Below are 54,694 nucleotides of genomic sequence, written 5' to 3'. Positions count from 1 at the left end.
CCCGGGCGCGGCGCCCGCGGACGCCGGCGCCACCCCCGGCGAGCCCGCCGCGGCCGCCGACGCGACCGCCGCCCCGCCGGTCCCGGCCAAGGTCGGGGTCCGCGACCGCGGCCGGATGCGGCGCCGCCTGCGCTACCTGCGGCGGGTCCGCGAGCTGGGCTACCGCGACCTCGGCGGCCTGGTCTTCGAGCTGCGTCGGGCCGGGGCCCAGAACGAGGTCCTGGTCGCGGCCAAGCACGACGCGCTGCTGCGGATCGACGACGAGCTGCACGCGCTCGAGCGCGGCCTGCGCGACTTCCAGTCGATCGAGGAGCTGCACGAGCCGGGCGTCTCCGTCTGCGTCCGCTGCGGGGCCCTCCACGGCAGCGAGGCGAACTTCTGCCCGCAGTGCGGCGTCCGCGTCGGCCACACCGGCGCCGCGCCCGGCAGCCCGGCCCCGGCCCCGGCCGCCGTCGACCCGGCCGTCGGCGGTCCGGCGCCCGCCCCCGGCCCGCCCGGCGCACCCCCGACCGGTCGATGAGCCGCGACCAGCCGACCCCGATCGTCTGCCCCCGCTGCGGCGGCACGGTCGGCGCCGAGCAGGCCTGGTGCCTGACCTGCGGCGCCCCGGCCCGCACCCGGATGCGGCCGACGCCGAACTGGCGGATCCCGGTCGCGGCGATCGCGGCCCTGATCATCGTCGTCGCCGGCGGCACCGTCGGCGCGTTCGTGGCCCTGACCACCGACGACGAGGCACCGGTCGCCACCCAGACGACCGCGCCGCCGCCCGCCACCCAGCCGGCGACGCCGCCGCCGGCCGCCACGGCCCCGCCCTCGGTGACGACCCCGCTCCCGGGCCAGACCACGCCCGGCGCCACGCCCGGCCAGACCGTCCCGCCGGCCACCACCGGCACGACGCCGCCGACCGGCACCACCGGCGAGCGGACCGCGACCCTCCGCGACGGCCAGTAGCCGCCCGCCTCGGCCTCGGCCCGCGGCGAGCGCCGCCCTGTCCCGACCCGGCCGGCGGCGAGCCCCGCCCACGTCCTCAGCCCGCGGCCAGCGCCGCCCTCCCCCGCCCCGCCCTCAGCCCGCGACCAGCGCCGGCCAGCGCTCGGCCAGCGCGCCGATCGCTCGCTCGACCACCGGCGGGCAGGGATCGACCGCCGCCGGCGCCTCGGCCACCGGTCCCGCCAGCACCGCCAGCGTCTCGGCCACCGAGCGGGCCAGCGCGTCGACCGCGTAGCCGCCCTCCAGCACCAGCCCCAGCGGCACGTCCAGCTCGTCGGCCAGCCGGTGGACCGCCGCCGCCATCCGCGCGAAGCCGCCGTCGCTGACCCGACAGGTGGCCAGCGGATCGGCCTCGTGGGCGTCGTAGCCGGCGGAGACCAGCAGCAGCTGCGGCGCGTAGCTGCGGGCGATCGGCAGCACCACCTGCTCGACCATCGCCGTCCAGGTGGCGTCGCCGCTGCCGCCCGGCACCGGCAGGTTGACCGTGAACCCCTCGCCGCGGCCGTGCCCGCGCTCCGCCGGCCGCCCGGTCCCGGGGTACAGCGGGTGCTCGTGGATCGAGCAGAACAGCACCTCGTCGGTCCCGGCGAAGATCTCCGCCGTCCCGTTGCCGTGGTGGACGTCCCAGTCGAGGATCAGCACCCGCTCGACGCCGTAGCGGTCGCGGGCGTGGCGGGCGGCGACGGCGACGTTGTTGAAGAGGCAGAAGCCCATCGGCTGGGCGGTCTCGCAATGGTGGCCCGGCGGCCGGTGCAGCGACGCCGCGCGCCCGACCCGCTCGTCGAGCAGCGCGTCGACCACCGCCACCGCCCCGCCCGCGGCGTGCAGGGCCGCCTCCCACGAGCCGGCCGAGACGACCGTGTCGGCGTCGATCGCGCCGCCACCGGTCGCGGCCAGCGCGCGGATCCGCTCGACGTGGCTGGCCGGGTGGACCGCCTGCAGCTGCTCGACCGTCGCCGGCGGCGACTCGCGGGCCGTGAAGCCGCAGCCGCTGCGCGCCTCCAGCTCGCGGTCGATCGCCACGATCCGGGCCGCCCGCTCGGGGTGCGAGCCGGTGTCGTGCCGTAGCGACGAGGGGTGACGAAGGAGCACCGGAGCCACGACGGATACGGTACCCCGCATGCCCGAGACGGCCGAGCTGCCCACCGACGTCCTGGTGGTCGGCGCCGGGGCGGCCGGCCTCTACGCGGCGCTGCGGGCGGCGCGCGACGGCGCCCGGGTGACGCTGGTGAGCGCGACGCCGCTGGCGCAGACCGCCTCCTACTGGGCCCAGGGCGGGGTCGCGGCGGCGCTGGCCGTCGACGACGACCCCGCCGCCCACCTGGCCGACACCGAGCGCGCCGGCCGCGGCCTGGTCCGCCGCTCGGCCGCCGAGGCGCTCTGCCGCGAGGCCCCCGAGGCGGTCCGCGACCTCGAGGCGCTCGGGGTCCGCTTCGACGCCGACCGCCACGGGCGGCTGGTGCTCGGCCTGGAGGGCGGTCACACCCACCGCCGCGTCGTCCACGCCGGCGGCAGCGCGACCGGTCGCCGGCTGGTCCGCCAGCTGTCGGCGCGGCTGGTCTCGCAGCCCGGCGTGCGGGTGCTGGAGAACACCCGCGTGATCGCGCTCTGGACCAGCGGCGGCCGCTGCGTCGGCGCGGTCACCGACGACGGCCGGCAGCTGCGGGCGCGGGCGACGATCCTGGCCTGCGGCGGCTCGGCGGCGCTCTGGCGGCGGACGACCAACCCGCCCGGCTCGGTCGGGGTCGGCGCTCAGCTGGCCTACGCGGCCGGGGCCGAGCTGGCCGATCTCGAGTTCGTCCAGTTCCACCCGACGGCGGTGACCGGGATCGAGGGCCGCGAGGGCTTCCTCGTCACCGAGGCGATCCGCGGCGAGGGCGCGACGCTGCTCAACGGCCGCGGTGAGCGCTTCGTCGACGAGCTGCAGCCGCGCGACGAGGTCGCCGCCGCCGTCTGGCGGACGATGCGCGAGGAGGGCAGCGACCACGTCCTGCTCGACATGCGCCAGGTCGACCCGGACGCCTTCCCGAACGTCGTCGGCGCCCTCCGCGAGTCGGGGCTCGATCCGGCCACGACGCCGATCCCGGTCGCGCCCGCCTGCCACTACACGATGGGCGGCGTCGCCTGCGACCTCCATGGCGCGACCCGCGTGCCGGGCCTGTTCGCGATCGGGGAGACCGCCTGCACCGGCCTCCACGGGGCCAACCGGCTGGCCTCGAACTCGCTGGCCGAGTGCGTGGTCTACGGCGGCCGCGCGGCCCGCGCCGCGCTCGACGTCGACGAGCTGCCCGAGCGGCTGGATCCGGCCCCGACCGCGGCGACCGTCACCCGTCCAGAGCGCGCCACCCGCCACGCGCTCTGGAACCACGCCGGGATCGAGCGCACGCCCGAGGGCCTGACCGAGCTGCTCGGCGACCCGCACCCGCTGGCGCGGGCGATCGCGGCCGCCGCGCTGGCCCGCGAGGAGTCCCGCGGCGCCCACCACCGGACCGACTTCCCGCAGCTCGACCGGGCGCTCGACGGCATCCACACGGTGATCGCGGACGGCGAGGAACCGCGCCGCGAGCGCTGGGCCTGAAACGGCGCGATCCCCGTCCCCCAGCGGGATCGCGGCGATCGTCGCGGCTCCTTAACCGCAACCCAACACGGCGGGGGTTCGTACAGGGTGACCGAGATCCGCCGAGTCCCGCGGCGTCCGTCGCGGGGCCGATCGGCGAACCCAGATCCCGTTCCTGATCGCCATGTATCACCTCAGCCGACAGCTCTACCGCGACGTCACCCGCAACCTGCCGAACGGCGCCTCGCACGACAGCCAGCAGCGCGTGCTGCACGCCTGCGAGGCGACGATCGAGCGATTGGTGACCGATCCGCACTACTTCGCGCACCCCGCCAAGGCGCTCTTCCACGAGATCCGCTTCCTCTTCCCGATGGCCGCCCAGGGCCGCGTGTGGCGGACCGTCCAGCACTACATCGCGACCGTCGCCGGCGAGCTCGAGCGGCGTCCCGACCTCGGCCTCGAGCTGACCGGGACCAAGCCCTGCTGCCAGGCCACCACCCGCCGCGGCGCCGCCTGCCAGCGCGACCCGCTGCCGGGCTCCCGCTACTGCCCGTCGCACCAGCACCTGGCCGAGACCGAGGACACGCTCGACGAGCAGATCCCGGTCGGCGCCGTGCTCGCCGCCTAGCGGCCCGCCGGGCGCCCGCTCCGGCCACCCGGCCGGGGCCCGCGGACGAGCGCTACGCTCGCCGGCGATGGCCGCCCCCGCCCCCGTTCCCGGCGCCCTCCTCGGCGTCGACGTCGGCGGCACCTTCACCGACGCCGTGCTGGTCGACGGCGGCCGCGTCCACACCGCCAAGGCCCCGACCACGCCCGACGACCAGTCGCGCGGCGTGCTGGCGGCGATCGACGCCGTGCTGGCCGAGGCCGGGACGACCCCCGACGCGGTCGCCTCCTTCGCCCACGGGATGACCGTCGCCACCAACGCGCTGCTCGAGGGGCGGACCGCGCGGACCACCCTCTGCGCCACCGCCGGCTTCGCCGACCTGGTCGAGCTGGGCCGTCAGGACCGCCCTCACCTGTACGACCTGGGCCAGGCGCGACCGGCCCCGCTGACCCCGCCCGAGCGGCGGATCGAGGTCGCCGAGCGCTGCGGCCCGGACGGCGTCGAGCAGCCGCTGACCGACGCCGAGATCGCCCGCGTGGTCGAGGCCGTCGCCGCCACCGCGCCGGAAGCGGTCGCGGTGGTCCTGCTGCACGCCGACCGCCACCCCGAGCACGAGCGGCGGCTGGGCGCGGCGCTGACCGCGCGGCTGGGGCCCGACGTCCACGTCTCGCTCTCGCACGTCGCCGTCGGCACCTTCCGCGAGTACGAGCGGGCGGCCACCACCGAGGTCGACGCCGGCGTCTCGCCGCTGGTCGGCCGCTACCTGCGGCGGCTGACCGACCGCTGCGCCGACGCCGGCCTGCCCGCGCCCCAGGTGCTGGCCTCCTCGGGCGGGGTCCAGCCGCCCGCCGAGGCCGCCGGCCGCGGCGCCACCACGGTCCTCTCGGGGCCGGCCGGCGGGGCCGCGGCGGCGGCGATCGTGGCCCGCGCGACCGGCGAGCCGGACCTGCTCTGCTTCGACATGGGCGGGACCTCGTGCGACGTGCTGGTGGTCCGCGACGGCCGCGTCCAGGAGCAGGGCGGGGGCGAGATCGCCGGACGGCCGGTGGCGCTGCCGACGATCGACATCCACACCGTCGGCGCCGGCGGCGGCTCGATCGCCTGGGCCGACAGCGGCGGCGCGCTGCGGGTCGGCCCGCGCTCGGCCGGCGCCCGTCCCGGGCCCGCCGCCTACGGCCACGGCGGCGAGCAGCCGACGGTCACCGACGCCCACGTGGTGCTTGGCACGCTCGACCCCGCGCAGCCGCTCTCGGGCGGGGTGCGGCTGGACGTCGCCGCCGCCCGGGCCGCGGTCGGGCGGCTGGCGGCGCAGGTCGGGCTCGATCCGGAGCAGTGCGCGCGCGGCATCCTGCGGGTGGCCGACGCCGAGATGCTGCGGGCGCTGCGGGTGATGACCGTCGAGCGCGGCGTCGATCCGCGCGGCTTCGCGCTGCTGGCCTACGGCGGCGCCGGCGGGCTCCACGGCGCCAGCCTGGCCGCGCGGCTGGGGATCGGCCACGTGATCGTCCCCCACGCCGGCGGCGTGCTCTCGGCGCTCGGGCTGGCGGCGGCCGAGCGCCGCAGCGACCGTGCCCGCACCGTGCTGCTGCGGGGCGCGCAGATCACCGCCGCGGCGCTGCGGCCGACGACCACCGGCGACGAGGACGACGGCGCGACCCGCTGCGCCTACGACCTGCGCTACGCCGGCCAGGCGTTCGAGCTGACGATCCGCGACTGCCCGCCCGACCCCGCGGCGCTGCGGCGGGCGTTCGACGCCGCCCACGAGGCCCGCTACGGCTTCGCCGACCCGGACGCCGAGCTGGAGCTGGTGACCGTCCGCGAGGCGACCACCGCGCCGGCGCCGACGGTCGCGCTCGGCGGCGACGCGCCCGCCGACGCGGCGCTGGCCGTCGGACCGACCGTGCTGCGGCTGCCGGGAGCGACGGTGGTGGTGCCGGCCGGCTGGCGCGCCGCCCGCGACGACGACGGGACGCTGCACCTGCGGGCCGACGACCCGGCGCCCGCGCCCGCCCCGTGGGAGGTCGACGCCGCCCCCGCCGCCGAGGACCTGGACGCGATCGACCTGCAGGTGCTGGTCGGCGGGCTGCGGGCGGCCTGCGACGAGATGGGCGCGGTGCTCGTCCGCAGCGCCCACTCGGCCAATATCACCGAGCGCCGCGACTGCTCGACCGCGCTCTTCGACGCCGACGGCCGGATGATCGCCCAGGCCGAGCACATCCCGGTCCACCTGGGGGCGATGCCGGCCTCGGTGGCCGCGGTCCGCAAGGCCGGCGGGCGCGACCTCGCCCCCGGCGTCTCGTGGATCCTCAACGACCCCTTCGCCGGCGGCTCGCACCTGCCCGACATCACCGTCGTGACCCCGGTCTTCGTCGCCGAGCAGCTGGTCGGCTTCGCCGCCGCCCGCGCCCACCACGCCGACGTCGGCGGCCGCACGCCGGGGTCGATGCCCGCCGACTCGACCACGCTCGACGAGGAGGGCGTGCTGATCGAGCCGCAGCCGCTGACCGCGGCGCTGATCGACGAGCTGGCCGCCCGGATGCGCCACCCCGCCCAGCGGCGGGCCGACCTCCGCGCCCAGCTCGCCGCCTGCGAGGCCGGCGCCCGGCGGCTGGCCGCGCTCGCCGCCGAGCGGACGCCGGAGCGGCTGGCCGCCCAGGTCGGCGCGGTGCTCGACTACGGCGAGCGGCGGATGGCCGCCGCGATCGCGAGCCTGCCGGCCGGCGTCCACCGGCGCGAGGACGTGCTCGAGGGCCGCGAGGGCCCGATCGCGCTGGCCGCCACCGTGACCGTCGCCGACGGCACCGTGACCGTCGCCGACGGCACCGTGACCGTCGACCTGCGGGACGCGCCCGACCAGGGCCACCACAACCTCAACTGCCCGCGGGCGGTGGCCGAGTCGGCCTGCCTGTTCGCGGTCCGGGCGGCGGTCGGCGACCGCGAGCTGCCGACCGACGACGGCGCCCGCCGGCGGGTCGTCGTCCGCACCCGGCCGGGTTCGCTGCTCGACGCCCGCCCGTGGCCGGACGGGTCGCGGCCGGCGGTCGTCGCCGGCAACGTCGAGAGCTCGTCGCGGGTCGCTGACCTGGTGCTCGGCGCGCTCGGGCGGGCGCTCGGCCAGGGGACGATGAACAACGTCACGCTCGGCGACGACGAGCGCACGATGTACGAGACGATCGGCGGCGGCCAGGGCGCGCTGGCGACCGCCGACGGACCGAGCGCGGTCCACGTGGCGATGTCGAACACCCGCAACACCCCGGTCGAGGCGCTGGAGACGAGCTTCCCGGTGCGGGTGGTCCGCTACGCGGTCCGGCGCGGCTCCGGCGGCGACGGCGCCCACCGCGGCGGCGACGGGGTGATCCGCGAGCTGCGGGCGACCGCCGACCTCGACTTCCAGCTGCTGACCGAGCGGCGGACGGTCGCGCCGCGCGGAGCCGACGGCGGCGAGGACGGCGCGCGGGGGCGCAACCTGCTCGACGGCGCGCCGCTGCCGGCGAAGGCCGGCGGGCGGCTGCGGGCGGGCCAGACGCTGCGGATCGAGACCCCCGGCGGCGGTGGTCACGGGCGTCCGCGGACCGCGGACGGGGACCCGCCCATCCGGGCATCCTGACCGAATCCGACCCCCCGCGAGCGTGCGCTACGGCACGGAACGCTCGGAAGCCCTTGGATTTTCCAGCGCTCTCTGCAACTATGAATTCTCCGTCCTGTTGCGATCTCCGCTCGTTTGCGGCTGCGCGCAGGATCGTTTCATCGCCAACAGCCCCGGTTCCCTGTCATGCCGATTGCCTTCAAGGAATGGGCGGTCACGGTCCGTGCCCTTGCCGAGGGTGAGCAGCTGCTCACGCTCCGGAAGGGCGGTATCCGCGAAGAGCACAAGCACTTCCGGCTGGATCACGATCGCTTCTTCCTTTACCCCACGTTCGACCACCAGCGCAACGACGTCATCCGTGACTCGCACCAGCCCGAGCTGCGCCGCGCGCTCGAGGAGGGCGTGTGGCCGGACGGCGATCCGCCCCCGTCGGCGCTGACGCAGGACGGCGGCATCCCGCAGCCGGAGCGCGTCCGGATCCGGGCCTGGGCCGAGGCCGTCGCGCACTACACGGTGACCGACGCCCGGATCGTCGAGGCGCTCTCGCCGTACTACGTGTGGACGCCCGACTACGCGGAGAAGCGGCTGCGCTGGAAGCACCGCCACCCGCTGCACGTCGTGCTGCTGCGCGCCTACCGGATCCCGCGTCCGGTGACCGTGCGCGTCCGGGACGACTTCGGCGGATGCCGCTCGTGGCTGGAGATCCAGCGCGACCTGCCGTTCGAGGGCACCCCGGTGCTCTCCGACGACGAGTTCACCCGGGCGACGGCGCAGATCGAGTCGATCCTCGAGGCCGCGGCCGACCGCGTCCCCGTCCTGGCGTGAGCCACTCCTCCGGCGGCGCGAGCGATCGCGCCGCCACTGCGGTCCTTCCCGACGCCGAGCGCCTGCTCTGCGTCGGGATCGGCGGTGGCGGCGACGTGGTCGGTGCCCTCGCCGCGGCCCAGCTGCTGGGCCGCGAGGCGGTCCTCGGCGGCCTCACCTGGGAGCGCCTGCCGGTCGATCCCGTCCCCGGCCCGCGCCGGATCGACGAGCTGGTCGACGCCGCGCCCCTCTCCCCCACCGCCGCGCTCGCGACCGGCGAGACCCGCACCGCCACCGGCGTCCGCTTCGCCGAGTCGCGGATCGCCGAGCACCTCGGCGCGACGACCGTCCTGATCGACCCGACGCCGGGACCGGCCGCGGTCGCCGACGGGCTGGACACGGCCGCCGAGCGGCTCGGCTGCGACGGGATCGTGCTGGTCGACGTCGGCGGCGACGTGCTCGCCCACGGCCACGAGGAGACCCTCGGCAGCCCGCTGGCCGACGCGGTCCTGCTGGCCGCCGGCGCGCTGCTCGCCCGCCGCGGGCTGGCGGTGGCGGCGGCCGTGGTCGGCGCCGGCTGCGACGGCGAGCTGACCCCCGACGAGGTCGCCGCCCGGATCGCCGAGGCGGCCGAGCACGGCGGCCTGCTGGCCGACGAGCCGCTCTCCCCCGCCGGGCTCGACCAGCTGGAGGCGGCGGTGGTCGCGGTTCCGACCGAGGCCAGCGCCCTGGCCGTCCGCTGCGCCCGCGGCGAGCGCGGGCCGGTCCCGATCCGCGGCGGCCGCCGCACCGTCCACTGCACCGAGCTGGGCGGGCGCGCGATCTTCCTCGACGTCGAGGCCTGCCTGGCCGGGCCCGCGCGGCTGGCCGTGCTGGTGCTCGACGCGGCCGACCTCGACGACGCCGACCGGCGGCTGGCCGAGCGCGGCATCCTCTCGGAGCTCGCCTGGGAGCGCCGCCAGGTGGCGGCCGCCGACTAGGCCGTCGCGCCAGCCTCGTCCGATCCGCTTGCCCCGACGCCGCCGCTGCGGATAGGTTCGGGGTGGTTTCACTGCCGTTACCAACGCCCGCGGGACCGGGCGGACGGCGGTCGGTCGCGGACGCGACGGGGAGAGGGAGGACGGCATGACGCCAGCGGGCGAGGGACGACCACGGGAGACGACCCGGCGCGGGCCCCTGCGCCGGCGCTGGCTGGCGGGCGCGGTGGCCGCCGCGCTGCCGCTGCTGACCGCCGCCGCGGCCCAGGCCGGGGCGCCCGAGCCGCTGCCCTACGGCGGCGGCGACGCGGGCGCCGGCGAGACCTACGACATCCTGCCGCCGGGCACCAACGGCACCACGCCGCTGGTGCCGCTGCTGGGGATGCAGCTGGCGGGCGTCGGCCGGCCGGCCCACAACGGCGACCAGTTCCGCCCCTACCAGGACCTGATCCGGGCCGTGCCCGGGATCCGCCGCGACCAGTTCGAGCAGTACTTCGCCGACTCCACCTTCGGCGTCCGCCCGGCCGACGTCGAGCGCCAGTACAGCCCGCGGGGCGACGTCACGATCGTGCGCGACAAGCGATTCGCGATCCCGCGCGTCTACGGCGCGGACCGCGACGGGGTGATGTTCGGCGCCGGCTGGGTCGGCGCCGAGGACCGGCTGTTCATGATGGACGTGCTGCGCCACGTCGGCCGCGGCCAGCTCAGCTCGTTCGTCGGCGGGGCGCCCGGCAACCGCAGCTTCGAGGTCGACCAGTGGGCCAACGCGCCCTACACCGAGGCCGACCTCCAGCGCCAGGTCGACCAGTTCGACGACCTCTACGGCGCCGAGGGCGCGCGGATCCAGCGCGATCTCCAGCAGTACATCGCCGGGATCAACGCCTACATCGGGGCCGCGAAGGGCGGCCAGCAGCCGATGCCGGGCGAGTACGCCGCGATCGGCCGCTACGAGGGCCCGGAGCCGTTCCGCGAGGCCGACGTGGTGGCGATCGCGTCGATGATCGGCGGGATCTTCGGCAAGGGCGGCGGCAACGAGATCGGCGCGGTACGGCTGCTGCAGTCGTTCCAGCAGCGGTTCGGCGAGCGCGACGGCCGGCGGCTGTGGGAGCAGTTCGCCGCCTACGACGACCCCGACGCCCCGACCACCGTCAAGCCCGGCCCGGACGCGGTCCGCCGCTACCAGTGCGCCGCCCGGCTGGAGGCGGTCGCCGCGGGCACGCTCTCCCCCGCGCGGGCCCGGCGGGCGGCCAAGCGGGCCGCCGCGCGCGGCCGCTCGGCGTGCACCGCCGCCCACGACGACACCCCCTCGGCGACCTGGTTCCCCTACCAGCGGCCGGTCCGGACCGGCGCCGGCGACCGCGCGGTGCTGCCCGACGTCGGTTCGCTGCGGACCCAGTCGATCGTCACCGACGGTCCCGACCGGCCGGCCCAGGAGCGGGCCGTGGCCAGCCGCGGCGCCGGCCTCCGCGACGCCGGTCAGCCCTCGCGCGGGTTCGCGCGCGACGGCCGCACCCGGCCCGGGCTGATGCCGCCGCCGGCACCGGCGATGTCGAACGCGCTACTCGTCTCCGGCCGCCAGACCGACGACGGCCGGCCGCTGGCGGTCTTCGGGCCCCAGGTCAGCTACTTCGCGCCCCAGATCCTGATGCAGAGCGAGCTGCAGGGCGGCGGCATCTCCGCCCGCGGCGCCTCGTTCCCCGGGATCAACATGTACGTCGAGCTGGGCCGCGGCACGGACTACTCGTGGTCGGCGACCTCGGCCGGGCAGGACATCATCGACACCTTCGCGCTGCCGCTCTGCGAGCCCGGCGGCGGACGGCCGACGCTGCGGTCGATGGCGTACCGCTACCGCGGCCATTGCCGGCCGATCGAGGTCCTGCGGCGGACGAACAGCTGGACCCCGTCGCTGGGCGACAGCACCCCCGCCGGCAGCCAGACGATGGAGGCCCAGCGGACCGCGCTCGGGATCGTCCGCGCCCGCGGCACCGTCCGCGGCGAGCCGTACGCCTTCACCGTCCTGCGCTCGACCTACATGCACGAGGTCGACTCGGCGGTCGGCTTCGCGCGCTTCAACCAGCCGGCGCTGATCCCCGACGTCCACGCGTTCATCGACGCGGCCAGCAAGATCGGCTACACGTTCAACTGGTTCTACGCCGACGACCGCAACATCGGCTACTTCAACTCCGGCTGGAACCCGCAGCGGCGGGCGGGGACGACCGGGCAGCTGCCGCTGGCCGCCGACGACGCCTGGGTCGGCTACGACCCCGAAGCGCGGCTGTCGGCCCGCGAGCCGCAGTCGCGCCACCCGCAGGTGATCGACCAGGACTACATCACCTCGTGGAACAACCGCCAGGCGCAGGGCTTCGCCGGCGGCGACAACAACCTCTTCTCGAGCGTCTTCCGCTCGCAGCTGCTCGACCGCCAGCTCGACCTGCGGCTGGCCAGCGGCGACGACCGGATCAGCCTGCCGGAGGCGGTCGACGCGATGGGCGTGGCCGCGACCACCGACCTCCGCGGCCAGGAGGACCTGCCGCTGGCGCTCGACCTGCTGGGCGACGTCTCGGGCGAGGACGCGACGGTGCGCGGGGCGGTCGCCGCGCTGCGGGCCTGGCAGCGGGACGGCTGGCACCGGATCGACCGCGACGGCGACGGCCGCTACGAGCACGGCGACGCGATCCGGATCATGGACGCGTGGTGGCCGCGGTGGGTGGCGGCGCAGTTCGGGCCGACCCTCGGCAGGCCGCTGCTGGCCGACCTGCGGGCCTTCCACGAGATCGACAACGAGCCCAACAACCACGGCGACCACCAGGGGTCGGCGTACCAGAACGGCTGGTACGGCTACGTCTCGAAGGACCTGCGGCAGCTGCTGGGACGGCCGGTCCGCGAGCGCTACCGGCGGACCTTCTGCGGCGGCGGCGACCGGGCGGCCTGCCGGCGGGCGCTGCTCGACGCGCTGCGGGCGGCGGCCCGCACGCCGGCGGCCGAGGTCTACCCCCGCGACGACGTCTGCGCCAAGAAGGAGAACGCCGCGCTCGACCCGCAGTGGTGCTTCGACGCGATCCTCTTCCGCCCGCTCGGTGGCGCGACCCAGCCGCTGATGGACTGGCAGAACCGGCCAACCTACCAGCAGGTGGTGGCGTTCCGCGACCACCGCACCCGCGGCGGCGGCTGAGGGCGGCGGGCGAGAGGCTCAGGCGGCGACGGTGACCGGGACCTCGGTCACCTTCGCGCCGTCGATCAGCCAGCTGCGGACCTCGGGCTGCTCGCCCGTGGTGCCGACGATCAGCCACTCGACGCCCGGCCAGAGGGCCGCGAAGTTGATGTCGGTCTGCGACGGCTCGGGGGCCGAGACGGTGTGCGAGTGGTAGATGACGCCGAGCTCGGCGCCCTGGTCCTCGAGCTCGTCGATCAGCCGCAGCAGCGCCAGGCCGTCGATCTCGAAGCCGAACTTCTTCGGCCCCTGGAGGACGTTCTCCAGCTCGTGGACGGCGATCGCCTCGCCGTCGCGGACGGCGAGCACGCCGCAGCACTCGTCGGGGGCGTCGCGCAGGGCGTGCTCGACGACCTGGTCGAGCAGGGCCGGGGCGATCCGCATCCGGCGGGCGCTACGCGTCGTTGTCGCGGTCGCTGCTGGCGGCGACGGCGGCGGGCCGGCGCTGCGGCGGCGCCGAGGTGGCGGCGTCGGCCGAGCGGCGCGGGGCGTCGTCGTCGAACGGATCGGCGGCGGAGATGCTCTCCTTGAACTCGCGCATGCCCTTGCCGAGCGACTTGCCCACCTCGGGCAGCCGCTTGGGGCCGAGCACGAGCAGCGCCACCACGAGGATGATCAGCAGTTCGGGGAATCCGATCGGTCCCATCACGTCACCACCAGACGGTCGAGTCGAGGTTCTCGATCTCCTCGATCGGCTTCGTGTAGATGCCGGAGGAGAGGTACTTCCAGCCGTCGTCGCAGACGATGAAGACGACGTTGCCCTCGTCCATCTCGTTGGCGATCCGGACGGCGACGCGCGCGATCGCGCCGGAGGAGACGCCCGCGAACAGGCCCTCCTCGTCGAGCAGCTTGCGGGTCCAGACGATCGCGTCCTCGTTGGTGACGAAGATCTTCCGGTCGAGCAGCGAGAGGTCGATGATCGGCGGGATGAAGCCGTCGTCGAGCGAGCGCAGGCCCTGGACCGGCTCGCCCTGCATCGGCTCCGCGGCGACGATCTTGACCCGGTCGCCGAGCTCCTCCTTGAAGCGGCGACCGTTGCCCATCAGGGTGCCGCCGGTGCCGAGGCCGGCGACGAAGGCGTCGATCTGGCCGTCGAGCTCCTCGAGGATCTCGAGCGCGGTCCCGTTGTAGTGGGCGTTCGGGTTGGCCGGGTTGCCGTACTGGTACGGCATCACGTACTGGGTGTCCTCGCGGGCCATCTTCTCGGCCAGCGCGACGGCGCCGTTGGAGCCCTGGTCGCCGGGCGAGTAGACGATCTCGGCGCCGTACATCCGCAGCAGGTCGCTGCGCTCGCGGGTGACGTTGTCCGGCATCACGACCTTCAGCCGGTAGCCCTTGCGCTTGGCGATCATCGCCAGCGCGATCCCGGTGTTGCCGGAGGTCGGCTCGAGGATGATCGAGTCGGGGCCGATCGTGCCGCGGGCCTCGGCGTCCTCGATCAGCGCCTTCGCGACCCGGTCCTTGACCGAGCCGGTCGGGTTCGCGGACTCGAGCTTGGCCCAGATCCGGACGCCGGTCTTGGGCGACAGCCGCTTCAGCTCGATCAGCGGCGTGTTGCCGATCGACTGCACGATGTCGCCGTAGCGGCCGGCGCAGGGTCGGTTCTCCAGGGGCGGAAGAGCCATGCTTCAGGAAGTGTAGCCATGGGCGAGCGGCGCACGACAGGGGTGCCCCCGTGTTGGCGCGCCGGCGTCGGCCTGTCCCCTCCCGCGGTTGCCGTTCGTCTCCCCGGTGAACGAGACTCCACCCGAGGAGGAGCACCATGAAGTACGCCGTCTTGATCTACGCCGACCAGGCCGTCGCCAACGACCGCCCCGACGAGGAGCGGGCCGCCAACACCGCCAAGTACATGGCGCTGATGCAGGCCCCCGAGACCCTGGCTGGGGAGCAGCTGCAGCCGGTCGACACCGCCACCACGGTGCGCGCGCCGGACGGCGTCCCGCTCCACACCGACGGGCCGTTCGCGACCACCAAGGAGCACATGGCCGGCTTCTACCTGATCGACGTCGAGGACCTGGACGCCGCGCTCGCCTTCGCCGCCAAGGTGCCGGCGACCTGGCTCGGGGGCGCGGTCGAGGTCCGCCCGCTGGTGGAGCTGCCGCGCTGATCGAGCAGGTCTTCCGCGACGAGTGGGGCCGCGTGGTCGCGACCCTGGTCGGCGTCCTCGGCGACATCGAGCTGGCCGAGGACGCCGCCCAGGAGGCGTTCGCGATCGCGGCCGAGCGGTGGCCGCACGACGGCGTGCCGGACGCGCCGCGCGCCTGGCTGGTGACGACCGCCCGCAACCGCGCGATCGACCGGCTGCGGCGGGCCCGGACCCTGCGCGAGAAGACCGAGCGGCTGGCCCGCGAGCTGCCGCTGGCCGCGCCGCCCGACGAGCCCGCGATGGACGACGACGCCGCGATCCCCGACGAGCGGCTGGAGCTGCTCTTCACCTGCTGCCACCCGGCGCTGGCGATCGAGGCCCAGGTGGCGCTGACGCTGCGGACGCTGACGGGGTTGACGACCGAGCAGATCGCGCGGGCGTTCCTGGTCAGCCCGGAGACGATGAAGCGGCGGCTGACCCGGGCGAAGGGCAAGATCCGCGACGCCGGGATCCCGTTCCGGGTGCCGAGCGAGGACCAGCTGGGCGCCCGGCTGGCGGCGGTCCTGGCCGTCGTCTACCTGGTGTTCAACGAGGGCTACGGCGGTCGCGAGCCGCTGGCCGCGGAGGCGGTCCGGCTGGGCGAGACGCTGGTCGCCCTGCTGCCGGACGAGCCCGAGCCGGCCGGCCTGCTGGCCCTGATGCTGCTCCACCACGCGCGGCGGCGGGCCCGCTTCGCCGACGGCGACCTGGTGCTGCTGGCCGACCAGGACCGCGACGCCTGGGATCAGGCGGCGCTCGACCGCGGACGGGCGCTGCTGGACGACGCGGTCGCCCGCGGCGGCCGCGGCGGCTACGTGCTGCAGGCGGCGATCGCGGCCCTCGAGCTGGAGGACCCGCCCGACTGGCCCCAGATCGCCGGCCTCTACGGCGAGCTGGAGCGGCGAACCGGATCGACGGTGGTGCGCCTGAACCGCGCCGTCGCCGTCGCCGAGAGCGAGGGCCCCGCCGCCGGCCTGGCCCTGACCGACGAGCTGCGGGAACCGCTCGACGGCTATCCCTACCTGCACGCCACCCGCGGCGAGCTGCTGCGGCGCCTGAACCGCGAGCCCGAGGCCCAGGAGGCGTTCGCCCGCGCCCTCGCCCTGGCCGCCCACGAGCCCGACCGCCGCTTCCTGCGCCGGCGGTTGGGCGAGGGGTGAGGGCGGGGTTTGGGGTCGGGCGTTTGGGGCGGGGCGATCTGATGTGACGTTCCGACGCTGGGCGACCGGAACGTCGCAGGCGGGGCGCGGCGGGCGGGCGGGCCGTGGTCGGGGCGGTGGCGGGCCGTCTGATGTGACGTTTCGGACGCCGGGCGATCGGAACGTCGCAGGCAGGGCGGGCGGCTGCGGGGAGCGCACGGCGCAGGGCAGGACGGCGCCGTGCGCCGTCGCGGGTCGTCGCCGGACGGCGGGCGGCCCGATGTGACGTTCCGGACGGTGGGTGACCGGAAGGTCGCAGGCGGGGCGCGGCGGCTGCGGGGCGTGGGCGGCGCACGGCGCCGGGGTGGGGCGGTAGGCCGTCGCGGCTCGTCGCCGGACGGCCGGCGGCCCGATGTGACGTTCCGGACGGCGGGTGACCGGAAGGTCGCAGGCGGGGCGGCCGCTGCGCGGCGCGGGCGGCGAACGGCGCCGGGCCGGGCGCGGCGCCGGGCGGGGCGCGGGTCGCCCCCTGGCGGTCGGACGATCGGATGTAACGTTCCGGACGGCGGGTGGCCGGAACGTCGCAGGCGGGGCGCGGCGGCTGGGCGCCGCGGGCGGCGCGGCGCGGGCCGGCCGGCCGCCGGCCACACGGCCCCGCGGTCAAATGCTGGTGCTGAGCACGACCGGGAAGACCGCGTCGGCGCCGCGTCGGCGCAGCTGGCCGCCGACCATCGCCAGCGTCCAGCCGCTCTGGCGGAGGTCGTCGACCAGCAGGCAGCGGCCGCTCGGCACGTCGCCGGCGATCGCGAAGGCGCCGCGCACGTTGGCCGCCTGCTGGGCGGCGCCGCGCTGCTCGGCCTGCGGCGGACGCGGCTCGCGGCGGACGACGACCGGGTGCCAGGGCAGCTCGAGCGCCGCGGCCAGCCGGGCACCGAGGTCGAGCACCGGGTCGATCGCCTCGACCCCGCCGACCGCCTGCTTCGGCACCGCCGTCACCCACGCGACCGGCACCCGCCAACCGCGAACGGTGTCGGCCAGCGCCGCGACCACGTCGTCGTCCAGCCGCCCGGCCTGCAGCTGCCGCCGGACCTCGGCGTCCCAGCCGGCGTCGCCACGGCGGGCCAGCGCGCGACCGGGCTCGACCTGGGCGTCCGCGGGGATCTTCCGCAGCGCGCCGGTCTCGGCGTTCGGCGCCATCCGCTTGGTGTCGAACTCGACCGGCCGCGAGCGCAGGTGCAGCTGGGCGGCGCGGACCAGCTCGACGTGGTCGGGGCCGCCGACCTCGGCGTGGCGGGGCGCGGTGCAGACGGCGCAGCGCCCGCAGTCGGCCGGATCGGGGTCGTCGAGCTGCTCCTGGAGGGTCCGCATCAGGCAGCGGCCATCGGTCCCGAAGGCGGCCATCGCCCGCTGCTCGGCCCGCCGCATCTCGGTCACCCGGGCGTAGCGCTCGCCGTCGTAGACCCAGGCGCTGTCGGGCACGTCGTACCAGCGGCCGCCGCTGCGGCGGACGGCGCCCTCGACGTCGAGCACCTTCAGCATCGCCTCCAGCCGGTTGAGGCCGAGGTTGACGTGGGCCTGGATCTCACGCCCGCTCATCCCCGCCTCGCCGGCGCTGGCGAGCACCCCGCGGACCTCGGCCACCCGTTCGGCCGAGGCGAAGGCCTGGGTGATGAAGAAGTCCTGGATCCGCTGGTCCTCGCGGCCCCGCAGCAGCACCACCTCGGCGTGGTCGACCCCGCGGCCGGCGCGGCCGACCTGCTGGTAGTAGGCGACGACCGAGCCGGGCGCCTGGTAGTGGACGATGAAGCCGAGGTCGGGCTTGTCGTAGCCCATCCCCAGCGCGCTGGTGGCCACCACCGCCTTGACCTCGTCGCGCTGGAGCCGGTCCTCGACGACGATCCGCTGCTCGCTCTGCTGCTGGCCGGTGTAGGCGACGGCGGCGATCCCGTGCTCGGCCAGGAACGCCGCCACCTGCTCGGCGTCGGCGACGGTCAGCGCGTAGACGATCCCCGACCCGGGCAGCCGGGCACCCTCGGGCCGCTCCCGCAGCTGCTCGACCAGCCAGGCCAGCCGCTCGGCCGGGTGCGGCAGGTCGACCGTCTCCAACCGCAGGCTGGTGCGGGCCAGCGATCCGCGGTAGGTGCGCAGGGCCGGCCCGTCGGCGCGGCCGGCGGCCAGCTGCTCGACCACGTCGGCGACGACCCGGTCGTTGGCGGTCGCGGTGGTGCCGAGCACGGCGGCGCCGGCGGGCAGGCCGGCGAGCACGTCGCCGATCCGCCGGTAGTCGGGCCGGAAGTCGTGGCCCCAGTCGGAGACGCAGTGCGCCTCGTCGATCACCAGCAGGCCGGTGCGGGCGGCGACCTGCGGCAGCATCCGCTCGCGGAAGCGGTCGGCGTTCAGCCGCTCGGGCCCGATCAGCAGCAGGTCGACCTCGTCGGCCTCGAGCAGCCGCTCGATCGTCGACCACTCGCCCTGGTTGGTCGAGTTGATGGTGTGGGCTCGCAGGCCCATCGCGGCGGCCGCGGCGAGCTGGTTGCGCATCAGCGCCAGCAGCGGCGAGACGATCAGCGTCGGTCCGGCCCCGCGGGCCCGCAGCAGCGCGGTGGCGACGAAGTAGACGGCGCTCTTGCCCCAGCCGGTGCGCTGGACGCAGAGCACCCGGCCGCGGTCCTCGACGAGGTCGCGGATCGCGTCGAACTGGTGCTCGCGGAAGGTCGCCTCGGGGGCGCCGGTGAGGGCCCGCAGGCAGGCGAGCGCCTCGTCGTGGAGGGGGCTGTCGGGGCTCGCGGTCATCGTCGTCCATGCTGCCGAACGACCCGCGGAGCGTGGGTGACGGACCGTACCGATTCGGCCGCGAACCTGTGCCAATTTCGCGCGGACGGCCGCGCCGCCCGCCTCACCCGGCCGACGACGGGGCCGCGCTGCCGCGGCGACCGGCCAGGTGGGCGGCCTCCTGCTCCCCCAGCGGCGTCGCCGGCGGCGCGCCGTGCAGGTACTCGGCGGCGATCGCGCCCCAGTCGGCGCCGGCGCGGAGCTGGCCGAGCACGATCGCGACGACGGCGTGCATCCGCCGCACCAGCACGGCGTGCGGGGGAACGGTGAAGCGGCGCATCTGGTCGCGGACGGCCTGGCGCTCCTCCCCCGTGCCGCCGCGGCGGGCGGCGCGCGCGTCCTCGGGACCGAAGCGGCGCGCGCCCGGCTCGGCGTACCAGCGGGTGGCGGCGCGCAGCATCGCCAGCAGCAGCTCAGGGTCGTCCTGCTCGGCGCCGGCGCGGCGCAGGTAGCCGGTGGCGATCAGGGCCTCGTGGAGGCCGGCGGCGTCGCGACCGCCGACGGCGCGGGCGATCGCCCGCTCGCCGTCGAGGTCGGCCGCCTCGACCGACCGCAGGAGGCCGAAGTCGAGGAAGCAGACGCGGCCGTCGGGACGCAGCAGGTAGTTGCCGGGATGGGGGTCGCCGAGCGCGATCCGGTCGCGGTAGAGGAGGCCGAAGAAGAACCGCAGGACGATCTCGCCGTAGCGGTCGCGGGTAGCCTCGTCGGCGCGGCGGACCTGCTCGAAGCGGGCGCCCTCGACGTACTCGGAGACGAGCACCCGGCGGCTGGAGAGGTCGCTGTGGACGTGCGGGACGTGAAGGAACGGATGCCCGCCCACCCCGCCCGCCCCGCGGACCAGCCGCTCGATCCGCCGCTGGTTCTGGGCCTCGAGCTCGTAGTCCAGCTCCTCGCCGATCCGCTCGCGCAGCTCGCCGAGGAGGGCGCCGACGTCGAGGCCGGGCGCCAGCCGCCGCAGCAGCGGGGTCAGCATGGTGGCGTTGCGGAGGTCGGTCTCGACCGCCTCGGCGACGCCGGGATACTGGACCTTCACGACGACGTCGTCGCCGTCGCGGGTGCGGGCGCGGTGGACTTGGCCGATCGAGGCGGCGGCGAACGCCTCGCGGTCGAACTCGGCGAACGAGCGCGAGAGCGGGCCGCCGAGCTCGTCGGCGATCATCCGCTCCAGCTTCGGGAACGGGACCGGCGGGACGTCGTCGCGGAGGGCGGCGAGCTTGCGCTGCAGCTCGTCCTGCTGGTCCTCGGGCAGGCCGTCCAGCTCGACCATCGAGAGGATCTGGCCGACCTTCATCGCGGCGCCGCGCATCTGGCCGAGCTGGCGGACCAGCTCGTCGGCGAGCGCCATCGTGCGCTCGCCGCTGGCCTGGGCGGCGCGCTCGGGCGAGCGGACGCGGTTGGCGGCGCGGGTGCCGGCCCAACGCAGGCCCTGGCCGGCGACGAGCCCACCGAAGCGCGCGGTGCGGGCGATCCGCCCGGTCGGCAGCTCGCCGGCCTCGCGCGCGGCGGGCGGGTCCTCGGACGGCGTCCCGTCGCTGGGGGTCGAGGCCATCGACCCAGGCTAGCGGGGCGCCGTCGGTGGTCCGCTGGCTAGCGGATCACGCCCGCGCCGCCGGCCATGGCCGGCAGGATGACCAGCGTGTCGGCCTCGCCGACGCCGGTGTCGAGGCCCTCGAGCACCCGCACGTCCTCGTCGTTGAGGTAGACGTTGACGAACCGGTTGAGGTCGCCGTCGGCACCGAACAGCTGCGCCTGCAGCTCGCCGTGAGCGCCGACGAGGCTGTCGAGCACCTCGCGAACCGTGCTGCCGTCAGCAGTGACGGTGCGCTCGCCGCCGACGGCGGGGCGCAGGACCGGGGGAATGCGGATCGTGGCCATGGAGTCGTGAATCGTAGTGGGAGGAATGGTGTCGCCGAGCCTCAGCCTGCCGCGGAGCCGCTGGGATGAGGCGAAGGGATCGTGGCCGCTCGCAAGGACGCAGGACCCGCCGGAGGCCGCCAGGCCTTCAAGAGGTCCGAGGACGCAGCGAGCGGCCGCGAGACCGAGCCTCAACCAGCGGCAGCGCAGAAGGCTTCGTAATCCGGGAAGACCCCCATCTCCTCGTCGGAGATCGTGGAGGGGTCCCGCGAGCAGACGGGGCACTCGGGGTCGCGGCGGACCTTGACCTCGCGCATCTCGGCGGCGAGCGCGTCGTACATCAGCAGCCGACCGCGGAGCGAGTCGCCCTGGCCGATGATCAGCTTGATGACCTCGGTCGCCTGCAGCAGCCCGGCGGTGCCCGGCAGCACGCCGAGGACGCCGTTGGCGCCGCACGACGGGGCCAGCTCGGCCGGCGGCGGGGTCGGGAAGAGGCAGCGGTAGCAGGGCCCGGGATCATGGTCCCCGCCCGCCCTCGTGTCGAAGACCGAGAGCTGGGCCTCGAAGCCGAGGATCGCGGCGCTGACGACCGGCTTGCCGAGGCGGACGGCGGCGTCGTTGATCAGGTAGCGGGTCGGGAAGTTGTCGGTCCCGTCGACGATCACGTCGTAGTCGCGGAAGAGCTCCAGGACGGTGCCGGCCTCGAGCCGCTGCTGGTGCTGGACGACCTTGACCTCGGGGTTGAGGTCGTTGATCCGCTGGGCGGCCGACTCGACCTTGGGGACGCCGATCGTCGACGTGCCGTGGACGACCTGGCGCTGGAGGTTGGAGAGGTCGACGACGTCGTCGTCGACGATCCCGATCGTGCCGACGCCGGCCGCGGCCAGGTAGAGGGCGTTCGGCGAGCCGAGCGCGCCGGCGCCGATCAGCAGCACCTTGGCGTCGATCAGCTTGATCTGGCCGTCGAGTCCGACCTCGTCGATCAGGATGTGGCGGCTGTAGCGCTCGCGCTGCTCGGGGGTCAGCGTGCGCGGCACGTCGACCTCGTAGCCGCGGTCCTTCCAGAGCGTGTAGCCGCCGGTCATCGACTCGACGCGGTCGTAGCCGAGGTCCTCCTTCAGCGTCCGGGCGGCGAGCGCCGAGCGGTTGCCGGAGGCGCAGTAGAGGACCACGCGCTTGGCGCGATCGCCGACCGCGCCGTCGATCCGCGACTCGAGGAAGCCGCGCGGGACGTGGACCGCGCCGGGCAGCTTGCCGGCGGCGACCTCGTCGCTCTCGCGGACGTCGATGATCGCGACGTCCGGGTCCCAGAGGACCTCGTGCACCTGGGTCGGATCGACCTCGTCGATCTGGCCCTTGACCTGGCGGACGAACTCCGCGCCGGAGGGGGTCATGCGATCTCCTGAACGTCCATCGGAAAAACCACTTTACAAAGTGTAGCGCCCTGCCGTCGCGGCCTCCGCCGGCCGACCGGACCCACACGCGGAGGGTACGCCGAGACCGCGCGGAGCGCAGCCGCGAGCGTCGATCTCTACCCTCGATCGGGTCGTGAATCCGCGTGTCCTGCTCTCGCTGATGGTGACCCTGGTCGTGACGCTCGCCGTCGCGGCGGTGCTGGCGCTGGCCCGTCCCGACGCCGACGAGGGGATCGCCGCCGGGATCGTCAGCGCGACCACGCCCTACGCCGGCGCGACCACCCCGCCGGCCCCGGCGCCGCCCTTCCGGCTACCCGACCAGCGCGGGCGCGAGACGACGATCGCCCAGTTCCGCGGCCAGCCGCTGCTGGTCACCTTCCTCTACAGCCACTGCGAGGACACCTGCCCGATCCTGGCCCGCCAGATCGCCGGCGCCCTCGACCAGGTTGGCCGGCCGATGCCGGTGGTGATCGTCAGCGTCGATCCGGGCGGCGACACCGCCGCGTCCGCGCAGCGGTTCCTGAACCGGATGCGGCTGGGCGACCGGGCCCGGTTCCTGCTCGGCTCGCGGACGACGCTGGCCCCGATCTGGAAGGCCTACGGCGTGCAGCCGCAGGGCAGCGGCTTCGACCACTCGGCGAAGGTCTTCCTGCTCGACGAGCGGGGCCGCCAGCGGGTCTCGTTCCCGGTCGACCAGCTGACCGACGATGCGCTGGCGCACGACATGCGCGTGCTGCAGGCGCAGCGCGACCGCGCCGCCGCGGCGCGCTGAGCGTCAGACGGCGAGGGCGGCGACCGCCGCGTCCTCGCGGTCGCGGGCGGCGACGTAGACCGCCCACGACTCGGGCGTGGCGACGGCGGTCCAGTGCAGCCAGGCGTCGAGCGCGTCGTCGCGCGCCGACTCCCACGCCGCGCGCAGGACGTCGTCCTCGTCGTGCCGGCGGACGACGATCTCGCGCGTGTCCGGCACCGAGTCGAGCAACTCGTGGAGCTGGTGGCTGTCGCAGGTGGGCATCTTCGGGGAACCTCCGGACCGAGGAGATCGCGGTCGTTCGTTACCCGGGAGAACCCCGGACCCCGGCTTCAGTTGCGCATCGTGTGAGCAACCACACCGGACGTCCGCGAACCGCCTCGTCGCGGCGAGCCTAGCGCCCCCGTCGGCGGCGACGGAGAAGGCTGGACGCGCGGACGATCGAGGGCGGTCGAGCGACTAGCGCGACGGCTCGCCGGCGGGGCCGTCGAGCGGGTCCTCGAGGCCGTCGTCGAAGCCCTCGAGATCGTCCTCGTCGGGCATCCGCTTGCCGGCCACCCAGAGGCCCACGGCCACGATCAGGACCGGGGCCAGGTACAGCACGATGTGGTACCAGTGGCCGACGTGGGCGAGCGGCAGCGTCACGACAGCAACCATAGACCGAGCGACGTGAAGGCGACCATCACGGCCAGCATCCAGTACTGCGAGCGGGCCGCCGCGCGCGGGCCGCGGAAGGTCCGCAGGGCCAGGTCGTGGGCGGCGACGAGGCCGGCGACGTGGCCGGCGACGAGCGCCGCCACCTGGACGTACCAGGTGCCGTTGACCCCGAGCGCGCCGTAGTCGATCTCCCAGCCGGCGGTCCCGAACCAGTTGCTGCCGTCGCCGAGCGGATCGGAGAGCAGGAACCCGAGCGCCTGCCCCTGGACCACCAGCAGCGAGCAGTAGTGGGCGACCGCGTAGCCGATCGCGATCGGGGCCAGGGTCGGGGCGAAGCGCAGCAGCAGCGTCCGCGAGTCGAGCCGCTTGGGATCGACCGAGCGGATGCCGGCGATCCCGAGCCGGACGAAGCCGGTCACCAGCAGCACGCAGAGCAGCAGTCCGACGGTCGCCGCGGCGACGGCCGCGTCGGAGGCGGCCAGGCCGAGGCTGCCGAAGCGGTCCTCCAGCCACGGGCCGAGGGCGCCGTCCTGCGACCACAGCTCGCCGCCGGAGAGACCGTCGAAGGTGGTGGTGCCGATCAGCGTCAGGACGACCGCGGTCAGGCCCGGAGCCGGCTCGATCTCGACCAGGCCGGTGCCGGGCCAGCGCAGCCGCAGGCCGCCGTCGCGCCAGCGCAGCGGCGACAGCGCGCCGGCCAGCCGGAAGTACTGGGCGAAGCCGTCGGCGCGGTCGAGGAAGCGGATCCCGTAGAGGCTGGTGCCGATCAGCATCGCCGCGCCGTAGAGCAGCGCCAGCACGCCGAGCAGCGTCGGGTCGTCCTTGTCGCTGGCCGCCAGCTCCAGCCAGGCGAAGGCCAGCAGCACGGCGGCGGCCGGCCAGCGGCCGATCCGCTCGGGGTAGGCCAGCGGCTGCGGCAGCCCGTCGGGGCCGGCGACGCGGCGGCCGATCCAGCCGGCCAGCTCGGCGATCGTGCGCCAAGGGCTGATCGCCCGCCAGAGGTCGCCGACGAGCAGCGAGAGCACCGGCACGCCGACCCAGAAGGCGACGTAGACCGCGGTCGGGGCCAGGTTCGCCTGCGGGTTGTCGGTCCCGGCCAGGCCAGCCCAGACGGTCAGGCCGTAGAACGCCAGGCCGAGCGCGCCGAGCAGCACCCGTCCCCCGACCCGCAGCGCCGCCGGCACGGCGACGGTCCGGCCGCGGGCCAGCTCGGCCAGCTTCGGCCGCGGCCAGAGCACGGTCAGGCCGACGAACGAGACCACCAGCACGATCGCCGCGCCCCACGCGAACAGCCACTCGGGGATCGGCAGCTGGCGGCCGCCGGCGAGCCCGTGGGCGGACGCGGAGGCGGGCGCCGCCAGGCAGGCGCCCGCGACGGCCAGCGCCGCCGCCGCCTGCCGCGGCCGGAACGATCGGCGGCGAAGCATCGGCGCGGATGGTAGGCGACCCCCTGCCCCGGGGGCTGCGCGCCGGGCCGGGCGCGGGCGGCGGGCGCTGCTACGGTGGCCGCCCGATGCGCGTCACCCCGGAGAAGATCCCCGCCCCCGCGTTCCCGCGCCCCGCGCAGTGGATCAACGTCGGGATGCTGCGGCTGGACCAGCAGCGCGGGCGACCGGTGCTGATCGAGTTCTGGGACTTCTGCCGTCCGGCCTCGGTCCGCGACCTGGCCCACCTGCGGGCCTGGCACGACCGCTACGCGGAGGACGGCCTGCGCGTGGTCGGCGTCCACACCCCCGCCTTCCCCTGCTCGACCGGCTACGCGGCGGTCGAGGCGGCCTGCAAGCGGCTCGACGTCCGCTTCCCGGTCCTGGTCGACGACGACGGTCGCTACATGCGCGAGGTCGAGGCTCCGGGCTGGCCGGCCCGCTACCTGTTCGACGGCCGCAGCTGGCTGGTCGACTACCACCACGGCGAGGGCGGCTTCCGCGACACCGAGACGGCGATCCTGGAGCTGCTCGGCCGCGACGACGAGCCGCTGGCCCCGCTGCGCCCGGTCGACGACGACGACGCGGTGCTGGTGGTGCCGACGGCCGAGCAGGCCGGGCCCTACGCCGGTCCGTACACCGCCGGCGAGGTCTGGGCGATCGTCGAGCCGCCGGCCGACGGCCCCGCGGTGCTGATCGTCGACGGCGAGCGCCGGACCTTCGACGAGCCCGGCGCCTACCTGCTGATCGACCACGGGACGTCGACCGACGGCGAGCTCGACCTGGTCGCCGAGGAGGGGACGACCGTCCACGGCGTCAGCTTCGCCCCGGGCACGCCGCCCGCCGGCGCTCAGTCGTCCAACGGCAGCGGGCCGACCGGGGACTGATCGGCCGGGGCCACCAGGCCCCCGCCCCCGCCCGGGTCGACGGCCGGCGCCGGCCGCGACTGACCGGCCCACGGGTCGGCCAGGTCGTCGAGCAGCCGCAGCAGCCGCACGCCGCCGTCGGGCTCGACCCGGACCGCGCGGCCGGGCCAGTACGGCGAGTCGGGCCCGCTGCCGCTGACGAGGTCGTTGGCGTGGACCCAGCAGCCGGCGTTCCACAGCTGCCCGCCGTGCTCCAGCCGCCACTCCCAGGCCGCGTCGCCGGGCAGCGGGCCGGCGCGGTGCAGGTGGCCGGCGATCACGTGGTCGGCGCGGATCGCGAGCGCGTCCAGCATCCGCGCCATCCCGCGGAGGCCGGCGATCCGCAGCGTCTCGGGGGTGATCCGGTGCTCGAGGTCGCCGAGGCCCGCGCGGCGCAGGGTCCGGACCGCGGCCGGGACCCCGATCCGGGTCGCCCGCCCGCGCCAGCCGCGCCCCTCGCGCAGGTGCTCCCAGACCCCGGCCGAGGTCCGCTGCGAGGCGCTGACCGCGCGGCCGCGGGCGTACTCGGCCATCCCGTCCATCCAGCCGTAGCCGGGGGTCAGCAGCCGCTCGAAGTCCTCCGGCGCGCGCAGCTCGTCGAGCGTCGTGCGCTGGGCGCGGGCGACGACGCCGGCGATCAGCCGCTCGATCGTCGGCATCCGCCAGAGCGCGTCCTGGTAGTGGCCGTGGGTGACGTAGACCCCGCCGCCGCCGTCGGCCCCCGGCGGCAGCAGCCAGGCGCCGGGATAGGCGATCCGCAGCCGTGGTCCGCCGAGGGCACCGGCGATGGCGGAGGCGATCGGCGAGACCTCGTCGGGCGCGGCCAGGTCGGCGGTCCCGAGCGCGATCCGCTGCTGCCGCCGGCGCTCGATCCACGGCCGCACCAGCCGGTGGTCGTGGTTGCCGGCCAGCAGCACCACCTCGCCCTCGGGCCCCAGCCGCCGGCCGATCGCGCCCAGCAGCTCGCGGGCGCGGTCGAGGATCGTCGCCGCCGGCCCGTGGCGCAGCTCCAGCAGGTCGCCGGCGATCACCAGCCGGCCGACGCCGTCGAGCGCGGCCAGCAGCCGTTCGCGGGCGGCACCGGGCGCCCGCAGCACGTCGATCCCGGACGCGGTGCCCAGGTGCAGGTCGGAGACGACCAGCGTCGGCCGCGGTTCGAGCACCGCGGCGGGCGCTAGGCGCCGACGGTCTCGCGCGAGCGCTGCTGCTCGACGCGGATCGCCTTCGGGAGCATGAACCGCACGTCCTCGCGGATCACCTCCAGCTCGCGCACGTCGCTGGTGCCGCGCGAGCGGAAGAGCGCGACCAGCTCCTCGACCAGCTCGTCGGGGGCGCTGGCGCCGGAGGTGATGCCGACGGTCCGCCGACCCTCCAGCCACTCCTCCTGGACCTCGCGGGCGTTGTCGATCAGGTGGCTGTCGGTGCCCAGCTCGCGGGTGACGTCGACCAGCCGCAGCGAGTTGGAGGAGTTGCGCGACCCGATCACCAGCACCAGGTCGCACTGCGCGGCCAGCTGCTTGACCGCCATCTGGCGGTTGGTGGTGGCGTAGCAGATGTCGTCCTTGCGGGGCCCGGTGATGTGCGGGAACCGCTCGCGCAGCCGGTCGATGATCTCGCGCGTCTCGTCGACCGAGAGCGTGGTCTGCGAGATGTAGGCCAGCTTCTCGGTCTGGGGGTCGATCTCCAGCCGGTCGACGTCCTCGACCGTCTCGACCAGGGTGATGTGGTCGGGGGCCTCGCCCATCGTGCCCTCGACCTCCTCGTGGCCGGCGTGGCCGATGAGGATCATCCGGTAGCCGTCCTCGGCGAACTTGACCGCCTCGCGGTGGACCTTCGTCACCAGCGGACAGGTGGCGTCGATCGTCCGCAGGCCGCGCTTCTCGGCGTCGGCGTGGACGGCGGGGCTGACGCCGTGGGCGCTGAAGATCGTGATCGCGCCCTCGGGGATCTCCTCGGTCAGCTCGTCGACGAAGATCGCGCCGCGGGCCCGCAGCGTCTCGACCACGTGCTTGTTGTGGACGATCTCCTTGCGCACGTAGACCGGCGGGCCGTACAGCTCGAGCGCCCGCTCGACGGTCTGGACCGCGCGATCGACGCCCGCGCAGTAGCCGCGGGGCTTCGCGAGCAGGACGGTGTCCGGGGTCGAGAGGGTGGTCACGTCCCCCATGGTACGGACTCCGGGCCGCCGGCTCCACGTCAAATCCGATTGTGGCGGTCGGAGTTCGCCGGCGTGACGGACGGCCGGCCCGCGCGTAGGGTCGGGGACGCCGATGCTCCGCTCCGCGCTCCTCGTCCTCGCCGCCGCCGCTCCCGGGCCCGACAGCCCCGCCACCCAGCCGCTGAAGGTCCCGTCGGTGACCGGGCTGACCGTCGCCGCGGCCGAGCGGCGGCTGCGGCAGGCCGGCCTCGGGATCGAGCGCGGGACGCTGCTGACGGCGACCGAGCGCGATCCCGCGCTGCGGCGCCGCGGCCGCGGCGCCCGGCGGGTGACGCTGCAGGCGCCGGTGGCCGGGACCGGCGCCGCGCGCGGCGAGCCGGTCGCGCTGGCCACCGTCCGCGGGCTCGGACCAGGCGCGACGTTGGAGCGGGCCTCGTGGGGCGCGATGGGGTTCGCCCGCGGCCGGCTGACGTTGGGCGCGCTGACCGCCCCCGGCCCCTCCGGCGCCAGCTGCGCGCGGGCCGACCACGCCGCGCTCAGCGGCCGCGGCCGGCGGCGGACGATCGCGCTCTGGGTGATCAACGCCCCGAGGGTCCGCTGCCTGCGCCCGACCGACGCGACGCTGGTGCCCGGCCGCGGCTGGAGCCGGCGGACGGTCGCCTGGTCGGGGCCGCTCGACCGGCCGCGGCCGGCGCTGCCGCGCCAGCGCAGCGCCCCGGTCGAGGGCGGCGTCGTCCAGCCCGACCGTCGCCACGTGGTCGTCCGCTACTGGCACGGGGCCTGCGACGCGCTGGCCTCGACCAGCGCCCGGATCGAGGGCCGGCGGATCGCCGTCGACGTCCGCCTGGGCGAGACGGTGCCGCCCGAGACCGCCTGCATCGCGCTGGCCGTCCGCGGCGACGCCTTGGTGACGCTGCCACGGCGGGCACCGGCGGGCGCGACGGTCGCCGCCACCCGCTGAGCCGCTCAGCGCCGCCGCTCGCCGTCGAGCCAGGCGACCAGCGTCTCGCCGACGGCGTCGATCGCCCGCGCCGACAGCCGCTCCAGCCGGTCGCCGGTGCCCTGCTTGTAGCGGTAGTCCCAGTCGATCAGGTCGACCGCGGGGACGCCGGCCTCGAGGAACGGCAGGTGGTCGTCGATGATCGCCGAGCCGTCCTCGGGCGGGAAGGCCCGGCCGACCCCGACCCGCGCCGCCGCGGCCCGGATCCGTCCCCAGAGGGCGCGGTCGGACTGCTGCTCGCGCGGGAGCCGCAGCCCGCGGCCGCCGACGTAGTCCGCCACCGCGACCGCCCCCAGCTCGCGGGCGTGGGCGGCGGCGTAGGCCTTCGACCCGCGCAGGCCGTCGCGGGCGAAGTGGGCGTCGTCGCCGCCCGCCGGCAGCTCCTCGCCGTCGAGCAGCACGAACCGGACCTCGCGCGCGGTGATCGGACGGGGCAGCTTCCGCAGCGCCCGCGCCGCCTCCAGCACGACCGCGGTGCCGGCCGCCGAGTCGTTGGCCCCGACGAAGCCGCGCGGCTCGATCTGGGTGTCGTAGTGGGCGGCGAGCACGATCGCCGGGCCGCGGCCGGGCAGCTGGCCGACCAAGTTGTAGAGGCCGGGGTGGCCGGCGACCGGCTCGCGCCGACCCTCCGGCAGCCGCGCCAGCAGCCGCCGCCGCAGCCCCTCCAGCCGCCGCGAGCCCGACGGCCGCTGGCCGACCGCCAGCTGCATCCGGACCAGCTCCAGCGCCCGGTCGGCGTCGAAGCGGCGGGTCCGGGCCAGCGGCACCGCCGGGTCGGGCCGGCGAGCGCGGGCCATCTCCGCCGCCAGCGTCCGGGCCGACGGCGGCGGGGCCGGCCGGTCGTCGCCGCCGGCGGTCGCAACCACCACCACGGCGGCCGTCAGGACGACCGCCAGCACGGCGGCCAGCAGCCACGGCCAGCGGCGGCCGGCGGCGGGGGGATCGGCGGCGGGCACGGATCGACGGTAGCGCCCCGGGGCGCCGGCGGGTCAGGAGCAACGGCGGGTCCTGCCTCAGGCGAGGACCCGCGCCAGCGCCCGCCAGCGGCGGTGGCGGTAGCGGAAGATCAGCCGCGCGAAGAGCCGCGTCGGTGCGCCGCGGAGGCCGTCCTCCAGCTCGATCTCGTCCGTGTAGCGGCAGCGGTCGGCGCCCAGCGGCTCGAACCGCAAGTGGTGGTTCCAGCGCCGCACCGGGCCGCCGTGCTCGACCGTCCGCAGCTCACCCGGGCCGATGTGGACCAACCGCAGGTGGTGGCGCCAGCTGGGCACCACCCCCAGCCACCAGAGCCGCGCCGAGCCCTCGGCGCCCGCCTCCAGCCGCGCGGGCAGGTCGAGCCGCGGGACCCGCAGGAACGGCGCCACCACATAGCGGAAGAGGTCGGGCTTCTGGGCGAGCGCGAAGGCCGTCTCGGCGGAGATCGGCAGCTCGCTCGTGCGTCGTACGATGGCCATGCCCAAATGCTGAGCAACTGCTCGCGTTTCCGCCACTCGCATTGCCGATGCCCCGCACCACGCCCCGCAAGCGCCCGTCCCAGGAGCGATCGCGCCTGACCGTCGAGGCGATCCTCGACGCCGCGGCTCAGGTCTTCGAGGCCCACGGCTACGCCGCCGGCACCACCAACCGGATCGCCGAGCGGGCCGGCGTCTCGATCGGCTCGCTCTACCAGTACTTCCCGAACAAGGACGCGGTGCTGGTGGCGCTGACCGAGCGCCACGTGGCCGAGGGCGCCGCGCTGGTCGCCCCGCTGCTGGCGCGACTGGGGCCGGCGACCCCGCTCGAGCCGGCGCTGCGCGAGCTGGTCGGGGCGATGGTCGCCGCCCACCGCACGCGGCCGGCGCTGCACCGGGTGCTGGTCGAGGAGTGCCCGCGGCCGCCGGAGCTGCGGGAGCGGCTGGAGGCGGCCTTCGAGGGCGCCGCGCGGACGGTCGCGGCATACCTGGACGCGAGCCCCGAGGTCGACGTGCCCGATCCGCTGGTCGCCGCGCGGCTGGTGGTCCAGGTGGTCGAGTCGGTCACCCACGGCCTGGTGATCCACCCGGCCGCGGGCGATGACGTCGACCGCTACGTCGAGGAGACCGTGCGGATGCTGCGGTCCTACCTCGGCGCGGCGGCCTGAGCGTCAGACGTTCTCGGTGCTGGCGGCCAGCAGCGTCGCGAACCGCTCGCGGGCGGCGGCCCGGCGGGTCGGCATGTGCTCGCTCGGGACGCCGTCGGCCGGCGCCTCGTAGCGACGCAGGATCCGCCGCGCCAGGGTCTCGCGGTGGACCTCGTCGGGACCGTCGTAGATCCGCGCGGCGCGGGCGAAGCGGTACAGCTGCTCCAGCGGCAGGTCGGTCGAGAAGCCGAGCGCGCCGTGGGCCTGGATCGACCGATCGACCACGTCGTGCAGGACCTTGGCCCCGAAGAACTTGATCATCGCGATCTCCTCGCGGGCCGCGGCGGCGCCCTCCTGGTCGATCTTCCAGGCGGCCTGGAGGGTCATCAGGCGGGCGGCCTGGCGCTCGGCCGCGGAGTCGGCGATCCAGCTGCGGACGGTCTGCTTGTCGGCCAGCAGCCCGCCGTGGGCGCGGCGCGAGAGGGCCCGCTCGCAGAGCATGTCGAAGGCCCGCTGCGAGACGCCCAGCCAGCGCATGCAGTGGTGGATCCGGCCCGGGCCGAGGCGGGTCTGGGCGAGCAGGAAGCCGGAGCCCTCGGGCCCGAGCAGCGCGTCGGCCGGCACCCGCACGCCCTCGTAGCGGATCTCGGCGTGGCCGCCGAGGCGGCCGAACTCCTCGGCCGGGTGCTCCATCGTCGGCACGTCGCGGAGGATGTTCACCCCCGGCGCGTCGGCGGGCACGAGGAACATCGAGGCCCGCTGGTGGGGCCGGGCCTCGGGGTCGGTGACGGCCATCACGATCAGCAGGTCGGCGACCGAGCCGTTCGAGGTGAACCACTTGAGGCCGTCGATCACCCACTCGTCGCCGTCGCGGACCGCGCGGGTCTCCAGCAGCGTCGGGTCGGAGCCGGCGGTGTGCGGCTCGGTCATCGAGAACGCCGACTTGATCTCGCCCGCCAGCAGCGGCTCCAGCCAGCGCTGCTTCTGCTCGCTGCTGCCGGCCAGCGCCAGCAGCTCGCTGTTGCCCGAGTCCGGGGCCTGGCAGCCGAAGGCGTTGGGGGCGATGAACGAGGTCCCGAGGATCTCGTGCAGCAGGCCCAGCTGGACCTGGCCGTAGCCCTGGCCGCCGTGCTCGGGCGGCAGGTGGCCGGCCCACAGCCCCTGCTCCTTGACCTGCTCCTGGAGCGGCCGCAGGGCGGCGTCGATCCCGGCCTGGTCGAGCTCGGTGAAGACGCTCTCCAGCGGCCAGATCTGCTCGCGGACGAAAGTCCGCGCCCAGTCGAGCTTCGCCGCGTACTCGGGGTCGGTGCTGAAGTCCCAGGCCATCGTCAGCCTCCGTCGGGTGGTGGAGATCGCGATGGTCCGGCGACCGTCGCGAGCGGGTGGTACCGCACGGTACCAGTCAACGCGCGATCGGGCGAGGGGCGGGGTGGGCAGGCGCCACCGACCGGGGTAGGGTGTGGACCTCGACCGCGGCGCCGCGACGCCGGACAGACGGGAGGGACGCACCGCATGGCCCAGCAGAACAGCGACCGGCTGACCGCCGTCGACGCGGGCTTCCTGCACCAGGAGGGCCCGGCGGCGCACATGCACATCGGCGGCGTGACGGTCTTCGAGGGACCGCCCCCGCCGTTCGAGGAGATCCTCGACCAGGTCCGCTGCCGGCTGCACCTGCTGCCGCGCTACCGCCAGCGGCTGGCGCGTCCGCCGCTCCAGAGCGGCAACCCGGTCTGGATCGACGACCCCGCCTTCAACCTCGAGTACCACGTGCGGCGAACGGCGCTGCCGGCCCCGGGCAAGCGGGCGCAGCTGCGCGAGGCCACGGCCCAGATCTTCAGCCAGCGGCTCGACCGCTCGAAGCCGCTCTGGGAGCTGTGGATCGTCGAGGGGATCGAGACCGGGCGCTGGGCACTGATCTCGAAGACCCACCACGCGCTGATCGACGGGATCAGCGGGATCGACATCGCGACCGCGCTGCTCGACCTGACGCCGGAGGGGACCGAGGTCCCGCACCCGGACGCCGCCTGGCAGCCGCGGCCGGTGCCCAGCGCGAGCGAGATGCTGGCGACCGGGATCCTCGGCGCGGCCCGCGCCGGCGTGCTGGGGGCGACGAAGGCGATCGAGGCCTTCGGGCGGCCGCGGGCGGCGGCCGGACGGGTGCGCGAGATCGGCGAAGGGATCGGCGAGATGGCGTGGGAGCTGATGAACCCCGCGCCCGACACGCCGCTGAACGTCCCGATCGGGCCCCACCGCCGCTACCGCGCGGTCGAGGGCCGGCTGGAGACGTTCCGGCGGATCAAGGACCACTTCGGGGGGACGGTCAACGACGTCGTGCTGGCCGTCGTCACCAGCGCGCTGCGCGACTGGCTGCAGAGCCGCGGGGCGCGGACCGAGGGCCTGGAGCTGCGGGCGCTGGTGCCGGTCTCGGTGCGGACGACCGACGAGCGGGGGCAGCTCGGCAACCGGCTGACGGCGATGCGCGGACCGCTGCCGGTCTACATCGACGACCCGGTCCAGCGGATGGAGGCGATCCGCCGCTCGATGCGGGGCCTGAAGGAGAGCAAGCAGGCGCTCGGCGCGGAGACGATCGCCAACGTCCAGAACTTCGCCCCGCCGACGGTGCTGGCCCAGGCTTCGCGGCTGAACTTCTCGACCCGGCTCTTCAACGTCCTGGTGACCAACGTCCCGGGCCCGCAGTTCCCGCTCTACCTGCGCGGACGGCGGATGGAGCGGGCCTTCCCGGTCGCCTTCCTGCCCAAGGACCACGCGCTGGCGATCGCGATCCTCTCCTACGACGGCGCGGTCAACTTCGGCCTGATCGGCGACCACGACGCGCTCCCCGACCTGAAGTTCATCGCCGACGGCATCGCCCGCGCGATCGACGAGCTGGACGACCTGGCGCGGGCCGGCGGCGACGGGACCGGGTCGCCCGCGTCGGCCTCGCTGCGGACGGCGGCGCCGTAGCCGCCGCCCCCGCTCACCGCCGGATCGTCAACGCGCCCTTGGTCGGCCGCGGCGCGCGGTTGCCGGCCTTGTCGACCGGGCGCAGCGCGAAGCGGGTCGTGCCGTGCGGGATCGAGACCGTCAGCCGGCCGCGCTTGGCCGACCCGACGCGGCGGAACGAGCCGCCGCGGACGCTGCGGTAGACCTCGACCGTCTTGACGCCCGAGGCGACCAGCGGCTTCGGTGCCGCGTCGCTCGCCCGCCAGCTGAGCCGCAGTCGGGCCGCGGTCGTGCGGCGCGAGCGGTTGCGGAGCGTCGCCTTCGGAGCCCGGAGATCGATCCGGCGGGCCTGGTCGACCGCCGCCCCGGCGTCGACGATCCCCCAGCCGAGCTGGTCGCTGTAGCCGCCGCCGCGGGTCGCCGTCTGCTTGATCAGGCGCACGATCGACGCGGCGGGCAGGTCGGGGTTGGCGTCGCGCACCAGGCCGACCACGCCGGCCACGATCGGCGCCGCCATCGACGTGCCCTGGAGGTGGGCGTAGCGGCTGTCGCCCCCGAAGGCGACCCGGCACTCGCAGGGCGGGTTGACGCTGCCGTCCGGGTTGGTGCTGGCCTGCTCGAAGGCGGTCGTCTGGCCCGGGAAGGCCCCCAGCAGCCCGCCCGGCGCGCCGCCCGCGGTGTAGGTGCCGTAGGCGGCGACGCTGATCTGGCTGCCGTAGCCGGCGAACGAGGCGCGCGCCCCGTCGGCCTGGGCCGCGGTCACCGTCAGGCCGAGGCCGCTGTCGATCCGCGGCCCGCTGCCCGTGGGCTGGAGCGTGTTCGCCGGGTAGCCCTGCTCGGTGGTGGCGCTGTCGGCGGCGGCCGCGACCGGGACCACGCCCTTGTCGACCGCCCGCTGGAGCGCCTCGCGGATGATCGTCGGAGCGCTCGGGACGCCGTCGACGCCGAAGCTCATCACGATCGCGTCGGCCCCCGCCGCGACCGCGCGGTCGATCGAGCTGGCGACGCTGGAGTCGCGCAGCTCGCTCTTGATCACGATCAGGTGACAGCGGCCGCCGGCCCCCGCCAGACCCGCCCCGTCGTTGAAGGCCGAGCACGCCAGCGAGGCCACGTGGGTGCCGTGGCCGACCTCGTCGGTGCGGGCGGTGCCGACCACCGGACCGTCGGTCTGGGCCTGGTCGATCACCGGCGACAGCTGCGGGTGCCCGCCGTCGACGCCGGAGTCGATCACGGCGATCTTGATCCCGTTGCCGTTGGCCAGCGACCAGGCGGCGGGGATGTTCATCCGCTGGATCCACCAGCCGGCCAGCACGCCGGCCGGCGCGCCCGGGTCCTGCTGGTGGAGGCTGGCGTCGTTCGGCAGCCCGCGCAGAGCGGCCCGCCGCTCGGGCACCACCTCGACCACCCGGGGGTCTCGCCGCAGCTCGGCCGCGACCCGGGCCCGCGCGGCCGCGTCGCCCGCCTCGACCGCCGCGGTCCCGGCCGCCGGATCGGTGCCGGCGGCGCGGACCCCGGCCCGGCGGGCGACATCGGCCAGCCGCGCCTCGACGGCGCGGGTGGTGTGGCCCTCGGCCGTCCGGACGGTGACCAGCAGCCGCCCGGTCGGGCCCGAGCGCCCGCCGAGGTCGCCGCTGTCGGCCGCGGTCGCCGTCGCCGGCAGCAGGGCCAGCAGCGCGGCCGCGCCGAGCAGCAGGCCGGCGGTGGGACGGGTGCGGGTGCGCGTCATGGTCTCCCCGGCTGGAACCCGTCGGCGGGCTCGCGGTTTCGGTAAGCGGTGGCGAAGAACGGTGGTCGCCGCGGCGACCGCCCGCGGCGGAGCGGGCTCAGAACCCGAGCGCGAACTTGGCGTCCTCGCTCATCTTCTCCGGTGACCACGGCGGCACGAACGTGACCTCGGAGCCGACGCTGGAGACGCCCTCCAGCTCGCCCACGAACTCCTCGATCTGCGATTCGACCTGCGGACCGATCGGGCAACCGGGCGTCGTCAGCGTGTAGGTCACGTGGACGTGCCCGTCGTCGATCGCGATGCCGTAGATCAGCCCCAGCTCGACGAAGTCCAACCCCAGCTCGGGGTCGATCACGTTCGCCAGGGCGGCTTCGACGTCCTCGACGGTGGCCATCGATCGAGTGTCGCACACCTGGTGGTGGACGCGGGTCCGTACGGTAGGACGATGCCGCTGCTGTTCCTGGTGCTGCTGGTGGGCGGGTTCGCCTTCGAGATCTGGCTGGCGCTGCTGGTCGCCGACCAGATCGGCGCCGCGCCGACCGTGCTGCTGCTGCTCGGCGGCTCGCTGCTCGGCTCGCGGCTGATCGCCCGCGCCGGCCTGCGGACATGGCAGCGGGTGGGCGAGGCGGCCCGCAGCGGCCGCTCGCCCGGGGCCGAGGCGCTCGACGGGGCGCTGCTGCTGGCCGGCGGCGCGCTGCTGCTGGTCCCCGGCTTCGCGTCGGGCGTGCTCGGGCTGGTGCTGCTGCTGCCGCCGGTGCGGGCGGGCGCGCGGCGGTTCGTGCTGCCGCTGGCGGCACGGCGGGTGGCGGCGCCGTTCGTCGTCGTCGGCGGGTTCCGGCGCGGCCGTCCCGCTGGCGGCGGCCCGGCCGACGTCGAGGGGACGGCGACCGAGGAGCCGACCCTCGCGCCCGAGGCCCGGCGGCTGCCGCCCGATCTGGAGGGTCGAGCGGAGGAGCGCCGCGACGGCTGACGGTGGGAGAATCGGCCGCATGGCCCTGGATCCCGCCCTGGAACGTCCCCGCACCTCGTCGGACCCGACCTTCAGCGACGCGGTCACCTGCGCCTTCGCGGACCGGGCGGCGGGGGTCCAGGGCACCGTCCGGATCGGCGTCGCAGGCGGGGCGGCGTCGGGGCTGGTGCTGGTGTTCGCCGACGGCGAGCCGGTGCTCAGCCACGCCGAGGGCGCGATCCCGATCCCGCCCGACCCGGAGGGCTACGGCGACCTCTCGGCGGCCGGCATCGACCACGAGATCGTCGAGCCCCACCGGCGCTGGAGCGTGTCGGCGGCGACCGACGACGCCGCGCTCGACCTGAGCTTCGTCGCGACCGGGCCGCCGCTGGTGCTGGAGGGCGACCACGTGACGGCCAAGTGGGGCGGCATGGAGGGCTACGAGCAGCCCTGCCGCGTGACCGGCACGCTGACCGTCGGCGACCGCCGGTTCCGGATCGACGGCGTCGGCCAGCGCGGCCACCAGTGGGGCGCGCCCGACTGGACGCGGCTGGAGCTGGCGCGGACGGTGACCGGCTGGTTCGACGGCGACCTCTCGTTCGCGGTCAGCGCCCTGCGGCCGGCGGGCTCGGCCTCGCACGCCGACGAGCTGGCCTGGGCGGCAGTGGCGCGGGTGCCCCCGCCCGGCGAGGACGGGGCGTCGGACGCGGGTGCGGCCGGCGAGCCCCAGGCGGTGCTGGCGCCGGAGCCGCGGATCTCGACCACCACCGACGACGGCGGCCGCCACACGCTGGCCACGGTCGAGCTGTGGGAGAGCGACGAGGGACCGGTCTGGACGGCGACCGGCGAGGCGATCTCCGGCACCACCCTCGAGCTGGGCCGGCTGCGGCTGGACACGGCGTTCTTCCGCTGGCGCCTGGCCGGCCGCGAGGGCGTCGGGCGCTACGACGTGCTGAAGAAGGTGGCGGACGCCCCAGCGGGCTGAGCGGGGCCGGGCCGGGCCAGGGGGCGCGAACGTCGCACGCCTCCGGCCTTCGCGTGGGTCGTGCGACGTTGCCCGCCGCCGGCGGAGGCGAACGTCGCACGGCGCCGGTCGGGCGCGGGGCATGTGACGTTGGCCCCGGGCTGCCGGCCGGCCCGAGATGCGCCGGCCCGCGCGCCCCTCGCGCCGCGCTCAGTTCTCGGAGCCGAGCCGATCCCAGCAGTACAGCTCAAGCGCCTCGCCGGCGATCTCGGCGGCGCGGTCGTCGGAGAGGTAGGGCAGGACGACCCGCAGGGCCTGCTCCTCGCCGACGCCGGCCTCGAAGGCGTCCTCGCCGCGGAAGCCGGCGGCGATCTTCAGCGCCTCGCGGCGGTTCTCCCCCAGGCTCGGGAAGACCCGGACGAGGAAGTCGCGGTTGGCCAGCGGCTGGCCGACCTCCATCGAGGCGTGCCAGGCGGCGAGCATCGAGAGGTCGTGCTCGTCGAGGTCGGCGAGCGTGCGGGCGTACTGGCCGACCAGCTCGGCTTCGGGGATCTCGTCGACCCAGGCGCGGACGACCTCGCCGACCAGCTGGCGGCGGGCCTCGCGGCCGATCGATTCGGAGATCACGCGGATCGTGTCGTGCGGGGAGATGAAGACGAGTTCCACGGGGACCTGACGACGTAGCGGTACCGAGAACGTACGGCCGTTCCCGGACGGAGCCGCGCTTTCCCGCCCTGTGCAGGAAGAACCGTCATCGCTCGAAGCTGAACTCGTCGGCGGCGGGCCGCGCTCCGCCGCCCGGAGCGGCCGGCGCCGGGCCTGCCGGGGCCGGGACCGACGGGCCCGGAGCCGCCGTCGACCCGCCTCCGGCCGGCGTTGCCGAGCCCACGCGCGGCGGCCGCGGCGACGGCGTGCCGGTCGCCGGGAGGGGAGCCGAGCCGGCCCGCGGGCCGGACCCGGTCCGGCCGTCGAGGCCGCCAGCGCCGTCGCGGGAGTCGCGCCCGTCGCCACCGCGGCGGCCGCCTCGCCCGTCGCGACCGGACGCCGGCCGCGCCCCGGCGCCCGCTCCGCCGGACCCACCGCCCGCCGTCCCCGCGCCGCCGGCCAGTCCAATCCCAACCCCACCCGCCCCCAGTCGACCACGGACGGTCGCCGCCCAGCCGTCGTCGCCCGTGCCGCCCAGGATCCCGCCGCCGGTCCGCCCGGACGCGCCGTTCGAGGCTCCCGCCGGCCGATCCCCCGCTCCGGCCCCGCGCACGGCGTCGCTCACCACCGGTCCCGCGGCCAGGGCGACCGCGGCGACCGTCGCGGTGACCGCCAGGCCGGCCTCGGTCGCCGCCCCGCCGGCCGCGGTCAGCAGGGCGGCGGCGCGATCGGCCAGCGGCTCGACGATCCGCCGCCCGACCGCGGTCGCGGATCCGGCCCCGAGCCCGGGCGCGGCCCCCGCACCGGCGCCGCTCCGGCCGACCCACGGCAGCGCCCCCAGCAGCAGCGGTGGCAGCAGCGACAGCGGTCCGCCGCGAGCCCGCCGCAGCCGCGCCCGGCAGCCCGAGCAGCGCCGCAGATGCGGCCGCAGCGCCCGCAGGTCGTCGGCGCTGGCGCGGCCGCCGACCAGGCGCTCGATCCGGGGACCGGCGGCGGCGCAGGCCTCGCCCGCCGCGATCCGCCGCACGCCTTGCCGGAGGTTGGTCCGGCCCTCGTTGACCGTCCGGTTGACCTTCGACCGCGTCCACCGCTGGCGACGGCCGATCTCGGCGTAGCTCAGCCCGAGCGCCTGCAGCCAGAGCGCCGCCCGCTCCTGCGGCCGCAGGCCGGCCAGCGCCTCGCGGGCGACGGCCTCCTCCTCGATCCGAGCCACGTGCTCGCCGAGCGGGTCGACCGCCGGCGACGGCGGCCGCCACTGCTCGGGATCGAAGCCGCCGACCCGCGTCCGCCGTTCGCGCAGCCGCAGCGCCTCGTGGCGGGCGACGGTCAGCAGCCAGCCGCCGACGGTCGCCGGATCGACGTCGCGATGGCCGCGGAGGAAGCGCTCGGCGGCGGCCTGGACGGCGTCGTGGGCGTCGTCCTCGCAGAGCGAGCAGCCGCGGGCCACCCGCAGCATCGCGTTGGCGTGCGTGGCGAGGGCGGCGCCGAGGTCGATCGCCGGCCGGTCGTCGCGGGGTCGCGGCAGCGGCGGCGGGATCGGAGGCGGAGGATCGGTCATCGGCGGGCGCGGACGCGCGGGCGGAGATGACCCGTGGGCCGCGGCGGCCTCTTCCCCTCTCAGCCGCCGACGGTGGTTCCCACCGCCAGGATGTCACACGGCGGTGTGTTCGAGCTACGCGGTCTCGCCGGCGCCGGTCGCGGCGGCGTCGCCGTCGGCGTCCTCGCCGCCGACGTCGATCCCGAGCGCCTGGGCGGCGAGGGCGACCTCGTCCGGGTCCTCCTCGATCGGGACGCCCCCGGTCAGGCGGGCCTTCGGCTGCGCGTCCCAGTTGCGCAGGCCGAGGTCGAAGGCGGCGATCGGCAGGTCGATCTCGCGCGCGAGCGCCCCGATCCGCCGCTGCAGCAGCACCCCGTCGTCGGTCCGGACCGCGCGCTTGGCCGCCACGGTCACCGGGTCGCGGCCCGGATCGAGCAGCAGCGACCAGGGCGCCGCGTCGAGCAGGCCGGCGCCGGCCAGGCTGAGCAGGAACTCGAACCGCGGCCCGCGCCCGAACCCGGGCAGCGAGAGCGCGCGGAAGGCCGCGTCGAAGCGGCGGGCGGCGTCGGGCTGGGCCACGCGGCCGCCCTGGAGGCCCGCCAGCTGCCCGCCGCTGCGGGCCGCCCACTCGCGGTAGGCCTGGAGGGTGCGGGGACCGCGGTCGTGCTCGTGGGCCCCGCGCGGGCCGATCCGGGCCGTCCGCAGCGTCTCCTCGTCGGGCAGCGGCTCGTCCCAGCCGACCGAGAGCCGGGCCAGCTCGACGAAGGCGTGCTCGCCCTCGACCGGCCCGTAGTAGGCGACCTGGAAGAGCAGCCAGGTGGCCTGCTCGCGCGCGGCCTCGTCGCCGCCGGCCAGCTCGGCCGCGGTCGCGTAGGGCCCGAGCGGATCCTGGGCCAGGCGGGTCAGGCGGGCCTGGGCGCGAACCAGCTGCCGGCACAGCTCGAGCGCGTCGCGGCTGGAGACGACGCCGGGCAGCAGCTCGCTGCGCCAGCCGTCGTCGGCGTGGCGGGCGAGCTTGCGGACCCGCACCCCCGAGCCGGGCTTGCGGGCGCTGGCCCGGGCCTCGGCGACCGCCTGCGGCGGGCGGGCGACCGAGGACCGCGGAGCCCGCGACGCACCACCGCCGGCCGGCGCGGTGCGCTTCTTCTTCTCACGGGCGCAGATGGGGCAGAGATCCTCGCGGCGACCGTGACGGCAGAACACCGATCCAGTGTAGGTCAGGCCGTGCCGCGAGCCACCCTCGCCCGGTGGTGGATGCGGGGCGCGCGTAGACCGAGCAGGTCGCCGCACGGGAGCGAGAGCAGGACGCCAGTCCTGCCGAGCGAACCGGGTGGCGAGATGCGAAGCGTCTACGCGCGCCCCGCGCCACCACCGAGGACGCCGTCCAGGACCAGGGCCCGGAGCACGGTCAAGGCCGCCTCGGGATCCTCGTTCCCGCGCTCGGCGAAGCGCATGGCGATCTCCATCCCGGCCCCGATCAGGCCGGCGGCCAGCAGCTCGGTGTCGAGGCCGGCGGAGGGCGTGCCGGCGGTCAGGCGGTCGAGGTCCTGGCGCAGGGCGTCGACGATCACGTGCAGCAGGTCGTCGTCGGCGTAGGCGCGCAGCGTGCCGGAGTTGCGCCGGAAGAGCGCCAGGATCTCGGGCTGCTCGACGAGCATCTGGAAGTAGGCCGCCGCGCCGCGCTCGATCGCCTCGGCCGGCGTGCTGGCCGTCGCCCGGGCCACCTGCATCCGCTCCCCCGCCTCGCGCACGTGGGCGCTGGAGATCTCGGCGAGGATCGCGTCCTTGTCCGGGAAGTAGTTGTAGAAGGTGCCCGAGGCCAGGCTCGTCCGGCGGACGATGTCGCGGACGGTGGTGGCGCCGAAGCCGAGCTCGGTGAAGGCCTCGATCGCCGCCGCCAGGATCTCCTCGCGGTTCGCCGCCTTGGTCCGTTCGCGCTTGCCGGGCGGGCGCGAGGAGGGCGGGGACGGCGGGACGGTCGTGTCGGTCATGGACGGTCGGGGGCCGGCCCCGAGGCTCGGGGAGGCCGGTTCGACGCTAGCAGGGGATGACGCCGGCGTCATCTTTGGTCCGACGTTTCGTCGGAGCGGTCCGACGCCCCGCCCGGAACCGGTCCGGGCGGGCGTCGGCGGCGCCGATCAGCGACCGGCGAGCGCCGCCGGACGGGCCCGGCGGCCGGCCTTCTGGGCCAGGTAGCGGTCGGCGACCCGCGCCGCCTGCCGGCCCTCGTTGATCGCCCAGACGATCAGCGACTGGCCGCGGCGGCAGTCGCCGGCGGCGAAGACGCCCTCCTCGGAGGTCGCGTAGGCGCCGGCCTTGATGTTGCCGCGGGCGTCCTTGGCCAGACCGAAGCCGTCGAGCAGCATCGCCTCCGGGTGCAGGAAGCCCATCGCCAGCAGCACCAGCTGGGCCGGCTGCTCGCGCTCGCTGCCGGGCACGGGCGCGAACGGCGGCGCCGGCTCGGCCTGGGCGTAGTGCAGGGTCTGGACGTTGCCGTCGGCGTCGCCCTCGAGCTTCAGCGTCGCGACCGAGAAGTTCTGCACGCCCTTGCCGAGCGCGCGGGCCTCCTCCATCGCGTAGCTGAGGCGGAACTTCGCCGGCCACAGCGGCCACGGGGTGCGGTCGTCGGGCCGGTTGGCCGGCGGCTCGGGCAGCAGCTCGACCTGGACCACCGAGGCGGCCTCCTCGCGGATCGACTGCGCCACGCAGTCGGCGCCGGTGTCGCCGCCGCCGATCACCACGACGTGCTTGCCGCGGGCGCTGATCCCGGCCGGGGCCGGCACGGGGACCTCGCCCCCGGCCCGCCCGACGCCCTGCTCCGCCTGGGCCCAGCGGGTGCGCTCGTACAGGTACTCCATCGCGAAGTGGACGCCGCCCAGCTGCCGGCCCTCGACCGGCAGGTCGCGCGGGACCCGCGAGCCGATCGCCAGCACGACCGCGTCGAACTCCTGGCGCAGCTCGTCGACGGTCACGTCGCGACCGACGTCGACGCCGCAGCGCAGCTCGACGCCCTCGGCGACCAGCTGCTCGACGCGCCGCTCGACCACGTGCTTCTCGATCTTGAAGTCCGGGACCCCGAAGCGGATCAGGCCGCCGGCGGCCTCGTCGCGCTCGAAGAGGACCACGGCGTGGCCGGCGCGGCGCAGCTGCTGGGCCGCGGCCAGCCCGGCCGGGCCGGCGCCGACGACGGCGACTCGCTGGCCGGTCTCCTGCTCCGGCGGCTCGGGACGGACCCAGCCCTCGGCCCAGGCGCGATCGATGATCGTGTTCTCGATCTGCTTGATCGTGACCGCATCGCCCTCGTTGATCTCCAGCACGCACGACGCCTCGCACGGGGCGGGGCAGACGCGGCCGGTGAACTCGGGGAAGTTGTTCGTCGCGTGCAGCTGCCGGATCGCGTTCGCCCAGTCGCCGCGGTAGACGAGGTCGTTCCAGTCCGGGATCAGGTTGCCCAGCGGGCAGCCGTTGTGGCAGAAGGGCACGCCGCACTCCATGCAGCGCGCGCCCTGCTGCTGGACCTCCTGCTCGGGCCGGTCGGCGATGAACTCCGTGTAGCGCCCGGCCCGCTCGGCCGGGTCGTCCCACTTGACCGGGGACCGCTGGATCTTGAGGAAGCCTCCGAGCTCGCCCATCAGGACTGGTCCTCCGTCGTGGTGTGCGGGACGCCGACGGCATCGACCGCCTCGGCCGGCCGGCCGCGACCGGCGGCCGTCGCCTCCTCCTGCGCCAGCTGCGCCAGGACCCGCTTGTAGTCGGTCGGGAAGAGCTTGACGAAGGCGCCCTTGAGCCCGTCCCAGTCGGCCAGGATCCGTGCGGCGACGGTCGAGCCGGTCCGCTCGCCGTGCTCGGCGATCAGGTCGCGCAGCTCGATCAGGTCGGCCTCGTCCGGAGCCTCCAGCTGGTCGAGCATCGTCGGGTTGACGTTGGCCCGGAAGCGGCCCTGCTCGTCGAGCACGAAGGCCAGGCCGCCCGACATGCCGGCCGCGAAGTTGCGGCCGGTCGGGCCGAGCACGACCACCCGCCCGCCGGTCATGTACTCGCAGCCGTGGTCGCCGACGCCCTCGACGACCGCGCTCGCGCCCGAGTTGCGGACCGCGAACCGCTCGCCGGCCCGGCCGCGCAGGAACAGCTTGCCCTTCGTGGCGCCGTAGAGCACGGTGTTGCCGACGATCTGCTGCTGCTCCGGCACGAAGCTGACGTCGTCCGACGGGCGGACGCTGATCACGCCGCCGGAGAGGCCCTTGCCGGTGTAGTCGTTGGCGTCGCCGACGAGCGAGAACTCGACGCCCGGCGCCAGCCAGCCGCCGAAGCTCTGCCCCGCCGAGCCGACGAAGTCGATCTTCAGCGTGCCCTCGGGCAGCCCCTGGGCGCCCTGGACCTCGGCGATCCGCGAGCTCAGCACGCCGCCGACGCAGCGGTCGATGTTGCGGACCTCGGCGGTCAGCTGGACCGGCTCGGCGCGCTCGATCGCCGCCTCGGCCTGCGGGATCAGGCCCCAGTCGAGGTGGTCGTCCAGGTGGCCGGTCAGCTGCGGCTCGACGCCGCGCAGCGGCGCGCCCTCGGGCAGCGGCGGCTGGTGGAAGAGCTGGGTCAGGTCGACCCCGCGCGCCTTCCAGTGCTCGATCGCCTCGTCCGCCCGCAGCAGGTCGCTGCGGCCGACCAGCTCGTCGAAGCTCCGCACGCCCAGCTGGGCCATGATCTCGCGGATCTCCTCGGCCACCAGCAGGAAGTAGTTGACGACGTGCTCCGGGGTGCCCTTGAAGCGCTTGCGCAGCTCCGGATCCTGGGTCGCGATGCCGACCGGACAGGTGTTCAGGTGACAGGCGCGCATCATGATGCAGCCGGTCGCGATCAGCGGCGCGGTCGAGAAGCCGAACTCGTCGGCCCCCAGCAGCGCGGCGATCACGACGTCGCGGCCGGTCTTCAGCTGGCCGTCGGTCTGGACCCGGACCCGCGAGCGGAGGTCGTTCAGCAGCAGCGTCTGCTGGGTCTCGGCGAGGCCGATCTCCCACGGGACGCCGGCCGAGACGATCGAGGACAGCGGCGACGCGCCGGTGCCGCCGTCGTGACCGGCGATCACGATGTGGTCGGCCCCGGCCTTGGCGACGCCGGAGGCGATCGTGCCGACGCCGACCTCGGAGACCAGCTTGACCGAGACCGACGCCACGGGGTTGCCGCAGCGGAGGTCGTAGATCAGCTGCTTGAGGTCCTCGATCGAGTAGATGTCGTGGTGCGGCGGCGGCGAGATCAGGCCGACGCCCGGCGTGGTGTGCCGGACCGAGCCGATGTACTTGTCGACCTTGTGGCCGGGCAGCTGGCCGCCCTCGCCGGGCTTCGCACCCTGCGCCATCTTGATCTGCAGCTGGTCGGCGTTGACCAGGTAGTGCGCGGTGACGCCGAAGCGGCCGGATGCGACCTGCTTGATCGCCGAGCGCTTGCGGTCGCCGTTCGCCTCGGGCGAGAAGCGGCGCGCGTCCTCGCCGCCCTCGCCGGTGTTCGACTTGCCGCCGAGGCGGTTCATCGCCACGGCGAGGGTCTCGTGGGCCTCGGTCGAGATCGAGCCGAGCGACATCGCGCCGGTGGCGAAGCGCTTGACGATCGCGCTGGCCGGCTCGACCTCCTCCAGCGCGATCGACTCGACGTCGTCGGTCCGGAAGGCCATCAGCCCGCGCAGCGTGGCGCGGCGGGTGGCGTCGCTGTCGGACGCGGCCGAGAACTCGCGGTACTTGGCCCGCGCGTCGTCGCCGGCGACCAGCTCGGGGCTGGTCGAGGGGGCGTCGTGGGTCCGGACCGCGTGCTGCAGCAGCGAGATCGTGGTCGGGTTCCACATGTGGTGCTCGCCGTCGCGGCGCCACGCGTAGAGGCCGCCGACCGGCAGCAGGTCGTCGATCGACCCCGGGTAGGCGCGGGCGTGACGGTCGATCGCCTCCTCGGCGAGGACGTCGATCCCGATCCCGCCGATCCGCGAGGCGGTGCCGGTGAAGTGGCGGTCGACGACGCTCGAGTCGAGCCCGACCGCCTCGAAGATCTGGGCGCCGGAGTACGACGCGATCGTCGAGATCCCCATCTTCGAGATCGTCTTCAGCAGGCCCTTGCCGATCGCCTTGACGACGTTCTTCTGGGCGAGCTCGGGATCGGTCACGCCGGGCACCAGCCCGTCGACGACCAGCTGGTCGACCGAGTCGAACATCAGGTACGGGTTGACCGCCGCGGCGCCGTAGCCGAGCAGGGTCGCGAAGTGGTGGACCTCGCGCGGCTCGGCCGACTCGATCACCAGCCCGGCCTCGAGCCGGACGCCCTCGCGGACCAGGTGGTGGTGGACGGCGGCCGTGGCCAGCAGGGCCGGGATCGCCACCCGCTCGTCGCCGGCGGCGCGGTCGGAGAGGATCAGGACGTTGCGACCGGACTGGATCGCGTCGTAGGCCTCGTCGCAGGCGTTCGCCAGCCGCGCGCGAAGGCCCTCGGGGCCCTCGGCGATCGGCCAGGTGATGTCGATCGTGTGGGCCTTGAAGATGCCCTGGTCGACCTGGCGCAGCGTCTCCAGCTCGTCGTTGCGCAGGATCGGCTGGTCGAGGACCAGGTTGTGCGCGTGCTCGGGGGTCTCCTCGAGCAGGTTGAGCTGGCCGCCGATCGAGGTCGACAGCGACATCACGATCTCTTCGCGGATCGGGTCGATCGGCGGGTTCGTGACCTGCGCGAAGAGCTGCTTGAAGTAGCTGAACAGCGGCGGCCGCTGGTCGGAGAGCACGGCCAGCGCGGCGTCGTTGCCCATCGAGCCGAGCGGCTCCTGGCCACCGGAGGCCATCGGCGCCAGCAGCACCCGCTGGTCCTCCTGGGTGTAGCCGAACGCCTGCTGCAGCTGGCGCAGGTGCTCGCCGGTCTCGTGGACCGCCTTCTTCGGCGCGAGGTCGGAGAAGTGGACCGCCTGCTCGCGGAACCAGGCCTCGTAGGGGCGCTGGGTGGCGACCCGGCGCTTGACCTCGTCGTCCTCGACGATCCGGTGCTGCTCGAGGTCGACCAGGAACAGCTTGCCCGGCGCCAGCCGGCCGAGCCGCTCGATGTTGCTCGGCTCGATCGGCAGCATGCCGGTCTCCGAGCCGAGGACGATCCAGCCGTCCTTCGTCTCCACCCAGCGACCGGGCCGGAGGCCGTTGCGGTCGAGCGTCGCGCCGACGATCCGGCCGTCGGTGAAGAGCACCGCGGCGGGGCCGTCCCACGGCTCCATCAGCATCGAGTGGTAGGCGTAGAAGCCGACCAGCTCGGGCGGCAGGTCGGCCCGGTTCTCGAACGCCTCGGGGACCATCATCATCACCGCGTGCGGCAGCGAGCGGCCCGCGAGCATCAGCAGCTCGAGGACGTTGTCGAAGGTCGCCGAGTCGGAGCCGCCGGGGCGGACGACCGGCTTGATCTTCCCGATGTCGCCGCCGAACAGGTGCGAGGCGAGCTGCGACTCGCGCGCCTTCATCCAGTTGACGTTGCCCATCAGCGTGTTGATCTCGCCGTTGTGGGCGATCACGCGGTTCGGGTGGGCGCGGTCCCAGCTGGGGAAGGTGTTAGTCGAGAAGCGCGAGTGGACGAGCGCGATCGCGGAGGTGAACCGCTCGTCCTGGAGGTCCGGGTAGAAGGCCGGCACCTGGGCCGACAGCAGCATCCCCTTGTAGACCAGCGTCCGCGAGGAGAAGGAGGAGGCGTAGAACTCGGGCGTCGCCAGCTCGCAGACCCGACGGATCACGTAGAGCTTGCGCTCGAACGCCTCCTGGTCGTGGTCGAAGCCGGGGCCGGCCTCGATGAAGAGCTGCTTGACGTAGGGCCGGCTCTCGTTGGCGGTGACGCCGATCTCGTCCGGGCGGACCGGCACGTCGCGCCAGCCGAGCACCCGCTGCCCCTCGACGCGCACGTTGCGCTCGAGCATCTCCTCGACCTTGTGGCGCTGGGCCTCGTCGCGCGGCAGGAAGCACATCGCGACCCCGTAGCGGCCCGGTTCGGGCAGCTCGAAGTCGACCGCCGCGCGCAGGAAGGCGTGCGGGAGCTGGACCAGGATGCCCGCGCCGTCGCCGGTGCGGGCGTCGGCGCCGGCGGCACCGCGGTGGTCCAGGTGCTCGAGCGCGGTCAGCGCACGGACGATCGTCTCGTGCTGCGGATCGTTGTCCAGGCGGGCGACCATCGCCACGCCACAGGCGTCGTGCTCGTTTCGCGGGTCGTAGAGGCCAGCGGCCTCGGGAAGGCGAGAGAATGGCGTCATAGAAGGGAGGTGCTCCGAGGGAGAGGCCCGACAGCAACCGGGGCGGAGCAGGGCTGGGCATCCCCAGGGGCGCCGAAGGGTACACCGCAGCCGGCGTGGACTCCAGCCCGGGCGCCATCGCCGACCGGGCCCCGGGGGCGCGGTTCGGGCCCGACCGGGCACGCGCCGGGGCCGGCCCCGGCGCTGTACGGGGAACCGTACGTCCGTCCGGAAGCCCGTTCAACCGCGCGCTCATCTTGGCGCGTTGCCGCGCACCGGTGACTGGTGCACGCCGTCCGCGTCGGTAGCGTGGCGCTCGTGGCCCCGTCCCTCCCGCGCCCCGCCCGCCGCCGTCCGCCCAGCGATCAGCGGCTGCCGCGCGAGCAGTGGCCGGCGCTCGCCCGCCGGGCCTTCGCCAACTTCCGCGAGCAGGGGATGACCGACTGGGCGGCCACGCTCGCGTACTACGCGGTGCTGTCGATCGTCCCGACGCTGCTGGTGGCGGTCGCGCTGACCACGCTGCTCGGCGCCAGCAGCCTGCCCGAGCGGATCGCCGACGAGTTCGTGAACCTGGTCAAGGACAACGCCTCGTCGACGAGCGCCAACGAGAGCGCCGGGGCGATCCGCGAGCTGGTCGCGAAAGCGCTCGACCAGGCCCAGGGCGGGGCCAGCATCACGCTCGGGATCTCGATCCTGCTCGCCATCAACGGTGCCTCGGGGGCGTTCGCCGCCGCCGGCCGGGCGCTCAACCGCGTCCACCACGTCAGCGAGAGCCGCGGCTTCGTCCGCCACAAGCTGGCCGACGTCGCGACCGCGCTGCTGGTGATCGTGCTGCTGGCGCTGGCCGCGATCGGCTTCTTCGTCGGCGGCGGGATCGCCGACTCGCTCGCCTCCGACCTCGGGCTGGGCAGCGTCGCCCGGACCGTCTGGGACGTGCTCCGGTTCCCGCTCGCGATCACGCTGCTGGTGCTGGCGCTCGGCGTCGTCTACCGGATGGCGCCCGACGTCGAGCGCCAGCAGTCGCTGCTGTCGCCGGGCGCGGCGACCGCCCTCGCCGTCTGGTGCCTGGCCACGCTCGGGTTCACGGTCTACGTGCAGGTGGCCGGCTTCGGCAGCGCCTACGGGGCCCTCGGCGGCGCGATCGTGCTGCTGTTCTGGCTCTGGCTGTCGTCGGCCGCGTTCCTCTTCGGGGCCGAGGTCGACGCCGAGCTGGAGCGGACGCTGCTGGTGCGCGGTCTCGGCCCGCCGGCGATCGGCGGCTACGCGGCGCCGCCAGCGGCGGCCGACGGGGAGGCCTCGGCGTGAGCGCCCGCCGCGCCGTCCGGCGCCGCCCGCAGCCGCGGGGCCCCGGCGGCCGCCACCGAGGCGCCCGCCGCCCCCGCGGCCCCCGCGATCAGGAAGCTGACCCACGGTCCCGCGGCGTCGATCGCCACGCCCCCGAGCGCCGAGCCGGCCGCGAGGCCCGCGCCGAGGCCGGCCACCAGCCAGGTCGACGCCTCGGTGATCGTCCCGCGCAGGGCGACCGTGCTCAGCAGCCCGTAGCCGACGGTCATCCCCGGCGCCAGCGCGGCGCCGGCCAGGAACAGCAGCAGCGCCAGCGACCAGGTCGACCAGGCGGCCGCGGCCAGTGCGTCGCCGACCGCGATCACGCCCAGCAAGAGCGCGAAGCGGCGGGCCGGGTCGGCCGGGTGCCAGCGGCCGGCCAGGAACCCGAAGATCATGCTCGCCAGGCCCCAGCTGGCCAGCAGCGGTCCGGTCAGCGCCTTCTGGCCGTGGTCCTCGGCGAAGGCGGCGATCGCGACTTCGGTCGCCCCGATCCCGGCCCCGAACAGCAGCCAGACGACCAGCAGCAGCCGCACGCCGGGGCTGGCCAGCGCCCCCAGCCGACCGTGGTCGCCGCGGGCGGCGGCCCGCCACCCGCGCGAGGCGGGCGTGGCCGCGAAGAGCACCGTGCCGAGGAGGATTGCGGACCCGGCCACGATCAGGGCCACGCTGGCCGACCAGGCGCCGAGCGCCAGCAGGCCGGCGGGCACGACGACGTAGGCGGCCTCGAACGAGGTCGCGTCGAGCGCGATCGCCGCGTGGCGCCGGGCCGGATCGGGGATCAGCACGTCCCAGAGCGCGCGCAGGCAGGGCGCGACCGGCGGCAGCGCGGCCCCGCCGACCGCGGCGAGCACGATCAGGACCAGCGCCGGCGGACGGCCGGGCAGCAGCGCGATCGCCACCAGCACGGCCGCGGCGACGCTGGCGGTGCCCAGCAGCACGCCGGTCTGACCGCGACGGTCGACCATCCGCCCCAGCAGCGGGGCGGCACCGGCCAGGCCGATCGCGAAGGCGGCGGCGATCGCGCCGCCGAGCCCGTAGCTGCCGCCCAACTCGCGAACCCGCAGGATCAGCAGCAGCCCGAGGGCGCCGTTCGACATCCGGGCGATCACCGAGCTGCCGAACAGGCGAGGCACCCCAGGGATGCGGAGGATGGCGGCGTACGGACCCACGGCTCCATGATGGCGCGCGGGGCGGTTCTGTGATGCGCCGTTCATCAATTGACGCGCGCGGGTACGTCGTCGACGGCGGGGCGGCCACGGTCGGCCGAGGCCCGGCGCGGTCGCGGACGGTGGTCGCGCGGGGCGGCTCAGGGCCGCGGCAGGCTGGTCCGCGCGCGGTCGATCGCCGCCGCCACCGTCGTCCGCAGTCGCGGCTCGTCGGCGGTGGTGAAGCGGGCGACCACCGGTCGCTCGGGGGCCTGGGCGAAGACGAAGGCGACCTCGACCTCGCGGGCCCCGCCGAGCAGCGCCGCCAGCCCGTAGACGTCGCGCTGGAGCCCGTAGCCGTGCTCGACGACCGCCGCCGGGTCCTGGTCGCCGTCGAGCCGGTTGGTCTTCCAGTCGACGATCGCCACCCGCCCCTCGCCCTCGTCCAGCCACAGGTCGACGACGCCCTGGACCAGCGGGCGGTCGCCCCCGACGTCGAACAGCAGGTCGCGCTCCAAGTGCCGCTGCGCGACCGGCAGCGCCAGCGCGCGACGGGCCGGGGGCGTCGCCTCCAGCCCGCTGACGATCGCGGCCAGCTCGGCGGCCGCGGCGTCGTCGAGCGGTCCGGCCTCGGGCAGCTCCTCGGCGAGCGCGGCCCGGACCTCGGCGGCGGTCGCCGGCCCGCGGGCGGCCAGCGGGTCGCGGCCGGCCAGCCGCCGCTCCAGCAGCAGGTGGACGACCGCGCCACGGACCCGGCCCTCGAGCCCGTCGGCCGCCGGCGCGGGCGACGACGGGGGTCCGGGCCCGTCGGGCGCGGGCTCGTCCTCGTCGCGGACGCCGCGGGGGTCGGTGGCCAACCCCAGCCGCTCGGCCAGGCGGGTGTAGGAGACGGGGTCCGGCAGCGGCAGCAGCGGCGGCGCCTGCGGGCGGTGGCGGCCGTCGTCCTCGTCGTCCTCGTCGTCGGCCGCGGGCGGCGGCTCGTCGGGGACGGCGTCCTCCGGCGCTCGCCAGGGACGGGCGTCGTCGGCCAGCGGCGCCGGCATCGCGACGCCGTGCGGGTCGCGCACCAGCATCCGCGCCGTCGCCGGCCGCTCGACCGCCCCGGTCGGATCGGCGATCTCCAGCAGGGTCTCCTCCCCCAGCCGCGGCCACGCCTCGGGATCGGCGATCAGCGGCAGCAGCCACCGCAGCGGTGGCTGGCGCGGCTCGCGGTCGTGGCCCTCGCCGGGCGCCACCGGCACCGCCCGGGCCCCGTCGAGCCGGCCGGTGGCGCGCTTCTCGGCCCCGCTGCCCTCGGTCGCGGCGGGCCAGGTGCCGCAGAGGATCAGCCGCTCCTTGGCGCGGGTCATCGCCACGTGCAGCAGCCGCCGCTCCTCCTCGGACTGGGCGCGGTCGGCCTCGGCCTTCAGCAGCTCGTGGTCCCAGAGGCCGACGGCTTCGGGACCGGTGCCGAGCCGCATCCCGATCCGGTCGCGGGCAGGATCAGGGTCGACCAGGATCCGCGGCCGGTCGGCGTTGATCCGCGAGCCGAGGTCGCAGCAGATGACGACCGGCCACTCCAGGCCCTTCGAGCGGTGGATGGTGGTGATCCGGACCGCCTCGCCGTCGGTCAGGACCGGCGCGCTGGGGCCGTCGGCGCGGTCGGCCACGATCCGCCGGGTCAGCGCCAGCAGGTCGTCGCCGGCCGCCTCCTGGCCCTCGACCCAGTCGCAGAAGGCGGCGACGGCGGCCCAGCGGCGGGCGGCGCCGGGACGGGCCAGGATCGCGGCCCGGTAGGCGTCGTCGGCCCGGATCTCGGCCAGCAGGTCGGCGGGGCCGGCCCGCCGCGCCAGGCCGCGGTGGCGGAGCAGCGCCACCACCTGCAGGTCGAGCGCGTCGCGGGCGGCGTCCGGCATCGGCACCGTGGCCGGCTCGTCGTCGAGCGCCCGGACGGTGTCCCAGAGCGCCGGCGGCGGGGTCCGGCGGAGCGCGGGATCCTCGGCGGCGGCCGCGCGGTGGCGGTCGAGCGCGGCCCGATGCTCGGCGGCCAGCGGCACCAGCGCGTCGGCGTCGACCCCGGCCGTCGGCAGCCGCAGGGCGCCGAGCAGCGCGACGTCGTCGTAGGGGTTGGCCACCGCCCGCAGCCACGCCTCCAGCTCGCGCACCTCGAGCGTCTCCAGCAGCGGGGCGGCGACGACCGGCACGGCGTCGATGCCGCTGGCCAGCAGCGCCCGCTCGAGCGCGGCGACCGGCGCCGTGCGGCGGACGAGCAGGGCGATCTCACCGGGGGCACGGCCGGCGTCGAGCAGCTCGCGGACCAGCGCGGCGACGTGACCGGCCTCGTCGGGATCGATCGGCGGCGGCTCGGGCTCGCCGTCGTCGCCCCCGATCGGCGGCTCGGGGACCGGGCGCGCGCCCGGTCCGTCCGGCAGGTCGGCGATCACGTGCAGCTCGACCGCGGGGGCGCGGCGGCCGTCCTCCGGGGCGCGGTCGTGGCCGTGAACGAGCGGCTGGTAGTCGGCGTGGGCGCGGAGCCCGACCCGGTTGGTGAGGGCCAGCACGTCGGAGGGGCAGCGGAAGGTCTCGTCGAGCGCCAGTCGCCCGCCGACGGCCTCGGCCCGGGTGGCGGCGTCGTCGAAGCCGCGGACGGTCGCGTGACGGAAGCCGTAGATCGCCTGCAGCCGGTCGCCGACCTGGAACCGGCGCTCGGGCGCGCTGAGCAGGTCGACGAGCGCCAGCTGGACCGGGTTGGTGTCCTGGAACTCGTCGACGAGCACGTGGCGGAAGCGCCGCCGCAGCCGCTCGGCGACGTCCGGCCGCCGTCGCAGCAGGTCGAGCAGCGTCAGCAGCAGGTCGTCGAAGTCCATCAGCGCCTGCTCGCGCTTGAGGCGGCGGTAGCTGCGGGCGGTGGCGACGAGCAGCGCCTCGCGGAGGGCCAGCTCGCGGACCCCGTGCGGGACCAGCTCGGCGGCGCGGGCGCCGCGGCGGGCGCGATCGACGGCCTCGCGCAGGGCCTCGACGGCGCGGCCCTTGACGGTGGCGGCCTGGCGTGCGGGCAGCGTCCAGCCGGCGGCGGCGGCGCTCGACGGCAGCCCGTCGGTCGGGGCGCCGTCGAGGTCGACCTCGATCTGGGCGGCGGCGGCGAGCACCCGGTCGGCGGCCCGCTTGCCGGCCTCGCTGACCTTCGGGCCGGAGCAGGCCTCGCGGACCTCGACGACCGCGTCGGCGGCGGCGCGACGCAGCGCGGCGGCCAGCTCGGGGCCGCGGGCGTCGGTCGCCGGCGGCAGCGGCAGGGCGCGCGGCAGCGACAGCTCGTGGCCGCCGGCGGCGGGGTCGCGGCCCTGGGTGCGGCGGAGGGCCAGCAGCGCCAGGGTCTCGTCGCGCAGCAGGTCGATCCCGTAGGCGGCGGCCAGGTCGAGCGCCGCGGCGGCGTCGACCGGCAGTCCCTCGGGCTGCTCGGGGAGCGGGGAGCGGCGCGCGGCGAGCGGGTCGCGCAGCCAGGCGGCGACGGCCCGGTCGAAGGCCGCGCGCCGCAGCTCGGCGGCCCGGGTCTCGTCGGCGACCTGGACGTCGGGGTCGAGCCCGGCGGCGAGCGCGTAGCGGCGCAGCAGCCGCTGGGCGATCGCGTGGAAGGTGCCGATCCACGCCTCCTCCAGCCGCCACCGCTGGGGCAGGACGCCGCCCCCGGTCAGCGCCTCCAGCCGCCGGCGGAGCCGCTCGCGCATCTCGGCGGCGGCCTTCTCGGTGAAGGTGATGGCCAGGATCGAGGCGGTGTCGAGGTCCTCGTCCTCGATCAGGGTCCGCAGGTAGCGCTCGACCAGCACGCTGGTCTTGCCCGCGCCGGCCCCGGCCGAGACGAGCGTTTCGCCCCGCCGCTCGATCGCCGCCGCCTGACGGTCGGAGAAGGTGGCGCTGCGCCCGTCCGGTCCCGGCAGGTCGCGGCGCAGCCGGCCCTCGGGGTCATGGAGCAGGGACGGGTCGATGGAGGTGGGGAGGCCGTCGGCGGGGGGCTGGTCGGCGGGGAGGCTGTCGAGGGGCAGGGCGTCGGCCGGGGTGGGCAGGGCCTCGGCGGGGCGGCTGTCTCCCGGACGGCCGTCGCCGGGGCCGCTGGCGGTGGCGGGGGCCGGTGCCGGAGGAGATGGGGCGGCGGCCGGCGGGGCGGTGGGCGGCGG

General features: G+C 75.9%; 43 protein-coding genes and 1 pseudogene. 18 read left to right on the top strand and 26 right to left on the bottom strand.

Features of this window, described 5'->3' with window-relative positions:
• Positions 1–520: pseudogene (locus tag SH587_RS21865) on the top strand (zinc ribbon domain-containing protein); the annotation flags it as partial.
• Positions 517–951, top strand: a complete 435-nt coding sequence (locus SH587_RS21860) for a hypothetical protein (protein ID WP_320672781.1) — start codon at positions 517–519, stop codon at positions 949–951. The pseudogene SH587_RS21865 and the gene SH587_RS21860, both read left to right, overlap by 4 nt.
• Positions 952–1,065: 114 nt before the next feature.
• Here the strand turns inward: SH587_RS21860 and SH587_RS21855 are convergent, their stop codons facing one another.
• The gene (locus SH587_RS21855) at positions 1,066–2,091 is read right to left on the bottom strand and encodes a histone deacetylase family protein (RefSeq protein WP_320672780.1); all 1,026 of its coding nucleotides are present in this window, start codon (positions 2,089–2,091) and stop codon (positions 1,066–1,068) included.
• A 19-nt stretch (positions 2,092–2,110) separates the two neighbouring features.
• On the opposite strand from SH587_RS21855, the gene SH587_RS21850 reads away from it, so the two are divergent.
• From SH587_RS21850 to SH587_RS21825, 6 genes are all read left to right on the top strand, one after another.
• Entirely contained in the window at positions 2,111–3,568 is a 1,458-nt protein-coding gene (locus SH587_RS21850) for an L-aspartate oxidase (protein ID WP_320672779.1), read from the top strand.
• A gap of 163 nt (positions 3,569–3,731) precedes the next feature.
• The gene (locus SH587_RS21845; protein WP_320672778.1) at positions 3,732–4,175 is read left to right on the top strand and encodes a hypothetical protein; all 444 of its coding nucleotides are present in this window, start codon (positions 3,732–3,734) and stop codon (positions 4,173–4,175) included.
• Positions 4,176–4,242: 67 nt separating this feature from the next.
• Complete coding sequence (locus SH587_RS21840) at positions 4,243–7,761, top strand: hydantoinase B/oxoprolinase family protein (protein WP_320672777.1); 3,519 nt, start codon at positions 4,243–4,245, stop codon at positions 7,759–7,761.
• A 114-nt stretch (positions 7,762–7,875) separates the two neighbouring features.
• Positions 7,876–8,565 carry a DUF1802 family protein gene (locus SH587_RS21835; protein WP_320672776.1) on the top strand — a complete coding sequence of 230 codons (690 nt, stop codon included), beginning with the start codon at positions 7,876–7,878 and terminating at the stop codon, positions 8,563–8,565.
• Positions 8,562–9,524 carry a DUF1152 domain-containing protein gene (locus SH587_RS21830; protein ID WP_320672775.1) on the top strand — a complete coding sequence of 321 codons (963 nt, stop codon included), beginning with the start codon at positions 8,562–8,564 and terminating at the stop codon, positions 9,522–9,524. The genes SH587_RS21835 and SH587_RS21830 overlap by 4 nt, the downstream gene beginning before the upstream one ends.
• Before the next feature lie 145 nt (positions 9,525–9,669).
• Positions 9,670–12,693, top strand: coding sequence for a penicillin acylase family protein (locus SH587_RS21825; RefSeq protein ID WP_320672774.1), 3,024 nt, complete (start codon positions 9,670–9,672; stop codon positions 12,691–12,693).
• A gap of 18 nt (positions 12,694–12,711) precedes the next feature.
• On the opposite strand, the gene SH587_RS21820 is transcribed toward SH587_RS21825, so the two are convergent.
• From SH587_RS21820 to SH587_RS21810, 3 genes are read right to left on the bottom strand one after another with little or no spacing between them, the layout of a single operon-like run.
• The gene (locus tag SH587_RS21820) at positions 12,712–13,116 is read right to left on the bottom strand and encodes a M67 family metallopeptidase (protein ID WP_320672773.1); all 405 of its coding nucleotides are present in this window, start codon (positions 13,114–13,116) and stop codon (positions 12,712–12,714) included.
• A gap of 10 nt (positions 13,117–13,126) precedes the next feature.
• Positions 13,127–13,378, bottom strand: coding sequence for a twin-arginine translocase TatA/TatE family subunit (gene tatA, locus SH587_RS21815; RefSeq protein ID WP_375341800.1), 252 nt, complete (start codon positions 13,376–13,378; stop codon positions 13,127–13,129).
• Between the two features lie 4 nt (positions 13,379–13,382).
• Positions 13,383–14,357, bottom strand: a complete 975-nt coding sequence (locus SH587_RS21810) for a PLP-dependent cysteine synthase family protein (RefSeq protein WP_320672771.1) — start codon at positions 14,355–14,357, stop codon at positions 13,383–13,385.
• 137 nt (positions 14,358–14,494) lie between these two features.
• On the opposite strand from SH587_RS21810, the gene SH587_RS21805 reads away from it, so the two are divergent.
• On the top strand, positions 14,495–14,839 hold the full coding sequence (locus SH587_RS21805; protein ID WP_320672770.1) for a YciI family protein: 345 nt from the start codon (positions 14,495–14,497) through the stop codon (positions 14,837–14,839).
• A 32-nt stretch (positions 14,840–14,871) separates the two neighbouring features.
• A complete protein-coding gene (locus tag SH587_RS21800; protein WP_320672769.1) occupies positions 14,872–16,017 on the top strand; it encodes an RNA polymerase sigma factor in 1,146 nt (381 codons plus the stop codon).
• Positions 16,018–16,656: 639 nt separating this feature from the next.
• On the opposite strand, the gene SH587_RS21795 is transcribed toward SH587_RS21800, so the two are convergent.
• The 4 genes from SH587_RS21795 to moeB all read right to left on the bottom strand — a co-directional run bounded on the left by SH587_RS21795 (position 16,657) and on the right by moeB (position 22,076).
• Positions 16,657–18,789: a RecQ family ATP-dependent DNA helicase gene (locus tag SH587_RS21795; RefSeq protein WP_320672768.1), complete on the bottom strand. Its 2,133-nt coding sequence runs from the start codon at positions 18,787–18,789 to the stop codon at positions 16,657–16,659.
• 103 nt (positions 18,790–18,892) lie between these two features.
• Positions 18,893–20,377 carry an ABC1 kinase family protein gene (locus tag SH587_RS21790; RefSeq protein ID WP_320672767.1) on the bottom strand — a complete coding sequence of 495 codons (1,485 nt, stop codon included), beginning with the start codon at positions 20,375–20,377 and terminating at the stop codon, positions 18,893–18,895.
• A 38-nt stretch (positions 20,378–20,415) separates the two neighbouring features.
• Positions 20,416–20,703 (bottom strand): MoaD/ThiS family protein, encoded by a 288-nt coding sequence (locus SH587_RS21785; protein ID WP_320672766.1) that lies wholly within the window; start codon positions 20,701–20,703, stop codon positions 20,416–20,418.
• A 170-nt stretch (positions 20,704–20,873) separates the two neighbouring features.
• Entirely contained in the window at positions 20,874–22,076 is a 1,203-nt protein-coding gene (gene moeB / locus SH587_RS21780; RefSeq protein WP_320672765.1) for a molybdopterin-synthase adenylyltransferase MoeB, read from the bottom strand.
• Between the two features lie 154 nt (positions 22,077–22,230).
• Between moeB and SH587_RS21775 the strand changes: the two genes are divergently transcribed.
• Positions 22,231–22,869, top strand: a complete 639-nt coding sequence (locus SH587_RS21775) for an SCO family protein (RefSeq protein ID WP_320672764.1) — start codon at positions 22,231–22,233, stop codon at positions 22,867–22,869.
• Between the two features lie 3 nt (positions 22,870–22,872).
• Here SH587_RS21775 and SH587_RS21770 read toward each other — a convergent pair whose 3' ends face one another.
• From SH587_RS21770 to SH587_RS21760, 3 genes are all read right to left on the bottom strand, one after another.
• Positions 22,873–23,112 carry a hypothetical protein gene (locus SH587_RS21770; RefSeq protein WP_320672763.1) on the bottom strand — a complete coding sequence of 80 codons (240 nt, stop codon included), beginning with the start codon at positions 23,110–23,112 and terminating at the stop codon, positions 22,873–22,875.
• A 195-nt stretch (positions 23,113–23,307) separates the two neighbouring features.
• Entirely contained in the window at positions 23,308–23,493 is a 186-nt protein-coding gene (locus tag SH587_RS21765) for a hypothetical protein (RefSeq protein ID WP_320672762.1), read from the bottom strand.
• Complete coding sequence (locus tag SH587_RS21760) at positions 23,490–24,932, bottom strand: fenitrothion hydrolase (protein WP_320672761.1); 1,443 nt, start codon at positions 24,930–24,932, stop codon at positions 23,490–23,492. Before SH587_RS21760 ends, SH587_RS21765 begins: the two co-directional genes overlap by 4 nt.
• An 86-nt stretch (positions 24,933–25,018) precedes the next feature.
• Here SH587_RS21760 and SH587_RS21755 point away from each other — a divergent pair, with 86 nt between their 5' ends.
• Positions 25,019–25,816: a redoxin domain-containing protein gene (locus SH587_RS21755; RefSeq protein ID WP_320672760.1), complete on the top strand. Its 798-nt coding sequence runs from the start codon at positions 25,019–25,021 to the stop codon at positions 25,814–25,816.
• Here the strand turns inward: SH587_RS21755 and SH587_RS21750 are convergent.
• Together SH587_RS21750 and SH587_RS21745 are read right to left on the bottom strand one after the other, a co-directional pair.
• Positions 25,780–26,997 carry a metallophosphoesterase family protein gene (locus SH587_RS21750; protein WP_320672759.1) on the bottom strand — a complete coding sequence of 406 codons (1,218 nt, stop codon included), beginning with the start codon at positions 26,995–26,997 and terminating at the stop codon, positions 25,780–25,782. The genes SH587_RS21755 and SH587_RS21750 overlap by 37 nt on opposite strands.
• An 11-nt stretch (positions 26,998–27,008) precedes the next feature.
• Positions 27,009–28,001: a 4-hydroxy-3-methylbut-2-enyl diphosphate reductase gene (locus tag SH587_RS21745; protein ID WP_375341799.1), complete on the bottom strand. Its 993-nt coding sequence runs from the start codon at positions 27,999–28,001 to the stop codon at positions 27,009–27,011.
• Between the two features lie 103 nt (positions 28,002–28,104).
• On the opposite strand from SH587_RS21745, the gene SH587_RS21740 reads away from it, so the two are divergent.
• Positions 28,105–28,953 carry a PASTA domain-containing protein gene (locus tag SH587_RS21740; RefSeq protein WP_320672757.1) on the top strand — a complete coding sequence of 283 codons (849 nt, stop codon included), beginning with the start codon at positions 28,105–28,107 and terminating at the stop codon, positions 28,951–28,953.
• 5 nt (positions 28,954–28,958) lie between these two features.
• Here SH587_RS21740 and SH587_RS21735 read toward each other — a convergent pair whose 3' ends face one another.
• Entirely contained in the window at positions 28,959–29,948 is a 990-nt protein-coding gene (locus tag SH587_RS21735; protein WP_320672756.1) for a M28 family metallopeptidase, read from the bottom strand.
• A gap of 57 nt (positions 29,949–30,005) precedes the next feature.
• Positions 30,006–30,443, bottom strand: coding sequence for an Rv1443c family protein (locus SH587_RS21730; RefSeq protein WP_320672755.1), 438 nt, complete (start codon positions 30,441–30,443; stop codon positions 30,006–30,008).
• A gap of 47 nt (positions 30,444–30,490) precedes the next feature.
• Here SH587_RS21730 and SH587_RS21725 point away from each other — a divergent pair, with 47 nt between their 5' ends.
• Positions 30,491–31,108: a TetR/AcrR family transcriptional regulator gene (locus tag SH587_RS21725; RefSeq protein ID WP_320672754.1), complete on the top strand. Its 618-nt coding sequence runs from the start codon at positions 30,491–30,493 to the stop codon at positions 31,106–31,108.
• Positions 31,109–31,111: 3 nt separating this feature from the next.
• On the opposite strand, the gene SH587_RS21720 is transcribed toward SH587_RS21725, so the two are convergent.
• The gene (locus SH587_RS21720) at positions 31,112–32,413 is read right to left on the bottom strand and encodes an acyl-CoA dehydrogenase family protein (RefSeq protein ID WP_320672753.1); all 1,302 of its coding nucleotides are present in this window, start codon (positions 32,411–32,413) and stop codon (positions 31,112–31,114) included.
• A 186-nt stretch (positions 32,414–32,599) separates the two neighbouring features.
• Between SH587_RS21720 and SH587_RS21715 the strand changes: the two genes are divergently transcribed.
• Complete coding sequence (locus tag SH587_RS21715; protein WP_320672752.1) at positions 32,600–34,051, top strand: WS/DGAT/MGAT family O-acyltransferase; 1,452 nt, start codon at positions 32,600–32,602, stop codon at positions 34,049–34,051.
• Between the two features lie 13 nt (positions 34,052–34,064).
• On the opposite strand, the gene SH587_RS21710 is transcribed toward SH587_RS21715, so the two are convergent.
• The gene (locus tag SH587_RS21710; RefSeq protein ID WP_320672751.1) at positions 34,065–35,756 is read right to left on the bottom strand and encodes a S8 family peptidase; all 1,692 of its coding nucleotides are present in this window, start codon (positions 35,754–35,756) and stop codon (positions 34,065–34,067) included.
• Positions 35,757–35,853: 97 nt separating this feature from the next.
• Entirely contained in the window at positions 35,854–36,150 is a 297-nt protein-coding gene (locus SH587_RS21705) for a metal-sulfur cluster assembly factor (RefSeq protein ID WP_320672750.1), read from the bottom strand.
• Positions 36,151–36,201: 51 nt separating this feature from the next.
• Between SH587_RS21705 and SH587_RS21700 the strand changes: the two genes are divergently transcribed.
• On the top strand, positions 36,202–36,726 hold the full coding sequence (locus SH587_RS21700; protein WP_320672749.1) for an FxsA family protein: 525 nt from the start codon (positions 36,202–36,204) through the stop codon (positions 36,724–36,726).
• Positions 36,727–36,745: 19 nt separating this feature from the next.
• Positions 36,746–37,690, top strand: coding sequence for a DUF7064 domain-containing protein (locus SH587_RS21695; protein ID WP_320672748.1), 945 nt, complete (start codon positions 36,746–36,748; stop codon positions 37,688–37,690).
• Positions 37,691–37,879: 189 nt separating this feature from the next.
• Here SH587_RS21695 and SH587_RS21690 read toward each other — a convergent pair whose 3' ends face one another.
• The 6 genes from SH587_RS21690 to gltB form a co-directional block, all read right to left on the bottom strand.
• Positions 37,880–38,335 (bottom strand): hypothetical protein, encoded by a 456-nt coding sequence (locus SH587_RS21690; protein ID WP_320672747.1) that lies wholly within the window; start codon positions 38,333–38,335, stop codon positions 37,880–37,882.
• A gap of 85 nt (positions 38,336–38,420) precedes the next feature.
• Positions 38,421–39,872: an RNA polymerase sigma factor gene (locus SH587_RS21685; RefSeq protein ID WP_320672746.1), complete on the bottom strand. Its 1,452-nt coding sequence runs from the start codon at positions 39,870–39,872 to the stop codon at positions 38,421–38,423.
• Between the two features lie 114 nt (positions 39,873–39,986).
• Positions 39,987–41,054 (bottom strand): hypothetical protein, encoded by a 1,068-nt coding sequence (locus SH587_RS21680; RefSeq protein ID WP_320672745.1) that lies wholly within the window; start codon positions 41,052–41,054, stop codon positions 39,987–39,989.
• A gap of 146 nt (positions 41,055–41,200) precedes the next feature.
• On the bottom strand, positions 41,201–41,842 hold the full coding sequence (locus tag SH587_RS21675; protein ID WP_320672744.1) for a TetR/AcrR family transcriptional regulator: 642 nt from the start codon (positions 41,840–41,842) through the stop codon (positions 41,201–41,203).
• Between the two features lie 147 nt (positions 41,843–41,989).
• Positions 41,990–43,483, bottom strand: coding sequence for a glutamate synthase subunit beta (locus tag SH587_RS21670; RefSeq protein WP_320672743.1), 1,494 nt, complete (start codon positions 43,481–43,483; stop codon positions 41,990–41,992).
• On the bottom strand, positions 43,483–48,093 hold the full coding sequence (gene gltB, locus SH587_RS21665) for a glutamate synthase large subunit (protein WP_320672742.1): 4,611 nt from the start codon (positions 48,091–48,093) through the stop codon (positions 43,483–43,485). The genes SH587_RS21670 and gltB overlap by 1 nt, the downstream gene beginning before the upstream one ends.
• Before the next feature lie 297 nt (positions 48,094–48,390).
• Here gltB and SH587_RS21660 point away from each other — a divergent pair, with 297 nt between their 5' ends.
• Positions 48,391–49,377 (top strand): YihY/virulence factor BrkB family protein, encoded by a 987-nt coding sequence (locus tag SH587_RS21660; RefSeq protein WP_320672741.1) that lies wholly within the window; start codon positions 48,391–48,393, stop codon positions 49,375–49,377.
• On the opposite strand, the gene SH587_RS21655 is transcribed toward SH587_RS21660, so the two are convergent.
• Together SH587_RS21655 and SH587_RS21650 are read right to left on the bottom strand one after the other, a co-directional pair.
• A complete protein-coding gene (locus tag SH587_RS21655; RefSeq protein ID WP_320672740.1) occupies positions 49,332–50,531 on the bottom strand; it encodes an MFS transporter in 1,200 nt (399 codons plus the stop codon). The two genes, SH587_RS21660 and SH587_RS21655, sit on opposite strands and share 46 nt — an antisense overlap.
• Before the next feature lie 173 nt (positions 50,532–50,704).
• The coding region (locus tag SH587_RS21650) for a UvrD-helicase domain-containing protein (RefSeq protein WP_320672739.1) at positions 50,705–54,694 on the bottom strand (3,990 nt) is incomplete at its 5' end.

This window comes from Patulibacter defluvii, assembly GCF_034096925.1.
Classification (GTDB): Bacteria; Actinomycetota; Thermoleophilia; order Solirubrobacterales; family Solirubrobacteraceae; genus Patulibacter; species Patulibacter defluvii.
This window is presented reverse-complemented; position numbering and strand designations above follow the sequence as displayed.

Excerpts from the sequence above, each read along its gene's own strand:
- SH587_RS21860 (WP_320672781.1), top strand. The coding sequence starts at position 517 with ATGAGCCGCGACCAGCCGACCCCGATCGTCTGCCCCCGCTGCGGCGGC.
- SH587_RS21850 (WP_320672779.1), top strand. The coding sequence starts at position 2,111 with ATGCCCGAGACGGCCGAGCTGCCCACCGACGTCCTGGTGGTCGGCGCC.
- SH587_RS21845 (WP_320672778.1), top strand. The coding sequence starts at position 3,732 with ATGTATCACCTCAGCCGACAGCTCTACCGCGACGTCACCCGCAACCTG.
- SH587_RS21840 (WP_320672777.1), top strand. The coding sequence starts at position 4,243 with ATGGCCGCCCCCGCCCCCGTTCCCGGCGCCCTCCTCGGCGTCGACGTC.
- SH587_RS21825 (WP_320672774.1), top strand. The coding sequence starts at position 9,670 with ATGACGCCAGCGGGCGAGGGACGACCACGGGAGACGACCCGGCGCGGG.
- SH587_RS21820 (WP_320672773.1), bottom strand. The coding sequence starts at position 13,116 with ATGCGGATCGCCCCGGCCCTGCTCGACCAGGTCGTCGAGCACGCCCTG.
- tatA (WP_375341800.1), bottom strand. The coding sequence starts at position 13,378 with ATGGGACCGATCGGATTCCCCGAACTGCTGATCATCCTCGTGGTGGCG.
- SH587_RS21810 (WP_320672771.1), bottom strand. The coding sequence starts at position 14,357 with ATGGCTCTTCCGCCCCTGGAGAACCGACCCTGCGCCGGCCGCTACGGC.
- SH587_RS21805 (WP_320672770.1), top strand. The coding sequence starts at position 14,495 with ATGAAGTACGCCGTCTTGATCTACGCCGACCAGGCCGTCGCCAACGAC.
- SH587_RS21795 (WP_320672768.1), bottom strand. The coding sequence starts at position 18,789 with ATGACCGCGAGCCCCGACAGCCCCCTCCACGACGAGGCGCTCGCCTGC.
- SH587_RS21790 (WP_320672767.1), bottom strand. The coding sequence starts at position 20,377 with ATGGCCTCGACCCCCAGCGACGGGACGCCGTCCGAGGACCCGCCCGCC.
- SH587_RS21785 (WP_320672766.1), bottom strand. The coding sequence starts at position 20,703 with ATGGCCACGATCCGCATTCCCCCGGTCCTGCGCCCCGCCGTCGGCGGC.
- moeB (WP_320672765.1), bottom strand. The coding sequence starts at position 22,076 with ATGACCCCCTCCGGCGCGGAGTTCGTCCGCCAGGTCAAGGGCCAGATC.
- SH587_RS21770 (WP_320672763.1), bottom strand. The coding sequence starts at position 23,112 with ATGCCCACCTGCGACAGCCACCAGCTCCACGAGTTGCTCGACTCGGTG.
- SH587_RS21760 (WP_320672761.1), bottom strand. The coding sequence starts at position 24,932 with ATGCTTCGCCGCCGATCGTTCCGGCCGCGGCAGGCGGCGGCGGCGCTG.
- SH587_RS21755 (WP_320672760.1), top strand. The coding sequence starts at position 25,019 with ATGCGCGTCACCCCGGAGAAGATCCCCGCCCCCGCGTTCCCGCGCCCC.
- SH587_RS21745 (WP_375341799.1), bottom strand. The coding sequence starts at position 28,001 with ATGGGGGACGTGACCACCCTCTCGACCCCGGACACCGTCCTGCTCGCG.
- SH587_RS21740 (WP_320672757.1), top strand. The coding sequence starts at position 28,105 with ATGCTCCGCTCCGCGCTCCTCGTCCTCGCCGCCGCCGCTCCCGGGCCC.
- SH587_RS21730 (WP_320672755.1), bottom strand. The coding sequence starts at position 30,443 with ATGGCCATCGTACGACGCACGAGCGAGCTGCCGATCTCCGCCGAGACG.
- SH587_RS21725 (WP_320672754.1), top strand. The coding sequence starts at position 30,491 with ATGCCCCGCACCACGCCCCGCAAGCGCCCGTCCCAGGAGCGATCGCGC.
- SH587_RS21720 (WP_320672753.1), bottom strand. The coding sequence starts at position 32,413 with ATGGCCTGGGACTTCAGCACCGACCCCGAGTACGCGGCGAAGCTCGAC.
- SH587_RS21715 (WP_320672752.1), top strand. The coding sequence starts at position 32,600 with ATGGCCCAGCAGAACAGCGACCGGCTGACCGCCGTCGACGCGGGCTTC.
- SH587_RS21710 (WP_320672751.1), bottom strand. The coding sequence starts at position 35,756 with ATGACGCGCACCCGCACCCGTCCCACCGCCGGCCTGCTGCTCGGCGCG.
- SH587_RS21705 (WP_320672750.1), bottom strand. The coding sequence starts at position 36,150 with ATGGCCACCGTCGAGGACGTCGAAGCCGCCCTGGCGAACGTGATCGAC.
- SH587_RS21700 (WP_320672749.1), top strand. The coding sequence starts at position 36,202 with ATGCCGCTGCTGTTCCTGGTGCTGCTGGTGGGCGGGTTCGCCTTCGAG.
- SH587_RS21695 (WP_320672748.1), top strand. The coding sequence starts at position 36,746 with ATGGCCCTGGATCCCGCCCTGGAACGTCCCCGCACCTCGTCGGACCCG.
- SH587_RS21685 (WP_320672746.1), bottom strand. The coding sequence starts at position 39,872 with ATGACCGATCCTCCGCCTCCGATCCCGCCGCCGCTGCCGCGACCCCGC.
- SH587_RS21675 (WP_320672744.1), bottom strand. The coding sequence starts at position 41,842 with ATGACCGACACGACCGTCCCGCCGTCCCCGCCCTCCTCGCGCCCGCCC.
- SH587_RS21670 (WP_320672743.1), bottom strand. The coding sequence starts at position 43,483 with ATGGGCGAGCTCGGAGGCTTCCTCAAGATCCAGCGGTCCCCGGTCAAG.
- gltB (WP_320672742.1), bottom strand. The coding sequence starts at position 48,093 with ATGACGCCATTCTCTCGCCTTCCCGAGGCCGCTGGCCTCTACGACCCG.